This is a genomic window from Polaribacter septentrionalilitoris (assembly GCF_009832745.1).
Taxonomy (GTDB): Bacteria; Bacteroidota; Bacteroidia; order Flavobacteriales; family Flavobacteriaceae; genus Polaribacter; species Polaribacter septentrionalilitoris.
The window spans coordinates 351029-408699 of record NZ_VRMJ01000041.1; the positions used below are offsets into that span (position 1 = coordinate 351029).

Below are 57671 nucleotides of genomic sequence, written 5' to 3' on the forward strand. Positions count from 1 at the left end.
AATCCTGAGTGGATGATTATGAAGGCAGTACCAGTAATTCCGCCAGAATTACGTCCGTTAGTGCCTTTAGATGGTGGTCGTTTTGCAACATCAGATTTAAATGATTTATACAGAAGAGTTATTATCAGAAACAATCGTTTAAAAAGATTAGTTGAAATTAAAGCTCCAGAAGTTATTTTACGTAATGAAAAACGTATGTTACAAGAATCTGTAGATTCTTTATTTGATAACACACGTAAATCATCTGCAGTAAAAACAGAATCTAACAGACCTCTAAAATCTTTATCAGATTCATTAAAAGGTAAACAAGGTCGTTTCCGTCAAAACTTATTAGGAAAGCGTGTTGATTATTCTGCACGTTCTGTAATTGTTGTTGGACCAGAAATGAAATTGTCTGAATGTGGATTGCCAAAAGATATGGCAGCTGAATTGTACAAACCTTTTGTAATCCGTAAGTTGATTGAAAGAGGAATTGTAAAAACTGTTAAATCTGCAAAGAAAATAATAGATAGAAAAGAACCAGTTGTTTGGGATATTTTAGAAAACGTAATTAAAGGGCATCCAGTTTTATTAAACAGAGCTCCTACGTTACACAGATTAGGTATCCAAGCTTTTCAACCAAAATTAATTGAAGGAAAAGCAATTCAATTACATCCATTAGCATGTTCTGCATTTAATGCCGATTTTGATGGAGATCAAATGGCGGTTCACTTACCATTAGGACCTGAAGCTATTTTAGAAGCACAATTATTAATGTTGGCTTCTCATAATATCTTAAATCCTGCAAATGGTGCTCCAGTAACAGTTCCTTCTCAGGATATGGTTCTTGGATTATATTATATGACAAAAGAAAGAAAGTCAACCAAAGATGTTCCTATTAAAGGAGAAGGGTTAACTTTCTATTCGCCAGAAGAAGTAACAATAGCGTTCAACGAGGAACAAGTAGATTTAAATGCATCTATAAAAGTTAGAACTCAAGATATTGAAAACGGAGCGCAAGTAACAAAAATCATTGAAACTACAGTAGGTAGAGTTTTATTTAATGAAAAAGTTCCTGCTGCAGCTGGTTATATCAATGAAGTATTGACTAAGAAAAACTTACGTGGAATTATTGGTGGAATCTTAAAAGCTACTGATATCCCTACTACAGGAGAATTCTTAGACCAAATTAAAAATATGGGATATAAATACGCTTTCGAAGGTGGTTTATCATTCTCATTAGGAGATATCATTATTCCTGCAGAAAAACAATCTATGATTGATGAAGCAAACAAGGAAGTTGATGGTATTGTAATGAATTATAACATGGGTATGTTAACGCAAAAAGAGCGTTATAATCAGGTAATTGATGTTTGGGGTTCTACCAACAACAGATTAACTGAGTTATCGATGAAACGTTTACGTGAAGACCAACAAGGATTTAACTCAGTATACATGATGTTAGATTCTGGAGCAAGGGGTTCTAAAGAGCAAATTCGTCAGTTAACTGGTATGCGTGGATTAATGGCAAAACCTAAAAAATCTACTGCTGGTGGTGGTGAAATTATTGAAAATCCAATTCTTTCTAACTTTAAAGAAGGATTATCAATCTTAGAGTACTTTATTTCTACTCACGGTGCTCGTAAAGGATTAGCAGATACCGCATTAAAAACGGCAGATGCTGGTTACTTAACACGTAGATTAGTAGATGTTTCTCAAGATGTTATCATTAACGAAGAAGATTGTGGTACGTTAAGAGGACTAGAAGTTACTCCTTTAAAGAAAAACGATGAAATTGTAGAATCTTTATCAGACAGAATAGAAGGACGTATTTCTTTAAATGATGTATATCATCCATTAACAGAAGAGCTTATTTTAGAAGCAAATCAACCGATTTCTTCTCAATTGGCTTTAGAAGTTGAAAAATCAGGAATTGATAGATTAGAAGTAAGATCTCCATTGACATGTGAGTCTTCAAAAGGTATTTGTGCTAAATGTTATGGTCAGAGTTTATCTACACGTAACAAAGTTCAAATTGGTGAAGCAGTTGGTGTAATTGCAGCACAATCTATTGGTGAACCTGGTACACAGTTAACATTACGTACATTCCACGTTGGTGGGGTTGCAGGTAATATATCAGAAGACAACAAGTTAATTGCTAAGTTTGATGGTAATGTTACTATAGATGATTTACGTACAGTAAAAGGTAAAGATAACGAAGGCAATGAAGTTGATATTGTAATCTCTAGAACAGCAGAAATTAAGATTGTTGATAAGAAAACAGGAATTACGCAGAGTACAAATATCATACCTTATGGTTCTATCATTTTTGATAAGGATAGAAAAACAATCAAAAAAGGAGATGTTATTGTACAATGGGATCCTTTTAACGGTGTAATTGTTTCTGAATTTGCTGGTAAAGTGAAGTTCGACAATTTAGAGCAAGGTATGAACTACTCTGTTGAAATTGATGAGCAAACTGGTTTCCAAGAAAAAGTAATTACAGATTCTAAGAACAAGAAAATCATTGCTTCTTTAATTATAGAAGATGAAGATGGTAATGCTTTACGTTCTTACAGTTTACCTGTTGGAGCACACTTAATGGTTGATAATGGAGATACTGTAGAAAGTGGAAAAACATTAGTTAAGATTCCTAGAAAATCTGGAAAAGCAGGAGATATTACAGGAGGTTTACCACGTGTAACAGAATTGTTTGAAGCACGTAACCCTTCTAACCCATCTGTAGTTTCTGAGATTGATGGTGTAGTTTCTTTTGGTAAAATTAAGCGAGGTAATAGAGAGATAATTGTTGAGTCTAAGACTGGTGATATTAAAAAGTATTTAGTAAAACTTTCTAATCAGATCTTAGTTCAAGAAAACGACTTTATTAAAGCTGGTTTACCATTATCAGATGGAGCAACTACTCCTTCTGATATCTTAAGAATTAAAGGACCATCTGCAGTACAAGAATACTTAGTAAACGAAATTCAAGAAGTATATCGTTTACAAGGTGTAAAAATTAACGACAAACATTTTGAAGTTGTTGTTCGTCAAATGATGCGTAAAGTTAAGATTATAGATTCTGGAGATACATTATTCTTAGAGAATCAATTAATTCACAAAAACGACTTTATCACAGAAAACGACGCAATCTACGGAATGAAAGTTGTTGAAGATGCTGGAGATTCAGAAAACCTAAAAGCAGGTCAAATTATCACTGCACGTGATTTAAGAGATGAAAACTCTTTATTAAGAAGAAATGATCAAAACTTAGTTACGGCAAGAGATGCAAGACCAGCAACAGCAGAACAAGTTTTACAAGGTATTACAAGAGCGTCATTACAGACTAAATCGTTTATTTCTGCAGCTTCTTTCCAAGAAACTACAAAAGTATTAAACGAAGCCGCTGTAAACGGTAAAATAGATACTTTAGAAGGATTAAAAGAAAATGTAATTGTTGGTAAGAAAATTCCAGCGGGTACAGGTATGAGAGCTTACGACAACTTAATTGTTGGTCCTAAGGACGAAATAGAACAAAGTTTCTAAATAACGTGTAAACGTTTAAATATTTAAAAGTTGAATTGTTTGCAGTATCTTTACTGTGTTCAATTCAACTTTTTTCTTTTTAAGATAATAATACTCTTAAACGACTCAACTAAAAAACAATTTAATTATGGAAGAAAATCAAAATCAAGACGGACAAATAAATATAGAATTAGATCAAGAAATTGCAGAAGGAACTTATTCTAATTTGGCAATAATCAATCATTCTATTTCTGAGTTTATTGTAGATTTTATCAATATTATGCCAGGTGTACCAAAGGCAAAAGTAAAATCTAGAATTATTTTAACGCCACAACATGCTAAAAGATTAACCAAAGCTTTAGCTGATAATGTTCGTAAATTCGAACAACAAAACGGAGAAATAAAAGATTATGAGCAACCTCCAATCCCGATGAATTTTGGACCAACAGGTCAGGCTTAAGATAAAAAAATCTCAAACTTTTTAGTTTGAGATTTTTTTATTACCAATACACTTATAAGTATTTTTAATGAAAATCATAAAAAACATATATAAAAATTTATGATAAAAAAGTACCATATTTGTATCGTTAAAACTTACAGATATGGAGAGATTGAAAATACAAAACAAGCAAAAAAAAATTTTAAATCAAGATGTTACAAAAGTAGCAGTGGCTTACGGAGATGGAATTGGCCCTGAAATAATGGATGCAACATTAAGAATTCTAAATGCTGCAGGGGCAAACATTCAACCAGAAAAAATTGAAATAGGAGAGAAAGTATACCTTTCTGGAAACTCATCTGGAATAGAAAAGAGTACCTGGGAAATCATTAACAGAAATAAATTAATTTTAAAAGCTCCTATTACAACACCTCAGGGTAAAGGCTACAAAAGCCTAAATGTTACATTAAGAAAATCATTAGGACTTTTTGCAAATGTAAGACCAGTAATTGCTTATGCACCTTATGTAGAAACTAACTTTGCAAATATGGATGTTGTAATTGTTAGAGAAAATGAAGAAGATTTATATGCAGGTATAGAGCATCAACAAACACAAGATGTGGTTCAATGTTTAAAGTTAATTACCAGACCTGGGTGTGAAAAAATTGTAAGGTATGCGTTTGAATATGCCAAAGCTTATGGTAGAAAAAAGGTTACATGTATGGTAAAAGATAATATTATGAAATTAACAGATGGTTTGTTTCATAATGTTTTTAAAGAGATTGCATTAGAATATCCAGAAATAGAAAGTAATTCACAAATTATAGACATAGGTTCTGCTCGTTTAGCGGCAACCCCACAAAATTACGATGTTATTGTAACATCTAATTTATACGGAGATATTATTTCTGATATTGCAGCAGAAATAGCAGGTTCAGTTGGTATGGCTGGTTCCGCTAATATAGGCACTAATGTTGCTATGTTTGAAGCAATTCATGGTTCTGCACCAGATATTGCAGGTCAAAAAATAGCAAATCCATCTGGTTTATTAAATGCTGCCATAATGTTATTGTCTCATGTTGGAAAAACACAAATTGCTGATACTATTAAAAATGCTTGGTTAAAAACACTAGAAGATGGTTATCATACAGTAGATGTTTATCAAGAAAATATTACAAAGGAAATTGTTTCTACAGGTGAATTTGCAACAAGAGTTATTGAAAATTTAGGAAAATTACCAAAGCAATTGAAAGTAAGTAAATTAGCTGATGGTAAAGGAGAAATTAAGATTCCTGAATATATTCGAAAAGAACAACATCAAGTTTTGGTTGGAGTTGATATCTTTATCGACTGGAAAGGTAAAAACCCTAATGAAATAGGAGATACATTAAATAATATTAAATCATTTAAAATGAAATTGAAAATGATTACAAATAGAGGCGTAAAAGTATATCCAGATGGTTTACCAGAGACTTATTGTACCGACCATTGGAGATGTAGATTTGTAGATATAGATTCTAAAATTGATGGAGATAAAATTTATAATGAAGTAGATTTTGAAAAAATAATCGCTTTGCAATCTATATTGCATCACAAAGGTTTTAAAGTTATTAAAACAGAAAACTTATACGAGTTTGATGGTAAACGAGGATTTTCTTTAGGTCAAGGTGAATAGATTTAAAATATCTTAACTAAAAAAGGCGAAACTTAATAGTTTCGCCTTTTTTAGTTATATTTTTCTAGTCTTATTGAGTAACCAAAAATCAGCTAAAACCAAAGCAGTCATTGCTTCTACAATAGGGACAGCTCTTGGTACAACACAAGGGTCATGTCTTCCTTTACCAGTAATTTCTGTAACTTCATTTTCTGAATTTATGGTTTGCTGAGAGCTCATAATAGTAGCTACAGGTTTAAAAGCAACTCTAAAGTAAATATCCATTCCGTTAGAAATTCCACCTTGTACACCTCCAGATAAGTTAGATTGAGTAGAACCATCCGCATTAAAAATATCGTTATGCTCAGAACCTTTCATTTTTGCACCACAAAAACCACTACCAAATTCAAAACCTTTTACAGCATTTATAGATAACATTGCCTGCCCAAGTGCAGCATGTAGTTTATTAAATATAGGCTCACCTAAACCAACAGGTACATTTTGTGCCACACAAGTTATGGTTCCTCCAATAGTATCACCAGCTTTTCTAATTTCTTTAATTTTAGCAATCATTTTCTCAGCAGAAGCTTCATCAGGACAGCGAACAATATTGCTTTCTGTTTTAGAAAAATCTACCTCTTGGTAAGGTTTTTCCATAAAAATATCACCCACAGAAGATGTAAAAGCATTAATATTGATACTAGCAACCAATTGTTTTGCCAAAGCACCAGCTACAACCCAATTGGCAGTTTCTCTTGCGGAACTTCTACCACCCCCTCTATAATCTCTTAAACCATATTTTTGGTCATAAGTGTAATCAGCATGAGAAGGTCTATAAATATTGGTATTATGATTATAGTCTTTGCTTTTCTGGTTGGTGTTTCTAATTACAAAACCGATAGAAGTACCAGTAGTTTTTCCTTCAAAAATTCCTGAAAGAAATTCTACCGTATCTGGCTCTTTACGTTGAGTAACAATTTTGGATTGACCAGGTTTACGTCTGTTTAGTTCTTCCTGAATTGCATCAAAATTAACTTTTAAACCAGCAGGAAACCCATCAATAACTCCGCCAATAGCAGTTCCGTGAGATTCTCCATAAGTTGTAACTCTTAATAATTTTCCAAAAGAATTAAATGACATAATAAGATTGTTAGAATAATGGGAGCAAAGATAGTAAACAGATACATAAAACTTATAGTTTTCATTGTTTTACTGATGATTTCTAAAATCGATAAAATGAATATAGCTATTGATAGTTAGGAAGATATGATTTTTATTAAATGATATTCAAATAAGCTAAAAAAATAATGAGATTTTTGTTTCAGAAAATAAAAAAGGTTTCTATATTTGCATCCGCATTCAGGAAATACCTGATGAGACACTTGGAGAAATGGCAGAGTGGTCGAATGCGGCAGTCTTGAAAACTGTTGACTGTAACAGGTCCGGGGGTTCGAATCCCTCTTTCTCCGCAAAACCTCACAAATTCTTGTGAGGTTTTTTATTTATAAAACCTTTGATTTAATTTTCTTCCAGACTTTAATTAATAAAACACCAGAAACAACAGTTGTTGCAGATAACAATAAAGCATTAGTAGTTTCTCCGTAAACCCAGAAACCGGTCGCAAAAAGACAAGAATAAATTAAAACACAACCCAATAGAATTGCTAAGATTCCAGCAGGAACACTCCAACCTTCTGCTTTATTTTGGAGTTCAATATTTTCGGATTTTGCATCAGCAATCACTTTTTTCCATCCAGGACCACCAGGTTGAGTCTTTTGATAAAAAGAATACAAAACTTCTTTTGAATCTGGTTGTGTAATATAAGTAATCATCAACCAAATTATAGTGGTGATTAGAACTACAAAAGGCAGTTGAAACCAGTTAGGAAAAATTCCTGTTTGATTGGCAAATAAAATATAGCCTAAAGAAGTAAAGTTTAATAAAATTGAAATAATTCCTGATGAAAACATTGCAGCAATTTCACTCCAAGCATTAATTCGCCACCAAAACCAACGTAGAATAAATAATAATCCTGTACCAGCTCCAAACATAATGATAATATCAAAAACTTGTTTTATGTTAGTTAAGCTTAATGCAAATATTCCGCTAATAACCATCATAAGTATGGTAGTAATTCTACCCACGTTTACCAATTCTTTTTCTGATGCTTTTTTTGTTACAAAACGTTTGTAGAAATCGTTAACTATATAGGAAGCTCCCCAGTTTAAATGTGTAGAAATTGTACTCATATAAGCTGCAATTAATGAAGCCAAAACAATTCCTAAAATTCCACTAGGTAAAAAGTTTAGCATCGCAGGATATGCCAAATCGTGACCCAATTTATCAGCAGGAATATCAGGAAAGGCACTTTGTAAACTTGCGATATCAGGAAATATAATAAGTGATGCTAGCGCAACCAAAATCCAAGGCCAAGGACGTAAAGCATAATGTACAAAATTGAAAAAGAAAGTTGCGCCAATAGCATGATTTTCATCTTTTGCAGCTAACATTCTTTGTGCAATATAACCACCACCACCAGGTTCTGCTCCTGGATACCAAGAGCTCCACCATTGTAACGCAATAGGAATAATTAGTAAAGTAATTAATGTTTCTGTATTGTTAAAATCTGGTAACATATTCATTTTAGAAATTACCAAATCGTTTTGTAGTAAATTTTCTAAACCACCAACTTGAGGAAGGTTCACAGCATAATAAGCAGCTGCAAAAGCACCAAAAAGAGCAATAATAAATAATAAGAAGTCAGTATAAACAACACCTCTAAAACCACCAAAAGCACTAAAGATTACTGTTGTTGTTCCTGCATAAACCACTACTTCCCAAGGTTGAATGCCTAACATTATACCTCCAATTTTTATAGCTGCTAAAGTGACTACAGACATCACCAAAATATTAAAGATAACGCCTAAATAGATTGCTCTAAACCCTCTTAAAAACTGAGCAGATTTTCCACTATAACGTAGTTCATAAAACTCTAAATCTGTATTTACGGCCGATTTTCGCCACAATTTAGCATATACAAAAACGGTAAGTAAACCTGTAATTAAAAAAGCCCACCATACCCAATTACCAGAAACACCATCAGCTCTTACAATGTCTGTGACTAAAAGTGGAGTATCTGCTGCAAATGTAGTAGCAACCATAGAGAAACCCAATAACCACCAAGGCATACTTCTTCCTGAAAGAAAAAATTCTGAACTATTTTTACCTGATTTTTTTGAAACATAAATTCCGATAAAGAGAACGATAGCAAAAAAAGAAACGATTATAATGTAATCTAATGAGCTTAAATTAATCATGGATTGATGTAATTATTTTATAAAAACCTAAAAGTAACTATTTCAAGTTTAATTCGTATTTTTATTTGATGGATTTATTCTCTGAAGAAAAAGTTATTAATATTCTTCCTTTTGAGGGAATTGCAAATTATCACGGAATAATTTTAAACAAAACTCAATGTGATTTTTATTACAATACTTTAATGGAAACCATTCAATGGAAAAATGATAAAGCCCTAATTTTTGGTAAAACAATTATTACCAAAAGAAAAGTAGCTTGGTATGCAGAAGCCCCTTTTTCATACACTTATTCTAAAGTAACAAAAACAGCAAATCTTTTTACAAAAGAATTAATTGAATTAAAGAAAATTGTAGAACAAGAAAGTGGAGAAACCTATAATTCTTGTTTATTAAACCTATATCATTCTGGAGATGAAGGTATGGCATATCATTCTGATGGTGAAAAAATGCTAAAGAAAAATGGTGCAATAGCGTCTTTATCTTTAGGAGCTCAACGTAAATTTTCATTTAAACACAAAGAAACCAAACAACGAGTTGATATTGTTTTAGAAAGAGGAAGTCTATTGGTGATGAAAGATAAAACGCAAACACATTGGTTGCATAGATTACCACCAACAAAAAAGGTAAATTCTCCAAGAATTAATTTGACGTTTAGAACAATAGAATTGTAATCTTATACTTACTTTTGCTTTAAAATTATGCTTTTTGGATACAAACAATCAACAATCAGTTAACTTAAATAAATTCATCAGTTCCACAGGGATATGCTCTCGTAGAGAAGCTGAAAAATTGATTATTGAAGGACGAGTAACTATCAACGGAAAACCAACTCAATTAGGGAATAGAGTTTTTCAAAATGATGTTGTTAAAGTTGATGGAAGACCATTAAAGCATAAACCTAAAACGTTATATATTGCCTTAAATAAACCTGTAGGAATTGTGTCTACTACAGATTCTAAAGAGCGAAATAACATTGTAAAAGCAGTAAATCATCCACAGCGTTTGTTTCCTATTGGGCGTTTAGATAAACCTTCAGAAGGATTAATTTTTTTGACAAATGATGGGGATATCGTTAATAAAATTTTAAGAGCAGGAAATAATCACGAGAAAGAATATATCGTTGCTGTCAATAAAATTATTGATGATGACTTTATAAAAAAAATGAGTAATGGAATTCCGATTTTAGGAACTGTAACCAAAAAATGTAGGATCGAAAAAGTTTCTCAAAAAGTGTTTAAAATCATTTTAGTTCAAGGATTAAATCGTCAGATTCGCAGAATGTGTGAGTATTTAGATTATGAAGTAACCAAACTAAAACGTACACGAATTATGAATGTTGAATTGGGCAATCTAAAACCTGGTGATTGGCGAGAGTTGACTGATGAAGAAATGAAGATCATCAATAAAATGATTGCAACATCATCAAAAACAGAGGAAGCTTCTGTGCTTAAAGAAAAACAGAAAACTTCTAAACCAAAGAAAAAGTTTTCTGCTACTAAAAACGATTTTAACAAAAAAAGTGCAACTTTTCGAAAATCATCACCCAAAAACAAAAAGAAAAACAACAGCTTTTCATCCAAAAAGAAAAGACGTTATTGATATTTGCCACTTTTGTTGAAGTTAAAAAGGTTTAAGAATCTTTTAATTTCTCACTTCTTAAATAGTATTATCTTTGCCAGCAATGAAATTCGATTTAAAATCCACAGACCCAAAGAGTCAAGCTAGAGCAGGTGAAATTACAACAGATCATGGAGTTATTGAAACTCCTATTTTTATGCCTGTAGGTACTGCAGGAACTGTAAAAGGCGTGCATCAAACAGAACTTAAGAATGAGGTGAACCCTGATATTATTTTAGGAAATACTTATCACTTGTATTTACGTCCTAAATTAGAAATTTTAGAAGCAGCAGGGGGTTTGCATAAATTTATGAATTGGGATAGAAATATCTTAACAGACTCTGGTGGTTATCAAGTATATTCTCTTTCAGGAAGAAGAAAAATTAACGAAGAAGGTGTAAAATTTAAAAGTCACATAGATGGTTCTATGCACTTTTTTACTCCAGAAAACGTTATGGAGATTCAGCGTACAATAGGTGCAGATATTATTATGGCTTTTGATGAGTGTACACCTTATCCTTGTGATTATAATTATGCAAAACGATCTATGCATATGACGCATAGGTGGTTGGATAGGTGTATGAATCATTTAGAAAATTTACCATTTAAATATGGTTTTGAGCAAACTTTTTTTCCAATTGTTCAAGGAAGTACTTATAAAGATTTAAGAAAACAATCTGCAGAATATATTGCCAATGCAGGTGCACAAGGAAATGCAATTGGTGGACTTTCAGTGGGTGAGCCAGCAGAAGAAATGTATGCAATGACAGAAGTGGTTACTGCTATTTTACCAGAAGACAAACCTCGATATTTAATGGGTGTTGGAACACCAGTAAATATTTTAGAAAACATAGCTCTAGGAATTGATATGTTTGATTGTGTAATGCCTACAAGAAATGCCAGAAACGGAATGTTGTTTACTGCTCATGGAAGCATCAACATAAAAAATAAAAAGTGGGAAAAAGACTTTTCTGCCATTGATGACATGGGAATTACGTATGTAGACACCTTATACTCAAAAGCATATTTAAGACATTTGTTTGTTTCTAAAGAAATGTTGGGTAAACAGATTGCTTCTATTCATAATTTAGGATTTTATGTGTGGTTAACTCGAGAAGCTAGAAAGCATATTTTAGCAGGAGATTTTAGAGATTGGAAAGATAAAATGGTAAAACAAATGGACAAACGTTTATAAAATAATCACTTTTGAAAATTATTGATAAGTACATATTAAAACGTTATTTGGTAACATTCGTGTTTACTTTATTAATTTTGATACCCATTGCAATTGCAATTGATATATCAGAAAAAATTGATAATTTTTTAGAGTTTCCACAATTAACTGCTGGTCAAATTATTGATGAATATTACATCAATTTCATCATTTATTATACCAATACTTTTATGCCTTTGGCATTATTTATTGCTGTAATTTTCTTTACATCAAAATTGTCTAATAACACTGAAATAATTGCCATTACAAATGCAAAAATTTCTTTTACTCGATTATTATATCCTTATTTTATTGGTTCTACTTTAATAATGATTCTTTCTTTAATTATGAATCATTTTGTAGTACCCAACAGTAGTGTAGAAAGAAAACAGTTTGAGAAAGAATATATACGAAGTAGAAGGCAAAAACAAGAACTGAAAAATGTAAAAGAGTTTAGTCTTCAATTAACCGATAGTACATATATTTTTATTCAAAGGTTTGATACGGAAACAAATTCTGGATATTATTTTGCTTCTGAAGTTTATGATGGAATAAAGTTGAAGTCTAAATTCATGGCAGATGGAATTACTTACAATAAAAAAGATTCTGTTTTTACACTCAAAAACTGGAAAAAGAGAGTAATCTATGAAGATAGAGATAGTATCTTCTCAGGAATTAAAGTTGATACAGTTTTTAATTTTACACCAAGAGATTTAATTTATAAGTCCGCTTTTGCTCAAGAAATGCCTTCTAACGAGTTGATGGATTTTATTGATATTTCTAAAAAAAGAGGAGTAAAAAATTTGAATGCTTATCATGTAGAATTTCATAAAAGAACAAGTTTACCAATAGCAACTTATATATTAACGGTAATAGCAGTAGCTTTATCCTTTAGGAAAAGAAGAGGAGGTACAGGTGTAAACTTAGCAATAGGAATAGGAATAATGTTTATTTATGTTTTTCTGATGAAAGTTTCTGAAGTACTTGGAGCTGTAGCTGGTGTTAATTCTTTTCTTTATGTTTGGATGCCCAATATCTTTTTTGGTTTATTAGCAGTTTATTTATATCTAAATGCAAGGAAATAATTTAAAACAATATTTTTTACTTCATTTTATTGTTTTTATATGGGGCTTCACAGCAATTTTAGGAGCTTTAATTTCAATTGAAGCCATTCCGTTAGTTTGGTTTAGAATGTCATTGGCATCCATTTTTATATTTGGATATTTAATCATAAAAAAAAGAAATGTATCAATAGATGCAAAAGCCTTGTTTAAATTTATTTTTACAGGAATCATTATTGCATTGCACTGGATTTTTTTCTTTAAAGCAATCAAAGTTTCTAATGTTTCAGTGGCTCTAGTTACCATGAGTACAGGTGCTTTTTTTACATCGTTAATAGAACCTATATTTTTTAAAAGACGAATTAAGTCTTTAGAAATTATTCTAGGTTTGGTGGTGATTTTAGGACTGTATATTATTTTTAACTTCGAAAGTCAGTATAAATTAGGAATTTTTTATGCGTTAATTTCTTCTATGTTAAGTGCATTGTTTTCTGTTTTTAATGGATTATTTATAAAACGATACACAGCAAATACAATTTCCTTTTATCAACTACTTTTTGGAGCCTTATTTATTACAGTTTATATATTGTTTACCAACGGATTTTCATCAGCATTTTTTGTTCTCCCAAAATCAGATTGGTTTTATTTGTTAATTTTAAGTAGTATTTGTACTGCATATGCTTTTATAGCTTCTGTTAATGTGATGAAATATTTATCACCATATACTGTAATGCTTACAATAAATTTAGAACCTGTTTATGCGATAGTTCTAGCGCTATTTATTTTTGGAGAAAAAGAAAAAATGAATCCTGAATTTTATTTAGGAGCTTGTATTGTTTTATTTGTAGTCTTGCTAAACGGAATCATAAAAAATAAAAGTGCAATAAGAAAGAAATTTAGTAGTAAAACTGTTAGAAAAAAATAGCCCTTTTTTTAAAAAACTATGAATTTTATAGTATGTTTGTTAATCGAAACAATTAAAATCAGATCATTACAATATGGAATATTTAGATTTTGAAATGCCAATCAAAGATTTACAAGATCAATTAGGTAAATGTAAAATTATTGGAGAAGAGAGTGATGTTGATGTAACTGCTACTTGTAAAAAAATAGAAAGAAAACTTGCTAAGGCTAGAAAAGATATTTACAAAAATCTAACGCCTTGGCAGAGAGTTCAACTATCTAGACACCCAAACAGACCATATACTTTAGATTATATCAATGCTATTTGTGGTGATACTTTTATGGAATTACATGGTGATAGAAGTGTAAAAGATGATAAAGCCATGATTGGTGGCCTTGGTAAAATAGGAGATCAATCTTTTATGTTTATTGGACAACAAAAAGGATACAATACCAAAACTCGTCAGTTAAGAAATTTTGGAATGGCAAATCCTGAAGGATATAGAAAAGCCTTACGTTTAATGAAAATGGCAGAAAAATTTGGAATTCCTGTGGTTACTTTATTAGACACTCCTGGTGCTTATCCTGGTATGGAAGCAGAAGAAAGAGGTCAAGGAGAAGCTATTGCAAGAAACATTTTTGAAATGACTCGTTTAAAAACTCCAATTATAACAGTTGTTATTGGTGAAGGAGCATCTGGAGGCGCATTAGGTATTGGAGTAGGTGATAAAGTGTATATGATGGAAAATACTTGGTATACTGTAATTTCTCCAGAATCATGTTCATCTATTTTATGGAGAAGTTGGGAGTTTAAAGAACAAGCAGCTGAAGCACTAAAATTGACGGGTAAAGACATGAAAAAGTTAGAACTTATTGACGGAATAATCCAAGAACCTGTTGGTGGTGCTCATTCAGACAGAGAAGGAGCTTTTGAAGCAGTTAAAAATCAAATATTAGAAGCTTTTGAAGAATTAAAAGTGTTTAATGAGACAGATTTAGTTGCTAATAGAATGGACAAATATGCAAATATGGGGGTTTACAAAGAGTAAACATAAAATATAAAATATAAAAAAAGCGAAATCAATTTTGATTTCGCTTTTTTTATGAGGTATAAACTTTTAAATTTTCAAAGAACTTAACAATTCCTTTAACCTTGGATCTGAAGGTCTTGGAGCATTAGCATCAACAATATTTCCTTGAGGATCAATCAATATAAATCTTGGAATACCTGAGATTTGATATGCTTGTTGAAAACTGATATCTTGTCCTGCCCACAACTGAACTCCACTCAATTGTTTTTCTTTTACAAAATCTCTCCATTTCTTTTCAGCAGCATCCCAAGAACCACCACTTCTTCGAGATTCATCTGTAGAAATACTTACAAACTCTATATTTTTATTGTGATAATCTTTTTCAAGTTGTTTTAAATAAGGAATTTGTTGAATACAAGGGCCACACCAAGTTGCCCAAACATCTATATAAATATATTTTCCTTTGAAAGAATCTAATGATTTTTTTCCGCCTTTAATATCTACATAACCCTCAAATTTAGGAGATGGATTTCCTTTTCCCATCACTTTGTTTTTCGCATATGTTTGATTTAAATAATCTAATACTTGTTGATTCTGTCTCGATACTAAACTAAGTAAAGAGCTATCTATATCATTGTATGAAGATAAAATACTATCGTAAGATTTTTTTAAAGAATTTACTTTGTTTTTGAAAGCATCATCCTTTAATTGAAATATTTCAGCTGGATTTCCAATTTTTTGAGCTTCTTCTAATTGAGCAATAATAAGGTTACTGTTAGATGCTCCATAACCAGAATAATCAAAACTAGTCATAAACTCATTGGCATCTCCATTAATGGTAATAACAAATCCATTTTTTAAATATAAAGGAGCTCTTTTGGTTCTGCTAGTTTGAAAAGTATAAATATCAGATTTAGTTACTTTAAGAGTATCTTTAAAAGTACCATCTTCATTTATTGTAATTTTTTTTAAAACTCCAGACCTTCCTGTTATACTAATAATAGAATCCGTATTGTTTTCTAATTTCCCTGATAGGGTTATGTAGTCTTTGGGGGTCTTCGTACAAGATGTTATAAGAATAACGAGTAATACTAAACTGCTAAATTTTTTCATTCTTTGTTTTCTAAATTTCTGCAAATATAGAATATAAAGTATATTTTTTTTGTTAAAAACTGTTAGATATCTATTAATAATAAATTTGATAGGGTATGTAAATACTTATTTAAAAAGAAAAATCCCAAACGAAAGTTTGGGATTTATAATATTAAGATTCTGTTTCGCTTTCTGTTCTACTTTCAGGTTTCTTCTCACCTTTTTCAATTTTTATAGTGAGCTGATTTGTTTTTTCATCCAAATCCATGGTTATCGTATCACCTTCAGAGAGTTTAGAATTTACAATTTCTTCTGCTAAAGCATCTTCTATGTATTTCTGTATTGCTCTTTTTAGTGGCCTTGCACCATATTTTTTATCAAAACCTTTGTCAGCTATATAATCTTTAGCACTTTCACTTAAATTAAGAGTATACCCTAAATCTGAAATTCTTTGTAGTAATTTATCTAACTCAATATCAATAATAGAGTGAATGTCATTACGTTCTAAAGCATTAAAAACAATTACATCATCAATTCTATTTAAAAACTCAGGTGCAAAAGATTTTTTTAAAGCACCTTCAATTACAGATTTTGCATGTGCATCTGCTTGTTCTTTTTTAGATGCTGTACCAAAACCAACTCCACCACCAAAGTCTTTTAATTGGCGAGCACCAATATTAGATGTCATGATAATTATGGTATTTCTAAAATCTATTTTACGTCCTAAACTATCAGTAATATGCCCATCATCTAGAATTTGTAACAACATATTAAACACATCTGGATGGGCTTTTTCAATCTCATCTAACAAAATTACTGAATATGGTTTTCTGCGAACTTTTTCTGTCAATTGACCACCTTCTTCATAACCTACATATCCTGGAGGAGCTCCAATTAATCGCGAAATGGCAAATTTTTCCATGTATTCACTCATATCAATTCTAATTAAAGAATCTTCAGAGTCAAATAGCTCACGTGCTAAAACCTTAGCTAGTTGTGTTTTACCAACTCCTGTTTGTCCTAAGAAAATGAAAGAACCAATAGGCTTATTAGGGTCTTTTAATCCAACTCTATTACGTTGAATTGCTTTTACCACTTTAGTTACCGCTTCATCTTGACCAATTACTTTGCCTTTAATCATGCTTGGTAATTCGTGCAAACGATGACTTTCTGCTTCAGCAACTCTATTTACAGGGATTCCTGTCATCATAGAAACTACTTCTGCAACATTGTCTTCTGTAACAATTTCTCTGTTTAATTTAGAATCTTGTTCCCATTGATTTTGAGCTGAATTTAAAGCAGCTTCCATATTTTTTTCGTCATCACGTAATTTTGCAGCTTCCTCATATTTTTGTCCATTGACTGCTTTTGTTTTACGCTCACGAATCAACTCTAATTGAGCCTCTAACTCTAGGACTTGTTTAGGAACTACAATATTGGTAATGTGAATTCTAGAACCTGCCTCATCTAAAGCATCAATGGCTTTGTCTGGAAGGTACCTGTCAGTCATATATCTATTAGTTAGTTTTACGCAAGCTTCAATCGCTTCGTCTGTAAAATCAACATTATGATGTTCCTCGTATTTAGGTTTGATATTATGTAAAATCTGAATGGTTTCTTCAACAGTGGTTGGATCTACAATTACCTTTTGAAAACGACGTTCTAAAGCTCCATCTTTTTCGATATTTGTTCTAAATTCATCCAAAGTAGTTGCACCAATACATTGTATTTCTCCTCTTGCTAATGCAGGTTTTAACATGTTAGAAGCATCTAGAGAACCTGTAGCGCCACCAGCACCAACAATAGTATGAATTTCATCTATAAAAAGAATAATATCATCATTCTTTTCCAATTCGTTCATTAGCGCTTTCATACGTTCTTCAAACTGTCCACGGTACTTTGTACCTGCAACTAAACTCGCTAGATCTAGAGAAACAATACGCTTATCGAATAAAATACGAGACACTTTTCTGTCTACAATTCGTAACGCTAAACCCTCTGCAATGGCAGATTTACCAACTCCAGGTTCTCCAATTAACATTGGATTATTTTTCTTCCTACGACTTAAAATTTGAGAAACACGCTCAATTTCTTTTTGACGCCCTACAACTGGATCTAACCTGCCTTTTTCAGCTAAATCAGTTAAATCACGTCCAAAATTATCTAAAACAGGAGTTTTTGATTTTTTTGCAGTTTTGCTTTTTTGAGGTTGATCAAAAGGGCTCGATTTGTCCGATGGAAACTCATCATCAGAAGGTGTTTCTGCTATTGGGTTTGTAGGTAAGTCAGTATCAATATCATCTACATGCAATTGTTTATATAATGCTTTGGCTTCATCATAATTTACATGATATTTTTGAATCAACTTTGTTGTTGGGTCGTTTTCGTTTCTAAGTACACATAATAATAAATGAGCTGTATCTATTGAATCACTTTGATACAATTTTGCTTCTAAAAACGTAGTTTTTAATGCTTTTTCAGCTTGTCTTGTGAGACGTAAACTTGGTTTTTCTTTGCTTTCTGTAAAAGTAGGATTAGCAGGGTTTAATTGTTCTAATTTTTTTCGTAATAAAGTAAAATCAACATCAAAAGCTGTTAATATCTCTATTGCTTTTCCTTCTCCTTTTCTAATCAAACCTAATAAAAGGTGTTCTGTTCCAATAAATTCATGCCCTAATCGTAGTGCTTCTTCTTTACTGAAAGTGATGACATCTCTTACTTTTGGTGAAAAATTATCGTCCATATTTCTTTCTATCTATTTGATGTATTGTAAAATTAGTCCTTTTTTTTGTGAATTAATTACAAAAAAGATGCCAATAGAAAAATACTGACACTTTGACTAGCCAACTAAGATATAAAATACTTGAAAATCAATTATATAAAAAGCTGTTAAAAATTATCAAAAAATGTTGATAACTCTAATGAATTCAAGAGGCTTAAATCTTTGTAAAAACGAGCAGAAATAGTATCTTGCCTTGTTTTAAAAAAATGAAATAATTTAACTAAATAATATATGGCAGACGGAGAAAAGTTAATTCCGATTAACATTGAAGAGCAGATGAAATCTGCATACATCGATTACTCGATGTCAGTTATCGTTTCAAGAGCATTACCAGATGTAAGAGATGGGTTAAAACCTGTACACAGAAGAGTTTTGTATGGGATGCACGAATTAGGAATTAAAGCTACTGGAGCGTATAAAAAATCAGCAAGAATTGTAGGAGAGGTTTTAGGTAAGTATCACCCACATGGAGATACTTCTGTTTACGACTCAATGGTTCGTATGGCTCAAGATTGGAGTGTACGCTATATGATGGTAGATGGACAAGGTAACTTTGGTTCTGTAGATGGTGATTCACCAGCAGCAATGCGTTATACAGAGGTGAGAATGCAGAAAATATCTGAAGAGATGTTAGCAGATATCGAAAAAGATACAGTAGATCACACCTTAAATTTTGATGATACTTTGCATGAACCTTCAGTGTTACCAACACGTATTCCTAATTTATTGGTTAATGGTGCTTCTGGTATTGCGGTTGGTATGGCTACGAATATGGCGCCTCACAACCTAACCGAAGTAATTAGCGGAACTGTTGCATATATCGATAATAGAGATATCGAAATCGATGAGTTAATGCAACATGTTAAAGCTCCAGATTTTCCTACTGGTGGAATTATTTATGGTTATGATGGTGTTAGAGATGCTTTTCATACTGGTCGTGGACGTATTGTAATGCGTGCTAAAGCCAATATCGAAGAAGTAAAAGGTAGAGAATGTATTATTGTTACAGAGATACCTTACCAAGTAAATAAAGCAGATATGATTAAGAAAACTGCTGACTTGGTTAACGAAAAGAAATTAGAAGGAATTGCGAATATTCGTGATGAATCGGATAGAAACGGAATGCGTATTGTTTATGTATTAAAACGTGATGCAATACCTAACATTGTTTTAAATAAATTATTCAAGTATACACAATTACAAACTTCTTTTAGCGTAAATAATATTGCTTTGGTAAAAGGAAGACCAGAACAATTAAATTTAAAGCAGTTAATCCATTATTTTGTAGAGCACAGACACGAGGTAATTGTAAGAAGAACAGAGTTTGAACTTAAAAAAGCAGAGGCAAGAGCTCATATTTTAGAAGGATTAATCATAGCTTCAGATAATATCGATGAAGTTATTGCAATTATTAGAGGTTCTTCTAATGCTGACGAAGCAAGAGTAAAGTTAATTGAACGTTTTGAATTATCAGAAATTCAAGCAAAAGCAATCGTAGAAATGCGTTTACGACAGTTAACAGGTTTAGAACAAGACAAATTACGTTCTGAGTATGAAGAAATCATGTTAACAATTGCTGATTTAAAAGATATTCTAGCAAACGAACCTAGACGTTATCAAATCATCAAAGACGAATTACTTCATATTAAAGAAAAATATGGAGATGAGCGTAGATCTACTATAGAATATGCAGGGGGAGATATGCGAATCGAAGATATGATTCCAGATACAAAAGTGGTTGTAACTATTTCTAATGCTGGTTATTTAAAACGTACAAATCTTGATGAATATAAAGTTCAGAATAGAGGAGGACGTGGTCAAAAAGGAGCAACTACAAGAAACGAAGATTTCTTAGAACATTTATTTGTAGGTACAAACCATCAGTATATGTTGTTTTTTACACAAAAAGGAAAAGTATTCTGGATGCGTGTTTATGAAATTCCTGAGGGTGGAAAAAATACCAAAGGTAGGGCAATGCAAAACTTAATCAACATAGAACAAGATGATAAAGTTAAAGCATTCTTAGTTACTCAAGATTTAAAAGACGAAGATTACATTAATAGTCATTATGTGATCATGGCCACTAAGAAAGGTCAAGTTAAAAAGACATCTTTAGAGCAATATTCTCGTCCAAGAACAAATGGTATTAATGCAATTACTATTAAAGAAGGAGATGAATTGTTAGAGGCTAAATTAACAACAGGAGATAGTCAAGTAATGTTGGCATTAGCATCAGGTAAGGCTATTCGTTTTGAAGAAGCAAAAACTCGTCCTATGGGAAGAACAGCTTCAGGTGTAAGAGGAATTACTTTACAACATGAAAATGATGAGGTAATAGGTATGGTTGCTGTAAACGATATGGAGAGTAATATTTTGGTAGTTTCTGAAAGAGGATATGGAAAACGTTCTGATTTAGAGGATTATAGAATTACCAACAGAGGAGGTAAAGGTGTGAAAACTTTAAATATCTCTGAGAAAACCGGTAATCTTGTTGCTATTAAAAATGTTGACGATTCTAATGATTTAATGATTATTAACAAATCAGGATTAACCATAAGAATGGCTGTTGAAGATTTACGTGTTATGGGTAGAGCTACTCAAGGAGTTAAGTTAATCAATATTAAAGAAGACGATAGCATTGCTGCAGTTGCCAAAGTAGTTCATGAAGAAGAGACAGATGAAGATTCTGAAATTGGCACGGAAATTGAAAACAACACAAACGAAAATCAAGAATAACAATAAATTAATAATAATTAAAATGAGAAAACAGATATTAGCGCTAACACTAGGGTTGTTATCAATCGCAACTTTTGCGCAAAAGAAAGAAATTAGAGCAGCAGGGAAAGCTCTAAAGAAAAACAATTTCAAAGAAGCCAAAGCCATTATCGGAAAATTAGAAGCTAATGAAGCAGCTATAGAAGAGAAGTACAAAGCACAGTATTATTTTGTTAAAGCTGGTGCTTATGGAAAATCTAATGTTGATAAAGCTGCAGCAGCTTACAATAAGTTGTTAGAATTAGAAAAAGCTTCAGGAAAGCTAAAGTATACCAAAGAAGCACAACCAAAGTTAAATGCCTTGATTCAATTTGTTTATGAAAATGCAGTAAAGCAATACAGTGCAAAAGACTTTAAAAAAGCAAAAAATAATTTTTTGAAGATTTATAAATTAAGTCCTAAAGACACTATTTATTTGTACAATGCAGCGGTTAGTGCGTCATTAGACAAAGACTATGACACTTCATTAAAGTACTACTTAAACTTAAAAGAGATGGGGTATACAGGTATCACAACTCAGTATTTAGCAGTAAATGTAAAAACAGGTAAAGTAGAAAACCTTGGAACCAAAGCTAATCAAAAAGCAATGGTGAAGTTTGGTCAATATAAAGAACCAACAACAAAAACAACACCTTCTAAACAACCAGATATCATAAAAAACATTGGTTATATTTATGTAAGTCAAGGTAAGACAGAAAAAGCAATTGAAGCTTTAAATGAAGCAAGAAAGGCAAACCCTAAAGATATCAACTTAATTTTGAATGAAGCTCAAATGTATATTAAGTTAGATAAAATGGATAAATTTGGTGAATTAATGCAAGAAGCTATCAAAATAGATCCAAACAACCCTACTTTATTTTATAATTTAGGTGTAGTTAACCAAACTGTTAAGAAAATTGAGGAAGCTAAAAAATACTATTTAAAAGCTATCGAATTAAAACCAGATTATGGAGATGCTTACATGAATTTAGCTGTAGCAACACTTTCTGGTGAAAAAGAAATTGTTGATGAAATGAATGCTAATTTCAGCAATGAAAAAAAGTATAATGAATTACAGAAAAAACAAAGAGCATTATACAAAGAAGCTTTACCTTATTTAGAAAAAGCAGATAGTATAAAAAGAAGTATTGATACTGTGAGAACATTAATGAATATCTATGACACTCTTGAAATGACTGAAAAAGCAGATAAGATAAGAGCTGTTTACAAAGAGATGAGGAAATAATAATATTTATTACTAATAATTTAAAAAAAACCGAAACTTTAAGTTTCGGTTTTTTTTATACTAATTTCTTAATCACTCTAAGTTTATGAGTATGTTTTTGCAAATCTGCATTAAAAATTCCACTATGGTCTAACGTATCTATTCTTACTTTTCCATGAGCATGAATAATATGGTAATCATTAAGAATAATACCTACATGAATTATTTCTCCATCTTCGTTATCAAAAAAAGCTAAATCACCAGCTTCACTTTCTTCAATAAAACTTAATACTTCTCCATAACTTGACTGGTCTTTGGCATCTCTTGGGATTTTGTAGCCACATAATTTATAAACCATTTGTGTAAAACCAGAACAATCAATACCAAAATGAGTTCTACCACCCCATAAATAAGGTGAATTTAAATATGAATATGCAGTGTGTAAAATTTCTTCTTTAAGACATTTACTGGTTATAATATCACTATCATAAGTATAAGTATTGTTTCCTAATTTTAGTTGTTTGTTTTCAAAAAAGGGCAAAGTTGAACCAAAAGGAATTGTAAAGAATTCATTATTTCCTTTTGTAATCATCCCTAAAATATCACTAGAAAAAACACTTTTACTAGATTGTAATTTTAAAAATTTGCTTTCTGATATCTCAATAAATTGTTTATTGTTGATATAGCCTTCAAAATTATCAAAAGATAATTTAATGTAACTCCACGATTTGTCAGTTTCTAAAATTTCGAAAGTTTCACCAAAAAGCACTTGACTAATCATTTCTGATGTATGATTAGCTGAAGCTCTTAAAGCTACAATACTTAAATTACATATGCCGTAATTCATTTATTATTAATGATTTTTTATGAAGAAAAGTTAATTATAGCTTTTCGATAACCATAGCACTTGCACCACCACCACCATTACAAATAGCAGCAGCTCCTATTTTACCATTATTCTGTTTTAAAACAGAAATTAAAGCAATAATAATTCTAGCACCTGAAACGCCTAAAGGATGTCCTAAAGAAACAGCACCACCATTAACATTGGTTTTTTCATTTGAAATTTCTAATATTTTCATGTTAGCCAAACCTACCACAGAAAAAGCCTCATTCAATTCAAAATAATCAACATCATCAATGGTAATATTTGCTTTTGATAAAGCCTTTGGAAGTGCTTTTGCAGGAGCAGTAGTAAACCATTTTGGTTCGTGAGCAGCATCAGCGTAACTTTTTATTTTTGCTAAAGGTGTAATGTTTAATTCTTTTGCTTTTTCAGCAGACATTAGAACTAGCGCAGCTCCTCCATCATTAATTGTTGATGCATTTGCAGCAGTTACAGTTCCTTCTTTAGTAAACGCTGGACGTAAAGCAGGAATTTTATCCATTTTTACATTTTTATATTCTTCATCTTCAGAAAAAATGATAGGTTCCCCACGTCTTTGAGGAATCTCAACAGGTACAATTTCATCAGCAAACTTTCCTTCGCTCCAAGCTTTTGATGATCTATTGTAAGATTCTATGGCAAAATTATCTTGGTCTTCTCTTGAGAATTTATATTCAGTTGCGCAGGCATCAGCACAAACTCCCATTGCTACTTTGTCGTAAGCATCAACTAGACCATCTTTTTGCATACCATCTTCCATAGTAATTGAACCAAATTTAGAACCGTTTCTAGCATGATGATAATGTGGAATAGAACTCATGTTTTCCATACCACCAGCCACAATAATATCAGCATCACCTAAAGCAATTGTTTGGGTTGCTAGCATTATAGATTTCATCCCAGAAGCACAAACCTTGTTTACAGTTGTGCAAGGTACAGAGTCTGGAATCCCTGCATGAATAGCTGCTTGTCTTGCAGGTGCTTGACCTAGTCCTGCAGAAACAACATTTCCCATAAAAACTTCTTGAACCATATCTGGTGAAAGATTAATTTTATTTAAAGCGCCTTTTATAGCAATAGCACCTAATTGGGTTGCAGGAATTGAAGATAAACTCCCTAAAAAGCTTCCAATAGGAGTTCTTGCAACAGAAACAATAACTACTTCTTTCATGTAAAATTGATTTTTATTTTTTGAGTAAAAATTCTATGCTAAATTAACCATTTTTAATCAATTTTACTTTTATTATGCTGCATGAATTTTTGACCTTGATATTTTTATGGTAAGTTTGTTCTTGTAATACATGTCTATGAGTAATATAGTTAATAAGTTATACCAAAATAACACCATAATTTACAAAGTAATTTTATTTGTATTAGCAACTGTTGCTATTGTGTATTTATTTCCTAAAGGAGGTCAATTTAAATACGATTTTAGCAATGGACAGTTGTGGAAGTATGACAATTTATACGCACCTTTTGATTTTGCCATCCAAAAAACTGAGGAAGAAATTATAATTGAAAAAAAGAAGATTGAAGTAAGCACAAAACTTTATTTTCAATATAATTTTGATATAGTCTCTGATGTTAAAGCAAACTATCAAAGAAGAGTTTCTAGTTTTAAAGTTTCTGATTCTTTATCAGCTCAAGAAATCAATACATTAAAACTCATAGGAGCAAATACTATTGATAGAGTTTACAGTAAAGGTTTTTTAGAGGTTATTAGTCAAGATAGAGTTTCTAATAAAAATGAAATCATTGCCTTAAGAAAAGACAATGAGGTAGAAGATGTTGTGTTTAAAACCTTATTAACATCAAAAGATGTTTTAAGATTGATTAATGAGAGTCTAAAGGTTATCGATAATAAATATAGCAGTGAGTTAATGTTAGATTTATTATCAGAAATTATCAGACCTAATGTTACTTATGATAATGATTTTACTGAAAAAATAATAAAAAATGAAATCAATAATATATCCTATACAAAAGGAAAAGTTTCTTCTGGTGAACTTATAATTTTAAAAGGAGATATTGTTGAAGGAAAGAAATTAGCCATATTAAATTCTCTAAAAAGTGAGTCAGAATCGCAAGTTTGGACAGACTCTAATTATAATTGGATTATCTTAGGTTATAGTATATTAGTAGCATTAGCATTACTGATGTTGCTTTTGTTTTTAAAGAAATATAGAGTAGAAATTTTTGAAAATAACAATAAAGTTACCTTTATTTTCTTTAATGTTTTTTCGATGATTTTTCTCCAAACAATGGTGATAAAATACAACTCAGATTATCTGTATGTAGTTCCTTTAAGTGTGTTACCAATTGTTTTAAAAGCATTTTTTGATGCGCGTTTAGGGTTGTTTACACATGTATTAACTGTTTTGCTTTTAGGATATATAGTTCCTGATAGTTTTGAGTTTATTTACTTACACATTATTGCAGGTATTGTTACCATTCTTACAGTTTCAGAACTGTATAAGAGAGCAAGTTTATTTATTTCGGTTGCTCAAATAACCTTAATTTATATGCTAACATACTTTGCTTTTTCAATCATAAAAGAAGGCAATATCTCGCAAATAAAATGGACTTATTTTGTGATGTTTGCTGCAAACGGTTTGCTTTCTTTCTTGTCAATAATCATAATTTACATGTATGAAAAAGTATTTGGATTGGTTTCTGATGTAACCTTGTTAGAACTTTCCAATACAAATTCTAAATTATTGAGAGAGTTAAATGAGAAAGCACCAGGAACTTTCCAGCATTCTATGCAAGTGGCTAATTTAGCAGAAGCAGCAGCAAATGAAATTGAAGCCAATTCAATGTTAGTCAGAACAGGAGCCTTATATCATGATATTGGTAAAATGTTGAATCCGATGTATTTTACAGAAAATCAATCTACGGGTGTAAACCCTCATAACGATTTATCTCCAGTAGATAGTTCTAAAATAATTACAGATCATGTAATAAAAGGAGTAGAGTTAGCTAAAAAATATAATTTACCAGATAGAATTATCGATTTTATAAGAACCCATCATGGAACAAGTTCTACTTATTACTTCTATATGAAAGAGAAAGAACAAAACCCAGATACAAAGGTTGATATTAAGAGATTTAAATACAAAGGACCTATTCCGTTTTCTAAAGAAACTGCAATTTTAATGATATGTGATGCAGCTGAAGCTGCCTCAAAAAGTTTAAAGAAACCAACAGCTCAAGCTATTAATGATTTAATTGATAAGATAGTGAATAAACAAATGGCAGATGATCAATTTTTAAATTCAGATATTACTTTTAGAGAGATTCAGACTATTAAAAAAGTGGTTAAGAACAAGTTAATGAACATCTATCATTTGAGAGTAGAATACCCAGAATAAAAACTTAAAAAAAGTTTAAAAACATCTTGCTAAATTGTTTTTCTAATCTTACATTTGCACTCGCAATTTCAGTTTTAAGCTTTACAGTTTAAAAAATTGGGAGAGGTGGCAGAGTGGTAATGCAGCAGATTGCTAATCTGTCGACCTTTTTGGTCGCCAGGGTTCGAGTCCCTGTCTCTCCGCAAAATTGCAATAAAATGTAAGCTCAAGTTTACATTTTATTTCGGGGTGTAGCGTAGCCCGGTCATCGCGCCTCGTTTGGGACGAGGAGGTCGCAGGTTCGAATCCTGCCACCCCGACATTGTTGTCGTAGCAACAGAAAACTACGGGCTCTTAGCTCAGCTGGATAGAGCACCTCCCTTCTAAGGAGGCGGTCGAAGGTTCGAATCCTTCAGGGCTCACATAAACCTTACTAGAAATAGTAAGGTTTTTTGTTTTTTATAGGTTTTGTAAGGGTTTAGAGTACTTCATGTTATTTTCAAGATTAACTTCATAATAAACTAAACCTTTAATTAAAGGGTAACTATTAGGTACCCACTTTTTAGAAAAGGTACCCACTTTTAAAAAAACAAAAACTATGAATAATTACAAATTATCAATACTATTTGTATTGCAAAAAGTTAAAATTAATAAGAAAGGACAATGTCCTATAAAGTGTAGAATTACATTTTTAAAAAGTAGGAAGGAATTCTCTACAGGTATATTTATCAATCCAGATTATTGGAGCAGTAGTAAACAGAAAGCTTTACCAGATAGTAAAGAAAACAACATTTTAAACAACAAGTTAAGCCTTATTCATCAACAGATAGATAAGGCTTTTTTAATGCTTCAAATTCTACCAAATGACTTTGATGTAGATGATATATATAGAAAGTATAAAGGAGAAGATTCCAAAGAAGAAATTACGATTTTAGGAGCTTATGATTTACATAATGAAAAGACTAAAAAATTAATAGGAATAGATTTTAATCAATTATCTTGGAGTAGATATGTTGAAAGCAGGAGGAAAGTGGCTCTGTTTATTACTAAATTCTACAAAAAGAAAGATATTAGATTGAAAGATTTGGATTTGAAGTTTATTCAAGATTTAGAATACTTTTTCAAAACAGAATTAAATTTAAAGCAAGCTACAGTTTATAGGAGTATCCAGAGAGTAAAAAAAATAATTCAATTTGCTATCTCTGAAAACTATTTAAAAAAAGACCCTTTCCATTTTTATAAAAACAAGAAGTTTAAAACTGTAATTATATACTTAACCGATAAAGAGTTAAAGAGGTTAGAGCAACATAATTTTAGTCAAAAGAGATTACAGCAAGTAAAGGATTTATTTATATTCTGCTGTTATACTGGATTAGCATATACTGAAATGTCAACTTTGACAAGTAATAATATTGAAATTGGTTTTGATGATAAAGAATGGATTCAGATGATTAGGAAGAAAACTAATAAGAAAATATCTATTCCAGTTTTACCAAAAGCTAAAGAAATTTTAGATAAGTATAACAATAAATTACCAACTATAAGTAATCAGAAGTTTAACTCTTACTTAAAGGAGATTTCAGAACTAATTGGAATTGATAAAAAGTTAACTCATCATACAGCAAGAAAAACTTTTGCTACAACTGTACTTCTATTTAATAATGTACCAATGGAAATTGTTTCAGAATTATTAGGTCATTCTAATATGAATATTACGCAATCACATTATGGGAAGATTGTTCAGTCTAAAGTTAGTAAAGAAATAATAAATTTGAATAAAAAATTAAATGTAAAAAAAGATACTAAATAATAAAGATTTCTTTGTTATGCCATTGAAGTTATTCACCAGATGGAAGCCAAGAAGGTTTTTCTGGTAGAGTTATTTTTTTACCATTAAATTGAGATAAAGAAAAGACTAAATTGTTTTCAGTAATAGCTTCAGAGACCCTAACAATATAATCTTAATTAATGGTTATTAATCCTCTGTCAAATGCTCTATATAAGTTTGGAGATAGTGAAATTCCAATTGGAATTGTATCATCATTAGAAATACTAAAAGGTACTATATGACATGCATCAATCATATGAGCGTTTGAAGAGGATTCTATTTTTCATTTCAGAAATACAACAACTATAATTATAAATTTTAGGAATTGTTTTTTTATATAAAAAGAATTTAAAATTCAATAAAAACCACTCTACACAAAGAATAATTTATAGAATTTTTAAATTAATTAATTTTTTTTAAATTTCATAAAAATTATTGAAGCTATGAATTTTTTAATTTTTCTCGGGATAATATTATTTTTTCTAATTATTTATGGTTTAAAAAGATTAATATTTGATGAAGAAGAGCCACAACCCAAAGTTGATACTTCCTATATCTCAAAACTAAATTTCGAACCTTTATCATCACCATTAGATGGTATTAATTTACAACTTGATTTAATGAGAACAAAATTGGAGTTAATACAATTACTTGAAGAAAAGGCAAATAAAAATACAATAAGTTTTTTCTCAAATGAATTTTTTGAAGATAGTGAGTTCAATCAAGTTACATTGGAATTTCTTTTTAAACGTTTAATATTTATGTTAAAAGGATGTGATGTGGAAAATAATTCAATTAAACCAATAATAAAAAATATAAAATTTTACGCAAAAAAAGAAAACACAAAAGAAAATAGAGATTTAAAATTGTTAAAAAATGTTTTTGGTGATTTTTTACCACAAATAACAAGATGGAAAAATGAAAAAACTTTGGAATTAGATAAGCATATGAGTGTAGAAGAACTTATTATATCGAAAAGTTCAGATTCTGATGTTAAGTATTTAGATTTATTAAATTGCTTTGAATGGAAGTACATGAGGTTAAAAATTTTATTTAGAGATAATTTTACTTGTAAGGATTGTGGTTCTTATGGTACAAGCCATTCAGTGCATCATAGATACTATATTAAAAATAGGTTTCCATGGGAGTATCAGCCAAATGCATTAGTTTCGCTATGTAATGAATGTCACAAAAACAGACATCAAAATGAGGAAATTGTAATTTATGAAATGGTTCAACATAAGGTTGGGTTTTATGACATATATGATAAACTTATAGAAGTTGATACATATAAAAAAAAATGTTATAGATGTGGAGGTATAGGGTATATTAGTCAATACTCACATGTACAAAATGGTATTTGTTTTGCCTGTAATGGGGATAGTATTCATAATTCAATTTTTAGTTTTCGAATAAATCAATTTTATTATTCAGATAATTACTTAGAACAAGAAGAAAGAGAAAAATATAGAAAATTTATAGAAAACTTGAGTTATTTTGATATAGAAGAAATTAAAAAAGATTTAGAAATAGACGTTCAAGAGTATTTTAGTTAAAATAAATAATTTTAAAAATTTAATTATGTGTTACCATATTTCCTTAACTAAACCTCAAATAGAAATTGAAGATAGATTTGATGCTAATTTTGAAGATTATGGGTTGTATGAACCTTTTTATCATTTAAATGGTTTTAGTCAGGAGATTTGCTACATTATTCCTATGGAGGAAAGTCATATTATTGATGGTGCTACATGGGGATTAAAGCCAACAGATTATTTTTCTAAAGATAACTTTAAGTTAAATACTTTGAACGCCAAATCTGAAACAGTCTTAGATAGTCCTCTTTACAGGGAACCGATACTAAACAGAAGATGCTTAGTCGTAGCTGACGGGTTTTTTGAGAGTAAACATGTAAATAGTAAGAAATATCCACATTATATTAGTTTAGAAAAGAGGAGTTTATTTGCTTTTGCTGGGATATACAATTTTCATGATGATGGAGTTTTATCTTGTTCAATATTAACGACTAAAGCAAATGAATTTATGAGTGAGATTCATAACTCTAAAAAAAGAATGCCAATAATTTTAGATGAAACATTTGAAAAAGAGTGGTTAAATGAAACTTTAAAAGAAAATCATATAAAAGAATTAATGAAAGTGTGTTTTACAAAATCAACACTTGAGGCGTATACAGTATCAAAAGATGTAACAAATAGTAGAGTAAAAAGTGATAGAGAAGATATAATTAAACCGTTTCATTATCCTGAATTGAATACACTTTTTTAACCAACAACTTTCTGAATTCTTTCTAATTCAATTTTTAATTCGTTAAATAGATTTAAAACTCCATTTAAGTTTAAATTTCTTTTATCAATATCTTGATTGTTTATAGTGCATTTATACTCCCAAATTTCTAGAATTTCTTCCAAAGGGAGTTCGTATGGTTTGAATTCTTTATTGTCTGGTGTTAATAAAAGTGAGTTGTTTTTTACTTGTTTGGTTATTCTTTTGTATGTAATTCCATCATTTCTACTTACTAATATACAGGCAGTACCATTTTTTAAATTATTAATATCCTCTACAAATTCACAAACTACAAATGCTCCATTAGGTGTTGGCAACATAGAATCACCTTTGATTGGAAAAGCTCTATGTTTACCTGTAGGTAGAAATGGAAGCTTAAATCGTTGAAGTTGTTCAATATATTCAGGGTCATCATAACCATTTAAATAACCAGCAGATGCTTCAATAGGAACTATCTCTATTAGGTTTTCATTTTCTTCATTAACCATTATTGGAAATAATACTCTTTGGTTTCCTACATCAATATGTGAGTATTCATCTGAATACGTTAAATCTTTTCTAATTAAAATGTCTACAGGTAAATTAAAATAATTAGAAAATCCAATTAATGTTTCAATTGAAGGTTCGCTTCGAGCCTCTTCATAAGAGCCAATTCTAGACCTGTGAATACCTAATTTATCAGCTAATTGTTCCTGAGTTAAACGCCTTAATTTTCTTAAATGACGAATGTTTTTGGAAATATATTTCATAATACTACAAAATTAAGCAAGAAATACTACAAAATATAGATAATTTTGTAAAATGTTTTTAAATACACATTCATATTATAGTTTAAGATATGGGGTAATAGCTCCTAAAGACTTGATTTTATTGATGAAATCAATGAATGTAAGTGTCTTTTCTCTAACAGATATAAATGCTACAACAATGTCATTAGATGTCTTTAGAATGGCTAAAAAGGTTAATTTAAAGGTTGTTTTAGGTGTAGATTTTAGAAATAATGCACAGCAAAAGTTTATAATGCTTGCTAAAAACAATCTAGGTTTTAAAAACATCAATTCATATCTCTCTACTTTTTTGCATAAAGAAAATTTTATTATTCCTAATAAAGCAAAGGAGATAGAAAATACTGTAGTAATTTATCCTTTTCATTCTTATAATAACAGAGAATTAGAATCAAATGAATTTTTAGGTGTTAGAATACAAGATATTGGTAAGTTAAGATTTTCAAAATGGACTCATAAACAAGAAAAGCTTGTAATTCTACAAACAGTTACATATCAAAATAAAAAAGGGTTTAATACACATAGGTTATTAAGAGCTATTGATAACAATACGTTATTAAGTAAACTTTCTAAAAAAGAACAAGGCTCTGAATTTGATGTAGCTATTGCTACTAAAATTATCAAAGAAAAATTTAGTGAGTTTCCTCTCATCATAAATAACACAGAAGAAATACTAAAACAATGTAATTGTGATTTTGATTTCTCTGATAACGTACCAAATAATCAAAAGTGTTACACAAACAATGAAGATTTAGATTTTAAATTATTAAAAAAGCTAACTTTTGATGGGCTGCAATATAGATATGAGACACCTACAAAAAAGATATTCCAAAGAATAGAAAAGGAGTTAAAAATTATTAAGGAGAAAAATTTTGTATCCTATTTTTTAATCAATTGGAAAATTTTAAAATACGCTAGAAGTAAGAACTATTATTATGTAGGGAGAGGTAGTGGAGCAAATAGTATTATTGCCTATCTGCTAAGAATAACAGATGTAGACCCTATAGAGCTAGATTTATATTTTGAACGCTTTATTAATTTATATCGTACAAATCCTCCAGATTTTGATTTAGATTTCTCTTGGAGAGATAGAGATGATATTACTCATTTTATATTTAATAGATTTAAAAATACAGCTTTAATATCTGTATATAATACTTTTAAACATAGAGCATCTGTAAGAGAATTAGGGAAAGTTTTTGGTCTGCCCAAACACGAAATAGACAAGTTATCAGCTAATAAATTTAAATATGATAATTTGGACAAACTATCAAAGTTAGTTTTGATATACAGTAAATATATTCAAGGCTTTCCAAATTATTTAGGAATACATGCAGGAGGTATTTTAATCTCAGAAAAGCCAATCCATCAGTATGTGGCAACTTTTATGCCTCCTAAAGGTTTTTCAACCACACAATTTGATATGGTAATTGCTGAAGATGTTGGGTTGTACAAGTTTGATATTTTAAGTCAGAGGGGATTAGGTAAAATAAAAGAAGCTGTAGAGATAATTAATTACAATCAACCAGAAAAAGCAAAAGAATTAGATATACACGATATTAAAAGATTTAAAGAAGATGGGAAAATTAAAAACCTATTAAGAACTGCCAAAGCAATAGGTTGTTTTTATGTGGAATCTCCTGCAATGCGTATGCTAATGACTAAATTACAAGTAGACACATATTTAGGTTTAGTTGCTGCAAGTTCTGTTATTAGACCAGGAGTTTCTCAGTCTGGAATGATGAGAACATATATACAAAGACATAGATTTCCTGAGAAGAGAAAAGAAGCCCATCCCATTTTATATGATATTATGCCAGAAACTTATGGTGTTATGGTGTATCAAGAAGATGTAATTAAAGTAGCGCATTATTTTGGAGGATTAACACTTGGTGAAGCAGATATGCTTAGAAGAGGAATGTCTGGTAAATTTAGGAGCAGGTCAGAGTTTGAAAAAGTAAAACAACAGTTTTTTGATAATTGCAAAAAATCAGGCAAACCAGATAATTTGTCTGCTGAAATCTGGAGACAAATAGAAAGTTTTGCAGGTTATGCTTTTGCAAAAGGTCATTCTGCATCTTATGCTGTTGAAAGTTATCAGAGTTTGTTTTTAAAAGCTTACTATCCTTTAGAGTATATGGTGGCTACCATTAACAATTATGGAGGGTTTTATAGAACAGAAGTTTATGTCCACGAAGCAAGAATGGATGGAGCAATCATACAACCTCCCTGTATTAATAGAAGCTTTACACAAGCAGTTATTTATGGAAAAGAGATATTTATTGGTTTTATGTTTTTACAATCCTTTGAATCTAAAACAGGGAAAGAACTGATTAAAGAACGTAATAAAAAAGGAACTTTTAAAAGTTTAGATGATTTTATCAACAGAGTATCAATTTCAATAGAACAAATTAATATTCTAATAAAAATTGATGCATTTAGATATACAAAAAGAAACAAGAGAGAGTTATTATGGGAAGCGAATATGAAGATTAATAAAGTAACTTTTGATACTAATAAACTAACACTATTTGAATCTATAAAACTAAATTATAAAACGCCTAATTTACCTTCTACAAAGCTTGAAGATGCTTTTGACCAAATAGAACTTTTAGGTTATCCAATATGTAATCCCTTTGATTTGTTGGTTGATAATTTTATACATCCTTTAAGAGCAAATCATTTAAAAAAATTAGTTGGGAAAAATGTAACTATTGATGGTTATTTAGTGACTTCAAGAAGAGTAAAAACTAGCAATGGTAAAACAATGTACTTTGGGAATTTTGTCGATTATGATGGCTTTTTTATAGATGTTGTAAACTTTCCTCCTGTAGTTGAAAAATATCCTTTTAGAGGTAGAGGAATCTATAGAATAACGGGTAAAGTTGTTGTTGAGTTTGATTGTATAAGTATTGAAACTCAAATTATGGAGAGATTACCTATAATAGAGGACCCAAGATATGCTGACAGTCAAAAAGGTAGAATTCTAAAAAATAAAAAAACAGCATAATGCAAGATAGGTCTATTGTACATATGGATTTAGATACATTTTTTGTGTCTTGTGAAAGATTATTGGATAGCAAATTAAAAGGAAAACCTATTTTAATAGGAGGAACTTCCGATAGAGGTGTAGTTGCATCCTGTAGTTATGAAGCAAGAACATTTGGGATTCATTCTGCAATGCCAATGAAAATGGCTAAACAACTATGTCCAGAAGCAATAGTATTAAGAGGTAATTCTGGAATCTATTCTAAGTATTCAAATTTAGTAACTGATGTAATAAAAGATACAGTGCCATTATATGAAAAATCATCTGTAGACGAATTTTATATTGATTTAACAGGAATGGATAAATTCTTTGGTTGCCATCAATTAGCAAGTGAGTTAAGACAAAAAATTATTAGAGAAACAGGATTGCCCATTTCTTTTGGATTGTCTGTTAACAAAACTGTATCTAAAATTGCTACAGGTGAAGCAAAACCAAATAATGAAATTAAAGTAATTAAAGGAACAGAGAAGCCATTTTTATCCCCTTTATCAGTTAGGAAAATACCAATGGTTGGAGAAGTTACTTATAGAGCTTTGTGTGATTTAGGAATTAAACAAATTAAAACGGTTCAAGAAATGCCAATAGAAATGATGGCAAAAGTTTTTAAAAAGAATGGAGTTTCTATATGGAAAAAAGCTAATGGAATAGACAATAGCCCTGTTGTAAAATATCAAGAAAGAAAATCTATTTCAACAGAAAGAACCTTTGATAAGGATACAATAGATGTAAACAAACTTGAAGGAATTATTGTTGCAATTACAGAAAATTTAGTCTATCAATTAAGAAGAGGAAATAAACTAACAGGTTGTGTTGCTTTTAAAATTAGGTACTCAGATTTTCAAACATATACAGTACAAAAAAAGATTCCGTACACATCTGCTGACCATAAAATCATTCCACTTATAAAAGAATTATATAAAAAACTGTATAACAGAAGAATGTTAGTAAGGTTGATTGGTGTAAAATTTTCACATTTAGTAGAAGGAGGTTTTCAAATTGATTTATTTGATGATGAGGATAAAATTTTAAACCTTTATCAAGCAATGGATAAAATGAGGGAAAAGTTTGGTGATAGAGCAGTAATTAGAGCTGTTGGTATGGAAGCAAAAAGTATTTCAAGGTGGAACCCTTTCAATGGAGAACCTCCACCTTTGTTAGCTAATAGGAGGAGATAAAAGACTTATTAGTCTAATTTTAAGAGAAGCTGTAATGATAAAAAAACTATTTTAAAGCTCTGTTTCTTTAGGTTGTCTCAGTAACTAATTTAGTAAATACAAACAGAAAAGAAAATACGAAAGGATTTTCGTAAGTTGAATAAAAGAAAGCAAATAATTTTGTACGTTATTGGGGAAAGTTATTTTATCAATCCTAATTTTTTAAATTTTCTCTGTAGTTCATAAAAAGTTTGTTCAATATTATTGTTATTAAATGGTATATATTGTAAACCAGCAATATTTGAAAACCCCTCTATTCCTTCTTGTTTGAGAATTATTACTTTATCAAAACCTAATCTTCCTTGAAATAAACCAGCTTCGTGTATAACATTTTGTCTTGCTCTTGACTTTCCATCTGCTGTTCCATCTTCCGCTGTTAGAACTAGAATAGCAAAAGAAGATTTATCTAAGAATTCTTGTAAAACATTTATTATAGATTCACTTGTTCGAGTTTCACTTTCAAATGATAATGTATTAAGTTCTAATTCATCTTTCAGGAATACCTGAAGTCTAGCCCAAAGTTGACTTCTTCCGTGTCCAATAAAAATTTGTCCACTTCCTTTTGTTTTTGTTTTCGTTTTTAATTTTATTCTTTCTTGCTCTTTTTGTAATTCTGAATTAGATAAACTTCTTAATTTATTGATTAATTCAAAAATTTGTAAAACAGTTTGGTCATTAGAAGATGTTTGGTTTGGTGGAATGTAAAAACCATCAGAAGAACGATATCTTTCAAAAAAATCATTAATTTTAACAGAATAAAATTTTAGTTCCTGTAATGATTCTGAATCTAATTCATTAAAATTAAATTCAGCAAGTTTTCTTACAAATGTTTGAATTGAAGAGAAAAATTCTAAGTCAGTTTTCACACTTTCCCAAAGACCTTCTGATAATAATTGTATTTCTTTAATAATCATAGTTAATTTTTGTGCTTTTTTTTATTTTTCCCAACGGTTTAGTAAATGAAAATAGGATTTTTTATAACGCTTTTTTCCGATGTTTAAAATTAATATTTTTTAGGTTTAGAAACATTCAATTTTACTTAATGAAGCTGTTTTTTTATGTACATTGTTACACGTAGGTAATTTCAAGATATTTTTCCATTTGTAACTTTAATAATTTCAAATAAACCTATCCAATATTTACCATTGTTAACAAATTTATCTCTTTCTCTTACTAAATCTCCAATTAAGTATTCATCTGAAGTTTTTTTCCAAATTTCTATTTTTGTCTTTTTTAGTAATGTTTTTAAATATGAGATATAATATACTTTTGTAATGATGTTATTTTTTACATTAATTCCATAAATAAATTTGATTTTGTGAAATCCATTTGAAATTTTTCGTTTGGATGATATAATAGTATCATCAACGCTTAACTCCTTGCTCTTTTGCTTAATTATAATCTCGTTGTCAAATATTTTATATTTTCTCTTATAAAAAATTTTTGAAATTACACCATCATTTAAATTGTAATAATTAAACTTTGTTTCAATATATTCTTGGATAGGAACTTGACCGTTAATTAGAACAGTATTTCCTCTAATTATTCCTTTTTGCTTAGGTTTTCTTATAATTTCGACTTTAGAGTTATCCACAAGTTTTAATTGCTTAATATTTAAATCATTTTTTCTTGAAAATTCTAGATGTTTTAAAAAGTTTTGCGGTGAAAACTTTGAATTATCATAGAAAGCAAACAATTCAGAATCATTAGAGTCTTTTTTCAATAAAAGAATTTCATTATAAATTGAACTTTTATTTAGAAGTATTTTATTATTTAAAAATTCAATAATCAAGTAATCATTTAGGAATTCATATTTTCCGTCAATAATATTTCCATCTCGAGAAATTGTTAGTAATCCGTTATTTCTAAAAAACCATTTCTCATTGAATTCATTTGATGAAATTCTCATCCAAGTTTTTCCTTGAAAGAAAGCAATGTTTTTTAATCTTTTGTCAAAAGATTTTAAATTAGAAATTAAAAATTTTAAATATTCTAGCATTTTGTTTCAAGCTTACGAACAACGTGTTTGTACAAGGTTAGTTGCTGGGTTCAGTAATAAAGTTACTAAATAATTACTGACAAAGAAAATCCGCGAGAATTTTCGTAACTGTGCAGAAAACAAGCAATTAATTTTTTACGGTGTTGCCCATAGTATTTATTCCTAAAAAGGTAATTCATTATTATTAAAATTTGTATTCCTAATTCTTAATTGGTTAGGTAGATATGAATTTCTATAATTGTTATTTGCCATAATTAAAGCCTCTTCATATGTCCAAAAGTCTACAGTAGGTAATTTACAATAATAGTAATCCATTTTGTTTCTAATTGAATTAATAATATTTTCTATTAATTCAACACATAAATTAGGGTGTTGTGCAATTTGACACTCACTAAATCTAATAACTCCCCAATTTAAATCATTAAAATAATCATTCCTTAGTTCTTCTGAAATTCTATCAATGTGAATTGGAAGACCATTACTTGAATTATAAGGTTCGTCAATCTCAATATCAATGTGAAATCCTGATTTCTCACAAATGAAAACAAAATCAGGTTTATACTTATTATTTTTAACTGTTAAGTCAACATTTATTTGATTTTTAAACTTTTCAATTAAAAATTGTAAGAAAAAGATTTCTGTTTTTCCTTTCTTTCCTACAAAGTTTAGTTTTTTTGATTCACAAAATGATTTTAATTCTTCATGGTATAATTTTTCAGTATATGAATGGAAATTTTTTTCAATAATAAAATCAATTTCTTTGATTCTAAGATCCCTTTCCTTCCTATTCTTTTCGTTTTTTTTAGAGATTAATTCATACTCTTCCTCATACTTAGTTAACAAATTAGAATATTCATTTTCAGGCACAGTTTCCTTGACTTCATACTTGGTGTTTTCAATTTTAACTCCGAAACTTCTTAGGAAAACTATTAAAACTATAATCATTATTAGAACGAATAAAGCATTTCCTTCTTTGCCAATAGATGAAAAAATAATAATACCTAAAAAAATTAATCCTGGAGAAGCCATAATTAACATACAGCCATTACCTTTAATATTAATCTTTTCTTTTTCAACTAAACGTGTTTGGCTTGGTTTATTAGGTTCTTTTATATATGTTACAACTGGATAATTTAATCCCATTCTGTAACGAATTTCTTCTTTAGAAAACCCCTTATTAATTCGTTCAAGAATATCATTCGGTATTTTAACGAATGGATAATATTTAGTATCAGATTTAAAGAATTGATGGTTTTCTTTCATTTAATTCAAGAGTTATTGAATGGAGAAAAGTTTTTTTTTATTATGGGCAATTGGTTATATCAAATCAAATATATTGTTTTTTGGTTTTATTTTTCCAGATAAAACAATTTTTAAGTTAATAAAGAAATTGATTTTTAATATTCGTATGTTTTTATAAAACAAAAACTCCACTTCTATAGAGAGGTGGAGTAAATTGCTATGAAAAAGAAAAAGAAATTTCTTTCTACTCAAATATAGTTATTTAAAATCAAATAAATCTTTAACTTCAATATTTAATGCTTTTGCTAAAACATATAAGGTAGATATTGTTGTATTAATTTCTCCTCTTTCTATTCTACCAATTTGTGATATAGATATGTCACAGTCATTTGCTAAATCTTCCTGAGAAAGGTTAGCAGAATTACGAAGCATTTTAAGGTTATTACCAAATGCCCTCATAAATTTTTTATTCTTGACTTTTATCACAAAGTAAAAATGAACAAACCTTAAACAATTCATTAAAGCATATATGCGTTATAAGTATTATATTTATACAAAAATTTTTAAACTATGAAATTAATAGAAAAATTCGCAAATTTTAAACCAGTAATAGAAAGCTATTTAACTGGTGATAATTATAGTGTTCAATTATCTACTAAAGATAAAGTAAGTTATATGAGAATACTCCCCTTTAATAAGAAAGGGTTTACATATTATGAACTTGATACGATTAATAACCAGTGCATACAGTTTTCAGTAGTGACTGTTCAGGGATTTAAAACTATTAGGAAAGATTCTTCAAAATGTATTTCTACTGATTTATCAGTGCAAGAGTGGGTTAAAGTTTTAGCAGAACTAACCGATAATCATATGGACAGTGAGGAATATCAATCTTTTTTAAAAGGTTATACTAAAGCTAAAAGTGGTTGCTCTGCTGTTTTCATTTCATTTTTAATTATAATATCAATCTTTTTAACTATAAACTAAAATGATATACATAGTAATATTTATTATTGTCTTTTTTTATATCAGGTTTTTGTGGGAAAATTCACAAAAACAAACATTAGAACAAATCTTAAATAAAAAAAAAGAAGCTGAATTTATAAGGATAAAAAAAGAAATTAATGAAAACAATGAAAGAGAATTTATGCGGAAATTGGCCTTTCCTAATATGCATATAGATGATGAATTTGATATTGTTAATAAAGAAGAAAATAAGATGAAACCAATAATTTTTAAAAACTTGACAATCAATCAAAGAAAGTCTATTGTAAATTTTCATAATTTAGTAGGACTTTCAGATGGAGAAGTGAATTATCAAGAAGCTGAAATTATAACTAAACTTTGTCATTTATGTAAAGTTTCGTTAGAAGAATGTATGGAATATTTTGATTATGAAGGTGGTATGGAGAAATTAATTAAAAATTTATCTACTATATCTAATTCTGAAAAAGATATTTTGAATTTAAGTATTTGGAATTTAATTATTTGTGATGGAAAACCTAATGAAAAAGAACTTTCTATTACTTATTCTGTATTAAAAAATATAGGTATTAATGAAAATGCTTTTTTAGAATCAATTGAAAAAGGTCTGAAAGTACAAAATGATTTTAACAATAATTAAACTATGAAAATTAACTTAAAAACTAGGTCAATTAATACAGATAGTGGAGTTTTTATAAAAAAGTTAACTTGTAAATACAATATTACCGAGGAAGATTTAAAAAAAGATGGAAATAAAAATATTATTGGGAATTGCAATTATTGCCAAAAAGGAGTTTACAAAACTGAAAAGTTTACAGATGAAGAATTGCAAACTTTAGTAAAGAAAGACCCTAATATATGTTTTTATGTAAATAAAAGTCAATCTAACATTTCAAAAATAGAGGTGGGAGAGTTATTATATTTTAATAATCTACAAGGTGCGTCTACAATAGAATGCTTTGATTGTGGATTTGAAACAGAGTCATTTCTAACTAATTTGAGAACTGAATCAAATAGACCTTGTCAATGTCAGGAGTGTGGAATGATATATGAAAATTTAGCAGATAAAACCTGTTCACATAAATGTATAACTTCTAAAAAGCCTTTGTTTTGTATTAGTTGTAAATCAACAAATGTAAAAGTAGGTCAACTAATTATAGGTTAAAAAAAATTTTTTTTAAAATTTTCTACAACTTTTTTTGATGCAAGAGTGATGTAACATACATATCAACCCCCGCTCATTTTGGGTTTTGGGATACTCCCACATTAATATTAATCTTAAAATTTAGAAGACTATGGTTAAAATTGTAGATTTCACAACCTATCAAAAAGAAGATGGGACAGAATTTTGTACTTTAAAGGTACAAGCAGGAGTAGAAGCTATAAAAAGCAAACAAACTGGTAGAATGTATTTAACAGCAAAAACAGCAAGAGTTCCTTGTACTTTTAGTGAGGAAGTTTGTGAAAGTTTGATAGGTTCAGAATTACCTGGGATAATTAAAAAAGTAACTGTTGAACCTTATGATTATGCAGTTCCTGATACTGGAGAAATTATCACGCTATCGGAGAGAAATGAGTATATTAGTGAAGAAGAGGCAATTATACAAGAGAGCCTTGTAAAAAAAGAAGAGGTTTTTTAACAACTTCTAACCAGATATAAATTAAGAGTCTATAGAAATATAGACTCTTTTTTTGTGTCTTTTTTTTAGTGAGATGAACTCACAAAATTTAATTATAAACAATAATATTTAAAATTATGCAATTACAAAAAGCACAAAGACACCAAGTGAAATTGAGATTAGGATTGTCTGGAGCATCAGGATTTGGTAAAACTTATTCAGCTTTATTACTAGCCTATGGAATAACAGAAGATTGGACTAAAACAGCTGTTATTGATACAGAAAATAATAGTGCGTCTTTATACTCTCATCTAGGAGATTTTAATGTGGTTTCTTTAAATCATCCCTATTCTCCAGAAAGATATATAGAAGCAATTAAACTTTGTGAAGAGAAACAAATGGAAGTTATTATAATTGATAGCATAAGCCACGAATGGAATGGAAAAGGTGGGTGTCTACAAATACACGAAAAATTAGGTGGAAGATTCCAAGACTGGGCTAAAATTACTCCAAGACATACTTCTTTTATAGATGCCATTTTACAATCTAATTGCCATATTATAACCACAGTTAGAAAGAAAATGGACTATTCTATGGATAGAGATTCTAATGGTAAAACAAGGGTTGTTAAACACGGTTTAAAAGACATCACTAGAGAAGGTTTTAGTTATGAGTTGACAGTTGATTTTGAAATTATCAATGAAAATCATTTAGCAAAAGCAACTAAAGACAGAACAGGTCTTTTTATGGATAAACCTGAGATTGTAATTACTAAAGGAGTTGGTAGAATGTTAATTGATTGGTGTAATCAAGGTGTGTCAATTGATGATGCTAAAAAAGAGATAGCTAAATGCACAACTGTTGAAGGATTGAGACATTTATATCAAAAATATTCTGGACTAAAAAAAGAATTGAACTCAACAATTTTAAGTCGTAAACAAGAAATTGAGAAAGTGAAATCAATGTTAGTAGAACAAAAAGAAATTATTCAACCTAATAAAACATCAGAAAATGGAATTAATAGCTAATCATCAAATAGAAGATATCGTCCAAGACACTAATACAATAGTGCATAAATCATCAAGTAGATTTATAGAAGCAAACACAAAAAAAGTAAGTTTAGAACATTTAAAAAAAGAATGTATTATCCCTGTTTTTGCAAAAGATAACGAAACTACCTTATCTCATTTTGAATTTATAGATGCAACTAAAGAAATTGCAGAATCTGTATTTAATGGAGGGTTAATAGAGCCATCTATTAGGGTTTCTCATCAAATTAAGGGTAGAATTCCCTCAGCTATTGGTAAACCTGTAAAAGAGCTATTAGAGCATGAGAAAACTACTTATTATGAACGTATGGCTTTTATGATGGAAGTGCCAAACAAACAAATTGTAGTAAATAATCAGATTTTAAATTTGTCAATTGGAGGAGTTAGAGCATATAATCAAGAAAACTTATTTTCTAAAAAATCTATTGAAAAATTTAAAGTTTTTATTGGATTTAAAAATACTGTATGTACAAATTTATGTATTGCTACAGATGGCTTAAACTCTGAAATTAGAGTTAGCAGTATTCAAGAGTTAAAAGAAGCAATTCAAAATCTAATTAAAAATTATAGTCAAGAAAATCATCTTGAAAATATGGAAAAATTAAGTAATTTTTCTCTGACTGAAAAGCAGTTTGCTCATTTAGTAGGTAAAATGAGAATGTATCATTTTCTTTCTAAAACTGAGAAGAAAGGTAAGTTTCCATTGCAACTGACAGATTCACAAATAGGTGCTGTAGTAAAAGATTATTTCAGTGATGAAAACTTTAGGAGGTCAGATAATCTAATAAACCTTTGGAATGTTTACAATCTTTTTACAGGAGCTAATAAGAGTTCTTATATAGATAATAATTTTGAACGAAATGTAAATGCTTACGAGTTTATACAAAACATAAGGAATTCAATAGAGAATAGAGTTCCAAATTGGTATCTATCACATTAATATTATAGCTATTTGTAGAATTCAATATAAAAATTACACTAATAATGAATGATGATGAAATTGCAGATTTAATGAGGTATAGCTCTTCTAATGAACTTTATATCGTAAATAAAAATGATAGGATCATAAAGCTAAAGTGTCCTTTTAAGGTAAAAGCGAAGTATAATATAGGAGGGTTAGTAAAAGATGAAATTGTTTTAGTTACAAAGGTTAAAATTACTCGAGAATTGCAATCTGCCTACATCATTAAAAATCAAGCTTATTATTGTCATCATTTTGTAATTCTTTAGAAGGCTGTTGTGCTGAATTTTTATCCTTTTGGAGTTTTTGAGACGGTATCAGCTATAAAAAAATACCACTGAAAAGAGACTAGTATATTAATATTGCAATAAATTAACATTAGGAACATATTTATTGCGATATTATTATCAAAAACACATATATAATTAAAATAATTATAAAATAATGTTAAAAAAATTAGGATATGTCAATATTTTTTTGTATATTTGCATCAAATATTAATGGTTGGATATCATTAATTAGTAGATTATAAAAAAAATATCAGAAAAAATCATTAAAATATATAAAGAACAAGTTAAAAAAAAAGATTCTGTTAATTATTCTATAAACCATACATTCTGTATGGTTTTTTTGTTTTATAGATAAACTCTTCCCAATCAAAATTAATTAAAAACTATTGTTAGAAGAGGTCAATAGAATTAGAATTATGGTTTAGCAATAAAGATTTGAATATTCCAAAATGGCTATTTTATGAGAAATGGTCTTATGCAATAAACTCTTGGCTCAAGGGATGGATGAAATGAAAAGGAGGGTATTATTAAAAGTAAAAAAGAGAAAGAATAATGAATATAGAAAATTTTTTAAATAGAAATTATGAATTTAAGTACAATGAAATATTAAGCAGAACCTATTATAAAGAAAAAAATGATGTGGGAAATTTTAATTTGCTTAAAACTTATAAATTCAATTCAATTGTAAGACAATTAAATAACAATGAAATAAAAGCATCAGTTCAAGGCTTAAAATGCCTTTTAGAATCTGATTATGTTAAAATTTATAATCCTTTCAAAGATTATTTTGAAAATCTTCCTGAGTGGGATAAAACAATTGATTACATTGAACAATTAGCTTCAACTGTTAAAACAACTGATGATGAGCTTTTTAAATGGGCATTTAAGAAGTGGTTGGTTGCTTTTGTAGCTTGTGCAATCAATGAAAGCGAAGTAAATCATTCAGTCCTTATTTTAACAGGAAAACAAGGTTCTGGTAAAACAACATGGTTAATGAATTTAATACCCAATGAATTAAGAGAATATGGGTATTCTGGTAATATTAAACCAGGTAATAAAGATTCAAATATCTTACTTTCTGAAAAAATCTTAATAAACATTGATGAATTAGCTTCTTATAGTAAGGCTCAAGTAGAGGCTTACAAAGAGTTGATTACAAAAGATAAAATAACAGAAAGAAGAGCATATGGGTATTTTTCAGAAAACTATATAAGAAGAGCTTCATTTGTAGGGAGTTCAAATCATAATCAAATATTAATGGATGTAACCGGTAATAGGAGGTTTTTAGTGTTTGAATCCAAAGATATTGCTTATAATTTGAAGATAAATTATAAGCAATTATATGCGCAAGTAATGTTTTTGTATAAAACAAACTTTAAACACTATTTTGATAAAGAAGATATAGGTAGAATTGAATTAAATAATGAAAAGTATAAACAAACTTCAATTGAAGAAGAATATATAGATAAATATTTTTCTACACCAAAATTTAATGATGAGGAATCAAGAGTATTTATGAATGCAACTGAAGTAATAGAATATTTGAAAAAAAATGCATCCGCTTATATAAACATTAATGTAGTAAGCATAGGTAAACTATTAAAAGCGAAGGGGTTTACTTCTACTAAAAGAAAAGGTCTAAAGAAGTTTATATTAGTTAAGAATTAAAAAAAAGGTAAGAAAGGCAGGTTAGGTAAGTAATAATTTTATTTATAAGTATATAATTAATATTTAAAAGTTGAAATATTTACCTACCCACCTTGCCTAAATGAAGTTTGAATATGAAAGGATTAATTTATAAAGTAGTAAATAAAGAAAAAAAAAAAGTCTATATTGGATTAACAACCAAATCCATTGAAGAAAGAAAAAAAGACCATATAAAAAAATCAAAGAAAGGCAAGAATTATTCATTTCAGAATGCAATAGCAACTTATGGATTAGATGCTTTTAAATGGGAACAGATTGATGAAGCTACCACAATAGATGAGTTGGCAAAAAAAGAAAAAGAATATATTATTAAATATAATTCAAAAGAAGTAGGGTACAATATGTCTGGTGGTGGAGAGATTAAGAAAGCAGTATTTCAATTCGATATCTTAACAGGTAAGTTAGTAGATAAACACTCTAATTTGACAGATGCAGGTGCTGTAATTGGATTAAGTAAGCAATCCTTATCCAAAGTTTGTTTAAGTGTAAATAAAGCTTCACATGGCTTTTATTGGAGTTATGAGTTTAAAGAATATTTTGAACCTATTAAAGACAAAAGAAAAAAAGGAGTGCAACAATATTCTTTAGATGGTAAATTAATTGATGAGTTTATATCAGTTTCAGAAGCTTCAAAAAAAACAAGTTGTAATAAATCTGGAATAGCTAAAGTATGCAGAGGAGAAAGGAAATTATGTGGAAATTACATATGGAAATATATCTAAAAACAATAGGAGGTTTAATTACCTCCTTTTTTATGTTGTTTTACTAATTCATTTGCCACAGATTTACTAACTTCAAGTTTAGTTCCCTTTAATTCTTCCTCAATTTTTCTATAAGATTTGCCTTGTTTATGTAATTCTAAAACTTTATTTAAAAGTTCAATATTATTAGATTTAGCTTTTATACTGGTTGAACCTCTATTACCAGAATTTGAAAATACCATATCACTTGAAAAATTAAGCAAGTAAGATTTTTTCTTTTCAGATGCTTCTAGAAAATTTGATTTTAATATCCATAAGTCCTTTTGTTGAGAATTCTTTTTATTTGGTTTTAATTCAACTACTGACCTCATTTTAGCTTCAAAACCTTGAGAACCTAAAATACTGTCTTTAGTTGGAGAATTATGTTGAGTTCTTTTTCCTGTATGGTGTAAAAAAATAATTAAACAATTATTCTTTTTTGCAAGATTATCATAATGATTTAGAAAACTTCTTACTTGAGTATTAGAATTTAATTCTTTAGTAAATACATCAGTAAAAGCGTCAATAACTATTAAATCTGCTGGTTCTTTTGATAGTAGCTTAGTTAATTTTAAATATAACTTATCTGTATCAAATATAAATTTTAAGTTCTTTAGAAGGCTTAATTCTTCCTTGTCTTTTTTTATACTTGCTATTTGTTTTTTTATTGAATTTCCAATACTATGAACTCCATCCTCTGTACTAACATAAATTACCTTACCATGAGTAATATTTAATTTGAAATCTAAAAAATTTTCTTTTTGTAATACAATAGAAAGCGCCAATTGTCTTAAAAATGTTGATTTCCCTGCATCAGATGTTCCAACTAATGAAGCAAGACCAACTTGTTGGAAAAAAGGCTCTACAAGTTTTGGGACTTCTTTAATATTTAGGTTAAACAACTCAAATGCATTATATAAATCTTTATCATCTTCAACACTGTATTTTTCATTTAATAAAATAACATTTTTTTGTGTAGTTGATTCCTTATTATTCTTTATTCTTTCAATAAATAAATCATTTTTAGCGTATTCTTTATTGATTTTAGAAGTAACACTCTTTAATTCATCTGGCGGACCTATATGACCTAAATTCTCTGATTCTATATGAGAATTATTAATCCTTTGAGTAATTTCTTCCATACCCTTTGGTGGTCTAGCAGATGTAAATACTATATCGTCAATATCATTCCAATCAAAATCTTCTGGAATATCCCCAAGGTTAATCTCTTTTATCTTTTTAGTCATAATAAAATAGTGTCCTATTTATTATTAATATATAAGGACAGGACAATATATGAAATTAAGTTAATATTAACTTATAACAAGTAATCTATTCCCAAAATAGAATACAAACGTTATAGATTGTAATTAAAAAATAAGTCCCTAGTCAATTAAGATTTGGTCTTTATCTTTTATAAACTTTCTTTAGAGTAGAAATATACATTTCCTCTTTTCAAATTCAAGTTTGCTGTGCAACCTATGATGCATTAAATCTCATCCTTTTATTTTTGTTTTAACTTCATTAAGAGAATGCAATATTTTTTTAATAACCATATAATATTTCCTTTTAATAAAGAGACATAACAATAACTATAAAATTATAGATTAATATTGATTTAATCTGTGTTAATAATTAATAGAATAAATAAGGAGATCCTAGTTGGCTTTTACATACAATTAGATTAATTTTGAAAACACTACAATTAGTTATGATAAAAATAAAAAGTAAAAAAGTAGAGGGTATAATTTCTGAAATTATAGACCAGTACGCATATGCAGATAAATCAGATAGACCTTGGATTATAGGTTTTAGTGGAGGTAAAGATTCTACAGTTTTATTAACATTAGTTTGGATAGCCCTACAAAGAATAAAGCAAGATTTACCTTACCCTTATCAACTTAGAAGACCTGTTTATATAGTTTGTAATGATACAATGGTTGAAAATCCAATAATCTCAAGTTATATAGATGATGTTTTAGTAAAAATAGAAGAGGGTGCAAGAGACCAAAATTTACCTATAATTGTAAAGAAAACTGTTCCTAAATTAGAAGAATCTTTTTGGATAAATGTAATTGGAAAAGGTTACCCTGTTCCTAATAACACCTTTAGATGGTGTACAGATAAACTTAAAATTAGACCAACATCAAATTTCTTATTAGAACAAATTGATGAAAAAGGAGAAGCGATTGTTTTATTAGGTACGAGATATGAAGAAAGTGCAACACGTGAAAGATCAATGAAAAAACATGAAGTTGCAGGAAAAAGGTTGTCAAAACATAATACAAATGCAAACACTTTTGTATATGCTCCAATAAAAGAACTTCAATTAGAAGAAATATGGTACATAATAAACACTGTAGATTCTCCTTGGGGATTTGATAATTCTATTTTATTTCAAATATACTCAGATGCTAGTGCAGATGATTATGAGTGTCCAACTGTGGTAACTAATAAAAAGCATTCCTCTTGTGGTCAAAGTAGGTTTGGCTGTTGGACATGTACTGTAGTAAAAAAGGATAAATCCATGTCAGCTTTAATAGATAATGGTCAACATTGGATGGAGCCTTTATTGCAGTTTAGAAATAGACTTGTGGAACAGAGAAATATCAGTGAAAATAGATCTACTACCAGAAGAAATGGTATGCCTGCTGTAGATGAAGATGGTCACAGGTCAGGTAATTACGAGATGCATTATAGAGCAACTATACTTAGAGAGTTATTAGAAATTCAAAAAGAAGTTCAACAAAAAAGACCTCACGTTGTTCTAATTACTAATCAAGAGTTAATTGCTATTCAAGTAATGTGGAATAGGGATTTAGAGTTCGATTATACTGTTGGTGATATTTATAAAAAAATATATAATAAAGATATTAGTACTAATAATATCAAATCATTAGATGATACAGAAAGAAGAATCTTAAAAGAGGTTTGTAAAGAAGATGCTTCATATTATCATTTAATAGATAATTTAATAACACTTCAAGAAACAAAGACTCTTATGATTTCTAAATATGGATTGCATAATGATGTTGAAAATAGAATTGAGTCTTTTGTTAACGAAAATGAATTATGAAAATAAGTAATATAAAACTAAATAACTTTAGGATATATAAGGGACAGAATGAACTGAACTTGTTGTCTAGAGATGATAAAAATATTAGTCTTGTTGCAGGTAAAAATGGTTTTGGTAAAACAACTTTTTTAACCTCTTTAATATGGTGTTTTTATGGAAAACTTATGACTCAAGTAGAGGATAAGTATAAAAAGGATGTTAAAAACATTGGAGGTTATGATAATTATTTATTGTCATTAGTAAACAGAGATAGTAAAGATGAATCTCCAGAAACTATATTTTCAGTAGAGGTTGAATTGCAAGATTTATTAATACCTTCAATACCTTGTAGAACAGTAAATATAAAGAGAACTTATAGTTTAAAAACCAAGCAAGAAACATTACAAATTCTTATAGATGGAGATGAAAATGAGCTGACTAAAGATGTAGGTTTTGAGGTTTTTATAAATGATTTTATATTGCCTAGAGAAATAGCAAAGTTCTTCTTTTTTGATGCTGAAAAAATTGTGTCTCTTGCTGAAGCAAAATCTAAAGCTGAATTAAGAAGTTTAAGTAAAGCTTATTCTGAGGTGCTAGGAATTAAGAAATATGAAGAGCTTAAAAACAATTTAGAATCACTTTTAACTAAACTAAGAAGAAAAGGTGTTTCAGACCTTGAAGAGTATAAACTTAAAGAGTTACTATCAGAAGAAGAAGAATTAGAAAAGCTAATCAATCATAATCAAGATAAACAAGACGAAATAGATAAACATCTTGTTATTTTAAAGTCTGAAAGTGATACATTACAAGAAAAATTGATTCGTGAAGGTAATTCTATTACTTTAGAAGAATTAAAAGAGTTAAAGTCTAAGCGTGATAATTTAAAAGAGGAGTCTATTAGTTTAAAGCAAGAATTAAGAAAATTATTAGACCTTACACCACTTGTAATAGCGGGAAAACATCTAAGTAAATTGTATAATCAACTTGTTTTAGAAAATGATGATTTATATGGTGCTTTAACAGAGAAGCTTTTAAAGAAAGAGTTAGAATCTTTTTCAACAAGTATTCTGACTAATAAAGATTTATTAAATTTAGATACTTCCATTAAAGATAAAATTGAAAAAGCGATAAGTAATTCCATAAAATCTAAGTTCAAGAAAAAGGATTCAAAATCTAAAGTAGGTAAAGTTTATCTTGAGTTTAGTGAAGAGTCCTTTAGGGAGTTTGAGGCTATTTACAATAACATTAAAACAACGTTTTTAAGTCAGTTTAATGCTATTGTTAAAGAAGAGAAAATCAACAGAGCTTTGCTTAGCAGAACCAATAATAAAATTAAGCAAGGAGAAGCCAGAAAAGACAATCATTTAGCTAAGCAGTTTAGAGATGAAAAGACTAGTGCTGATACCAAAATTGAAAATCTTTTAAAGGAAAAGAATGATCTTTTAGAAGAAGTTGGTGGATTAAGATTGAAGTTAACTTCACACAAAAAAGTAAGATCTGAATATGAGAAAAACTTTAATTTAGTAGAGACAGATAAAAAGAAGTATGATGTCACGCAAAAGCTTTTGATTAAGATTAATGAGTTAATCAAAAGAATCAAGGAAGATAAAAAGTACTCTTTACAAAAATCTGTTTCTTTAGGTTTAAAGAAGTTGATGCATAAAAAAGATTTCATTTCTAATGTTAGAGTTAATATTATTGATGATGTTATGGACATTGACTTATTAGATAAAAAAGGACAAGTTATAGATAAGGACTCTTTATCTAAAGGGGAACAACAACTCTATGCAACAGCCTTATTAAAAGCACTTGTTGATGAATCTGGAATTAAGTTTCCTGTTTTTATTGATAGTCCTTTACAGAAGTTTGATAAGTACCACTCTAAAAACATAATTAAAGAGTTTTATCCATCTATTTCAGAACAAGTAGTGTTGTTCCCTTTATTAGAAAAAGAGCTATCTGAAGCAGAGTATGAGCTTTTAAAGCCTAACTTAAATAAAGCGTTCTTAATTCATAATACTGAAAATGGGTCTGAGATCATCTCTACTCGTGTAAATAATTTATTTAAAGAATTTAAAAAAGAAAAAGATGTTTACACATATTAAAACTAGTAAAGAAAATAAAGAGATTGTATCTAAACTAACACGTAGACTTAATCTAGGGACAGAAAATATAATTTCTAGAATTGCATTAGCACATTCTCTGTCTCAAGATAGAGTTTTAAAGTTAGAAGATATACAAAACTCCGGAGGTAAAGATTACTCTAAAGCGGTGCTTTTTGGAGATTATTTAGATTATTATTTAGGGATGGTTGCTTTACATTATGGTATTCATATTACAGATAAAGACCTACCTAAATATATAAAAATGCATATTGATGATGGGCTTCAGTTGTTAAATGAAGAACTAAACCAAAGATCAAATATTGATGGTTTTGATTTTTTGGTTGAGAAGATTGAAATAGGATTAAATAGTTTAATTTAGTGTTATGGTAAATACATTTAATAGATTCACAACTAGGGAGATTTTAGGGTTATTCATTCCTAGCTTATATTTCAGTTATATAATATTCGAAATTTTTTCGACAAGTTTTTCCTTTGAATTAAATAATAGTACAAACTCTTTTAACTATTTAATTTTATTTATAGGTTCAATTTCTATAGGTAGTATATTGTACGTTGTTGATTTGCCAAAAAGATTTTGGTTTTTTACAGAAGAATTGCCTACTACATTAATTATGAAAAAATTGATAGAGGATGGGAAAACAATTGATAAAGTTAATGTGGAAATATTTTATTATAAATTTTTAGATGAAGTTGTTGCTGAAAAGAATAAATCAATAACAGACAAGCAGACTACTTTATACCATTTTTCATCTAACATGTTTTTGTGTAGTATATTGCTTTTGGTAATTCAAGTTTTAAAATGTAGATTGGCTTTTGATGACGTAATTTCTATTGTTAATTTGGTTATTATGATAATAAGTGCAATAGGAACTTTAGGACTTCTTTATGGAAAAGGTAAAATTAGAAGTCGTTTTAAAAGACATTATACAGAATTCATAGATTCTCAATATTATATAGATTTGAAAGATAAGAACTAATTACAACTCATAGCATAGATTAAATCTCTTCATCCGTGCTATGAGTTGTATATTTACTTAATTTTATTTTGTGATTCAATACCAATAACTTCTTTCAGTTTACTTAAAATTTTATCATAATTTGATGAAACATAGACAGCTCTTTTGCCTTTATATTCGTCCTCAGCTATTTTAGCGTCAGATTTACTTCCATCTATCTTTAGTAGTTGTATTTCTCCTAATTTTATTTTATTTTCCACTAGATTATCATATTGTTTTTCAAGATTACTAATAATTCTTGAAGAGAGTTCTTCAAGATTTTTCTTATTTTGTTTTTCAATAAACAAATCTTCAAGTTTTACACTTATTAGGTTATTTTGATCTTTTTTATAATTTAAAATAATTAATACAATAAGATTTTTTACATATTTTGAGTGTTCAGGTTTAGTTGTGCCAAATATTACAGAATATAAGGGGTCGGTTTTATTTAAAAAGGAACTAGTGAGGTTTTCATTTATAAAAAGGTTTAAGTGACTTATATAATTTAAAATCTCTTCTTCAGAAATATGATGGTCACTTTCAACTAACTCTATTCTCACAATTTCTGCTAAAGCTTCAAAATAACCCATTTGAAACATTAGTGTAAAGAAGATATTATAATCAGAAAGTTCATTTCTAATATTCTTTTCTGTTTTTTTTAAGGCTTTCATTGATAAATCACTATCGCTACCTTTATTGGCTTTTGAAAGGCTCTCTAGTACAAATCTCTCTTCACTACCTCCAAACAAAGTTTTATATGCAGTATTTTCAATTTTATTAAAATTTTCTGGTTTAGATTTTAATTGAAATTTATCATATTCTTTGTTCACTAATTCAATCATTTTTTGATATGGAATAAGTTTTGTGTAAGTTTCTGTGAAAGACTTTAACCATTTAACTTCGAACAAGTTGAGGCTTTTTTTTCTTTGTTCAATAGAAAATTCAGTAGCTTTAACATCCTCTTTTAGAAATTCATCATTTGAAGGGAATTCTGGTTCTTCATCTATACCTAGCCTTATTCGAAAAGTAGATCCTTCATCTGGTTCTTCTGAGTCCTTGAAAAGAAATTCACAAATTCTAAAAATAATTCCAATAGTAGTTATTACTGACCTGTTCGCTTCAATTTGAACTTCTTTTTTGTTTTGTGAGTTGTACTCTAAGATGGCAGTGTAAATATTGGGAACATATTCTTTAATCGAAGAAAATATTTTTCTAGTAAATACAGCGTTTAAATCTTTTTCATTTAGTAATATAGTTCTTGAATTACTAGGTTGTTTAGCAGATTTATTGACATCAACAAAAATGTTTCTCAATATCTCTTTTATCTCTCTCCTACTGTCTAACTTCCAGTTAATATTTGGAAATAATTCTTCTAGTTTTTTTAGCTCTACATCATCAATGGATTCAACAGCATTTGGAAAGAAAAGTATGGTTACAGGTACTTTTAAATAATCTAGTTTGTGTTTATCTAATGATACACTTTCATAGAATTTTTTGAGTCTTTCATTTTTTATCAATCCACGAATTGCTTGTAAAGCCACTAATCTGTGTTGTCCATCTACAGCCATTAAATTAGTGTTCCCATCCTTCCATCGAATTTCTGTGGGTAAATAATATGGTTTTTCATTTTCATCAAGAAACCATCTAACACAAAAGGAATCTTGAAACTCTATTTCAAATTTTTTAGCATCTCCTTCTTGGAATGTCCTTGTTGTTACTTTTGGATAAAAACTTTTTATTGATTTATTGTCTTCCTTTGGTTGTGTAATAGCAACCACAATTGGTGGGAAAAATTTATAACCAATACCATCTGTTAAATAATTTGATATATCTCTTCTAATTCTAAAATCATCTAAATCTCTTTGAACTAATTCTTCAAAATCAATTTCAGATATATCTAAAACATCTCTTACAGCGTTTAACTTTCCAATATCATTTATATCGAAAGATGTATTTAGGTAAAATACAGGGGAGTTTTTATCAGTGTAAAAAACACCAAAATCTCCTGCCATTACCATTTGAAATTTTTCTTTGGCCATAGGGCCTCTATATTGACTACTCATTATCTTCTTCCGAATAAAGGGTTATAAAATCTATTAATTAAAAACTCTGCATTACCAATGATTTTTCTGTCTATATCTTTTTTGACGCAAGCAAAAATTAAATATTCCCACTTAAAGTCTTTAGAGGCAATTCTTCCTCCAAATGACTTTAATCCTTTTTCTAGTATAAGTTCTTCTTCTTCGTTATTTTCTCTCATTTTTTTTATATCTAAAAAAGATTTTTGGTGCTGACCATAACGTTTTCTAAATGATACTGTGATACCAACATATAATGGGTTGACTAATAAGCTGAAATTTGCCAATAAGTCCATTAATTCTCTGCATTCCGTTAAACTGAGATCTTGAATTTTATCACCATAAACTATTTCTTCTTCAGTTTCTTCGATATAGAATTTTTCAATGAAACTTCTGTTTTCATTTATTTCAACGTTGTATTTTCTAAAAAAAGACTTGACGCTACCATTTAGTTTATCTAAAGAAATTAAGCTGTTTAATAGGTTCATTTTTTCTGCAAATTCATCAACTGTGTTGAAGTTTTTAAATTTAGAAAAATCTAAATACCAAGCATATATTCCTTTTTCATCGGGAATATTATTTTTATCTCCAAAGGATTTTTCATATGAGTAAATATCAAAATTTTCAACCTCAATCATGTCTTCCTCTTAATTATTGTATAAATCAATAAACATATAGTGAGAGTTTTCTAACTCTCCTTTTTCATAAAGATTTTCTAAATATTCAAGTCCACCATTGGCATATTCTTCTATAAGTGTAACCACATCTGAGATCACTTTATTTAATTGATCTTCTTCCAGATCTTCTAATTCATTCCAGTTAATGTTTAAATCTTCTGTTTGGGTAAAAATGACCATTAATAAAAAATCTACTAAAGATGAATCTCTTTTCCATTTACCAATTTCAAGAAAATCAGAAGTTAGATTTCTAGGTGGTAGGGGTAAGCGTCTTTTCTTTTTTATGCCAGTCATCATAGCATAGATATAGAGCTCGTATATAGGTCCAAATTGGCTATATTCTGATGATCTAGCACCTTTGTTGGCTAATGCTTCAAGTAAAGGTATTCTGCTGTTAGCATATCTAGGTCTTTTTGAGACTAAATTTGATTTGAATTCTTGACTATTCATTATTTTCTTCTTTCAATTTTAGTAGTTCTTTCTATTTGTGAAGATTCTTCATCAACTTCATTTAAGTAAAATGTTTTTATAACATCACTTTTTAAAAGTTGTTGACCTAAGTCCGTTAGTTTGTCTTCTGAGTCTTTGTCATAAAGGTCTTTAACCAAAATTATACTCTGTGGGAATACATCTGGTATTGCTTCAAAGAATCCTTTGTTAAAAGCTTTACCAAATGCAGATAAAGGTGCATCCGCTAATAAAGGGTAATTGTATTGAGATGTATTTGCTGATATGATAGACATAACAACTGCAAACTTCTTCATTCTTTGGAAACCTTCAGAAGCTCCAGAAACTTCATTCCCTAAGTCATCTATATAATCTAAAGAAATACCACCAGAAGGCGATTTTTGAAATCTTAAAACACCACCTTTAATGTCATTGTACTTAATTAAGCTTTGGAAATGTTTATTAGCGTGGTCCTCTAAAAGACTAACCATTTTATCAAAAACACGTTCTTTAGCAAGAAGGGTAGCATCAACTAAATCTTTACTTATTTCATAATTTACAGTATAACCTTCTGGTATATCTTTAGGGCGTAAATTAGAAATCTCTTTTTCAGTAGTAGAAATTTGAGTTTTTAAGCGTTTAATAGTGTCTTGGAGTCTTTCAATTCTTGAAGAAGCTTGCTCCATTCTTCTTATAGCTCCTTTATACTGATTTATAATAGTTGTTGCATTGTCTATACCTTCACCTTCAGTACCTGCTATTAAAATGTCTTTTCTTTGAGATTTTAAAGCTTTTAATTCTGAACTTAATTTGTCTAGTCTCTGTTTTAATTCTAGTTCTTTTTCTCTAGTTCTTAAAACACTAGATGGTATTGAATCAAACTTGTTTAAAAAAGGAGCTGCATTTAACTGAAGGTTTCCAAAGAAGTCTTCTAAATCGTTTTTAACAAACTCTTTTTTAGTGTTATTTTCATTCGGTCTGTTTTTCAACTTCAATAAGTAGTTATATGCATCTGTTCCTTCTTTAGCATCTCTATTACATACATAACATTTCTTATCCTCAATCATTTGATCTAATGTAACAGCATCTGGTGAGTTTACAGGAAGCATTGTAAAATAATCATTAGGGTTTTCAGCTGCATTCTGTAATGCTTTTTTCTCATACCTTTTTTGTCTGAACTCTTTAATATTATTTTTAAAATCATTTATAGAGTCTTCAAAACCTAATGTAATCCAAGAGAAGTTTCCATCAAAGAATCTATTGTTAATTCCATCAAGGAAAGTGTCATAATCATCTTTTACACGTTTTAATACTTTGTTTTTCTGTGAGATTTTATCATCTAATTCTTTTCTTTTTTCAGCATTAGCAAAGTTTTGCTCTAATTCATTTTTTTCTTGTTCAGCAGATTCATATAAGGTATTAAATTCAACTAATTTTTCTGATTCTTGAATTAGTCTATCTTGTAATTCCTTTTTAACAACAATAGCTTTACCTAGTCTGTCATTATGTTTACTGGTTGCATTAGTTTGCTTATTTAAGTCCTTTTCAGCCTTTATAGCTATCTCTTTAACTATGTTAGCAATGTCTTCATATTTACTAATGTTTGTCAATGTCCTTACTGCATCTTCAATACTTGATTTCTTGCTAAAATCAATCATTTTATCTACTTCTTCCCCTTGAAAGAAAGAGTATTG

At 29.2% G+C, this 57671-nt stretch carries 47 protein-coding genes and 4 tRNA genes (2 of these 51 running past the window's edge); 34 read left to right on the plus strand and 17 right to left on the minus strand.

All coding sequences use genetic code 11. The features are described 5' to 3' along the window. The 3 genes from rpoC to FP421_RS11785 all read left to right on the plus strand — a co-directional run. Positions 1-3525: the 3' portion of a DNA-directed RNA polymerase subunit beta' gene (gene rpoC / locus FP421_RS11775; protein ID WP_159950853.1), read on the plus strand. 747 nt of this gene lie to the left of the window's left edge; the window shows 3525 of its 4272 coding nt (coding positions 748-4272); its start codon lies off the left edge, out of view; it ends in the stop codon at positions 3523-3525. Between the two features lie 127 nt (positions 3526-3652). Continuing rightward, entirely contained in the window at positions 3653-3964 is a 312-nt protein-coding gene (locus FP421_RS11780; RefSeq protein ID WP_159950855.1) for a DUF3467 domain-containing protein, read from the plus strand. Positions 3965-4106: 142 nt separating this feature from the next. Continuing rightward, positions 4107-5618 carry an NADP-dependent isocitrate dehydrogenase gene (locus tag FP421_RS11785; protein ID WP_159950857.1) on the plus strand — a complete coding sequence of 504 codons (1512 nt, stop codon included), beginning with the start codon at positions 4107-4109 and terminating at the stop codon, positions 5616-5618. 54 nt (positions 5619-5672) lie between these two features. Here FP421_RS11785 and aroC read toward each other — a convergent pair whose 3' ends face one another. Beyond that, positions 5673-6737, minus strand: a complete 1065-nt coding sequence (gene aroC / locus FP421_RS11790; protein ID WP_159950859.1) for a chorismate synthase — start codon at positions 6735-6737, stop codon at positions 5673-5675. Positions 6738-6981: 244 nt separating this feature from the next. On the opposite strand from aroC, the gene FP421_RS11795 reads away from it, so the two are divergent. Beyond that, positions 6982-7066: transfer RNA gene (locus tag FP421_RS11795), tRNA-Ser, on the plus strand. A gap of 33 nt (positions 7067-7099) precedes the next feature. Here the strand turns inward: FP421_RS11795 and FP421_RS11800 are convergent. Next, the gene (locus tag FP421_RS11800; RefSeq protein WP_159950861.1) at positions 7100-8914 is read right to left on the minus strand and encodes a sodium:solute symporter family protein; all 1815 of its coding nucleotides are present in this window, start codon (positions 8912-8914) and stop codon (positions 7100-7102) included. A 68-nt stretch (positions 8915-8982) separates the two neighbouring features. On the opposite strand from FP421_RS11800, the gene FP421_RS11805 reads away from it, so the two are divergent. The 6 genes from FP421_RS11805 to FP421_RS11830 all read left to right on the plus strand — a co-directional run bounded on the left by FP421_RS11805 (position 8983) and on the right by FP421_RS11830 (position 14757). Further along, positions 8983-9585 (plus strand): alpha-ketoglutarate-dependent dioxygenase AlkB family protein, encoded by a 603-nt coding sequence (locus FP421_RS11805; RefSeq protein WP_159950862.1) that lies wholly within the window; start codon positions 8983-8985, stop codon positions 9583-9585. A gap of 34 nt (positions 9586-9619) precedes the next feature. Then, the gene (rluF, locus tag FP421_RS11810; RefSeq protein WP_159950863.1) at positions 9620-10513 is read left to right on the plus strand and encodes a 23S rRNA pseudouridine(2604) synthase RluF; all 894 of its coding nucleotides are present in this window, start codon (positions 9620-9622) and stop codon (positions 10511-10513) included. Positions 10514-10595: 82 nt separating this feature from the next. Beyond that, positions 10596-11726 (plus strand): tRNA guanosine(34) transglycosylase Tgt, encoded by a 1131-nt coding sequence (gene tgt, locus FP421_RS11815; RefSeq protein ID WP_159951110.1) that lies wholly within the window; start codon positions 10596-10598, stop codon positions 11724-11726. A gap of 11 nt (positions 11727-11737) precedes the next feature. Next, on the plus strand, positions 11738-12829 hold the full coding sequence (locus FP421_RS11820; RefSeq protein ID WP_159950864.1) for an LptF/LptG family permease: 1092 nt from the start codon (positions 11738-11740) through the stop codon (positions 12827-12829). Next, complete coding sequence (locus tag FP421_RS11825; RefSeq protein WP_159950865.1) at positions 12816-13730, plus strand: DMT family transporter; 915 nt, start codon at positions 12816-12818, stop codon at positions 13728-13730. Before FP421_RS11820 ends, FP421_RS11825 begins: the two co-directional genes overlap by 14 nt. Before the next feature lie 73 nt (positions 13731-13803). Beyond that, positions 13804-14757 (plus strand): acetyl-CoA carboxylase carboxyltransferase subunit alpha, encoded by a 954-nt coding sequence (locus FP421_RS11830; RefSeq protein WP_159950866.1) that lies wholly within the window; start codon positions 13804-13806, stop codon positions 14755-14757. Positions 14758-14826: 69 nt separating this feature from the next. Here FP421_RS11830 and FP421_RS11835 read toward each other — a convergent pair whose 3' ends face one another. Then, the gene (locus FP421_RS11835) at positions 14827-15852 is read right to left on the minus strand and encodes a TlpA family protein disulfide reductase (protein ID WP_159950867.1); all 1026 of its coding nucleotides are present in this window, start codon (positions 15850-15852) and stop codon (positions 14827-14829) included. A 151-nt stretch (positions 15853-16003) separates the two neighbouring features. Further along, positions 16004-18574 (minus strand): ATP-dependent Clp protease ATP-binding subunit, encoded by a 2571-nt coding sequence (locus FP421_RS11840; RefSeq protein ID WP_159950868.1) that lies wholly within the window; start codon positions 18572-18574, stop codon positions 16004-16006. A gap of 270 nt (positions 18575-18844) precedes the next feature. Here FP421_RS11840 and gyrA point away from each other — a divergent pair, with 270 nt between their 5' ends. Continuing rightward, positions 18845-21349, plus strand: a complete 2505-nt coding sequence (gene gyrA / locus FP421_RS11845; protein WP_159950869.1) for a DNA gyrase subunit A — start codon at positions 18845-18847, stop codon at positions 21347-21349. 22 nt (positions 21350-21371) lie between these two features. Next, positions 21372-22613, plus strand: coding sequence for a tetratricopeptide repeat protein (locus FP421_RS11850; protein ID WP_159950870.1), 1242 nt, complete (start codon positions 21372-21374; stop codon positions 22611-22613). A gap of 55 nt (positions 22614-22668) precedes the next feature. Here FP421_RS11850 and FP421_RS11855 read toward each other — a convergent pair whose 3' ends face one another. Together FP421_RS11855 and FP421_RS11860 are read right to left on the minus strand one after the other, a co-directional pair. Beyond that, the gene (locus FP421_RS11855) at positions 22669-23439 is read right to left on the minus strand and encodes a C40 family peptidase (RefSeq protein ID WP_159950871.1); all 771 of its coding nucleotides are present in this window, start codon (positions 23437-23439) and stop codon (positions 22669-22671) included. Between the two features lie 34 nt (positions 23440-23473). Continuing rightward, positions 23474-24649: an acetyl-CoA C-acyltransferase gene (locus tag FP421_RS11860; protein ID WP_159950873.1), complete on the minus strand. Its 1176-nt coding sequence runs from the start codon at positions 24647-24649 to the stop codon at positions 23474-23476. 136 nt (positions 24650-24785) lie between these two features. Between FP421_RS11860 and FP421_RS11865 the strand changes: the two genes are divergently transcribed. The 5 genes from FP421_RS11865 (at position 24786) to FP421_RS11885 (ending at position 28638) form a co-directional block, all read left to right on the plus strand. Next, positions 24786-26849, plus strand: coding sequence for an HD family phosphohydrolase (locus FP421_RS11865; RefSeq protein ID WP_159950875.1), 2064 nt, complete (start codon positions 24786-24788; stop codon positions 26847-26849). A gap of 99 nt (positions 26850-26948) precedes the next feature. Next, positions 26949-27031 (plus strand) — tRNA-Ser (locus tag FP421_RS11870). 42 nt (positions 27032-27073) lie between these two features. Continuing rightward, positions 27074-27148 (plus strand) — tRNA-Pro (locus FP421_RS11875). Between the two features lie 28 nt (positions 27149-27176). Next, positions 27177-27250 (plus strand) — tRNA-Arg (locus tag FP421_RS11880). Positions 27251-27426: 176 nt separating this feature from the next. Continuing rightward, complete coding sequence (locus FP421_RS11885) at positions 27427-28638, plus strand: site-specific integrase (RefSeq protein WP_159950877.1); 1212 nt, start codon at positions 27427-27429, stop codon at positions 28636-28638. A 151-nt stretch (positions 28639-28789) separates the two neighbouring features. On the opposite strand, the gene FP421_RS15130 is transcribed toward FP421_RS11885, so the two are convergent. Further along, positions 28790-28912, minus strand: a complete 123-nt coding sequence (locus FP421_RS15130; protein WP_201288840.1) for an HNH endonuclease signature motif containing protein — start codon at positions 28910-28912, stop codon at positions 28790-28792. A gap of 187 nt (positions 28913-29099) precedes the next feature. On the opposite strand from FP421_RS15130, the gene FP421_RS11895 reads away from it, so the two are divergent. Beyond that, positions 29100-30212 (plus strand): HNH endonuclease, encoded by a 1113-nt coding sequence (locus tag FP421_RS11895; RefSeq protein WP_159950879.1) that lies wholly within the window; start codon positions 29100-29102, stop codon positions 30210-30212. A 25-nt stretch (positions 30213-30237) separates the two neighbouring features. Further along, positions 30238-30942: an SOS response-associated peptidase gene (locus FP421_RS11900; protein ID WP_159950881.1), complete on the plus strand. Its 705-nt coding sequence runs from the start codon at positions 30238-30240 to the stop codon at positions 30940-30942. Here FP421_RS11900 and FP421_RS11905 read toward each other — a convergent pair. Continuing rightward, on the minus strand, positions 30939-31709 hold the full coding sequence (locus FP421_RS11905; RefSeq protein WP_159950883.1) for an XRE family transcriptional regulator: 771 nt from the start codon (positions 31707-31709) through the stop codon (positions 30939-30941). The two genes, FP421_RS11900 and FP421_RS11905, sit on opposite strands and share 4 nt — an antisense overlap. Positions 31710-31761: 52 nt before the next feature. On the opposite strand from FP421_RS11905, the gene FP421_RS11910 reads away from it, so the two are divergent. After that, entirely contained in the window at positions 31762-34755 is a 2994-nt protein-coding gene (locus tag FP421_RS11910) for a DNA polymerase III subunit alpha (protein ID WP_159950885.1), read from the plus strand. Further along, positions 34755-35969 (plus strand): DNA polymerase IV, encoded by a 1215-nt coding sequence (dinB, locus tag FP421_RS11915; protein ID WP_159950887.1) that lies wholly within the window; start codon positions 34755-34757, stop codon positions 35967-35969. Before FP421_RS11910 ends, dinB begins: the two co-directional genes overlap by 1 nt. Positions 35970-36148: 179 nt before the next feature. Here the strand turns inward: dinB and FP421_RS11920 are convergent, their stop codons facing one another. From FP421_RS11920 to FP421_RS11935, 4 genes are all read right to left on the minus strand, one after another. Then, entirely contained in the window at positions 36149-36922 is a 774-nt protein-coding gene (locus FP421_RS11920) for a TIR domain-containing protein (RefSeq protein ID WP_159950889.1), read from the minus strand. A 170-nt stretch (positions 36923-37092) separates the two neighbouring features. After that, positions 37093-38007: a hypothetical protein gene (locus FP421_RS11925; protein ID WP_159950891.1), complete on the minus strand. Its 915-nt coding sequence runs from the start codon at positions 38005-38007 to the stop codon at positions 37093-37095. Between the two features lie 162 nt (positions 38008-38169). Next, the gene (locus tag FP421_RS11930) at positions 38170-39270 is read right to left on the minus strand and encodes a hypothetical protein (RefSeq protein ID WP_159950893.1); all 1101 of its coding nucleotides are present in this window, start codon (positions 39268-39270) and stop codon (positions 38170-38172) included. A 237-nt stretch (positions 39271-39507) separates the two neighbouring features. Beyond that, the gene (locus FP421_RS11935) at positions 39508-39768 is read right to left on the minus strand and encodes a helix-turn-helix domain-containing protein (protein ID WP_317163334.1); all 261 of its coding nucleotides are present in this window, start codon (positions 39766-39768) and stop codon (positions 39508-39510) included. Between the two features lie 51 nt (positions 39769-39819). Here FP421_RS11935 and FP421_RS11940 point away from each other — a divergent pair, with 51 nt between their 5' ends. The 9 genes from FP421_RS11940 to FP421_RS11980 all read left to right on the plus strand — a co-directional run bounded on the left by FP421_RS11940 (position 39820) and on the right by FP421_RS11980 (position 46581). Next, entirely contained in the window at positions 39820-40236 is a 417-nt protein-coding gene (locus tag FP421_RS11940; RefSeq protein WP_159950897.1) for a hypothetical protein, read from the plus strand. 1 nt (position 40237) lies between these two features. Further along, a complete protein-coding gene (locus FP421_RS11945) occupies positions 40238-40873 on the plus strand; it encodes a hypothetical protein (protein ID WP_159950899.1) in 636 nt (211 codons plus the stop codon). A gap of 3 nt (positions 40874-40876) precedes the next feature. After that, on the plus strand, positions 40877-41398 hold the full coding sequence (locus tag FP421_RS11950; protein WP_159950901.1) for a hypothetical protein: 522 nt from the start codon (positions 40877-40879) through the stop codon (positions 41396-41398). 130 nt (positions 41399-41528) lie between these two features. Continuing rightward, positions 41529-41873 carry a hypothetical protein gene (locus FP421_RS11955; protein WP_159950903.1) on the plus strand — a complete coding sequence of 115 codons (345 nt, stop codon included), beginning with the start codon at positions 41529-41531 and terminating at the stop codon, positions 41871-41873. Between the two features lie 116 nt (positions 41874-41989). Beyond that, positions 41990-42880, plus strand: a complete 891-nt coding sequence (locus FP421_RS11960; RefSeq protein ID WP_159950905.1) for an AAA family ATPase — start codon at positions 41990-41992, stop codon at positions 42878-42880. After that, positions 42864-43841, plus strand: coding sequence for a DUF3871 family protein (locus FP421_RS11965; protein ID WP_159950907.1), 978 nt, complete (start codon positions 42864-42866; stop codon positions 43839-43841). Before FP421_RS11960 ends, FP421_RS11965 begins: the two co-directional genes overlap by 17 nt. A gap of 44 nt (positions 43842-43885) precedes the next feature. Then, entirely contained in the window at positions 43886-44131 is a 246-nt protein-coding gene (locus FP421_RS11970) for a hypothetical protein (RefSeq protein ID WP_159950909.1), read from the plus strand. Positions 44132-44704: 573 nt separating this feature from the next. Then, on the plus strand, positions 44705-45820 hold the full coding sequence (locus FP421_RS11975) for a VapE domain-containing protein (RefSeq protein WP_159950911.1): 1116 nt from the start codon (positions 44705-44707) through the stop codon (positions 45818-45820). A 113-nt stretch (positions 45821-45933) separates the two neighbouring features. Next, the gene (locus FP421_RS11980; RefSeq protein WP_159950913.1) at positions 45934-46581 is read left to right on the plus strand and encodes an NUMOD1 domain-containing DNA-binding protein; all 648 of its coding nucleotides are present in this window, start codon (positions 45934-45936) and stop codon (positions 46579-46581) included. 14 nt (positions 46582-46595) lie between these two features. Here the strand turns inward: FP421_RS11980 and FP421_RS11985 are convergent, their stop codons facing one another. Then, positions 46596-47846, minus strand: coding sequence for an AAA family ATPase (locus tag FP421_RS11985; RefSeq protein ID WP_159950915.1), 1251 nt, complete (start codon positions 47844-47846; stop codon positions 46596-46598). A 464-nt stretch (positions 47847-48310) separates the two neighbouring features. On the opposite strand from FP421_RS11985, the gene dndC reads away from it, so the two are divergent. The 4 genes from dndC to FP421_RS12005 all read left to right on the plus strand — a co-directional run bounded on the left by dndC (position 48311) and on the right by FP421_RS12005 (position 52757). After that, positions 48311-49675, plus strand: coding sequence for a DNA phosphorothioation system sulfurtransferase DndC (gene dndC / locus FP421_RS11990; RefSeq protein WP_201288841.1), 1365 nt, complete (start codon positions 48311-48313; stop codon positions 49673-49675). Next, positions 49672-51759 (plus strand): DNA sulfur modification protein DndD, encoded by a 2088-nt coding sequence (dndD, locus tag FP421_RS11995; protein WP_159950917.1) that lies wholly within the window; start codon positions 49672-49674, stop codon positions 51757-51759. The genes dndC and dndD overlap by 4 nt, the downstream gene beginning before the upstream one ends. Continuing rightward, the gene (locus FP421_RS12000) at positions 51743-52138 is read left to right on the plus strand and encodes a DndE family protein (RefSeq protein WP_159950919.1); all 396 of its coding nucleotides are present in this window, start codon (positions 51743-51745) and stop codon (positions 52136-52138) included. The genes dndD and FP421_RS12000 overlap by 17 nt, the downstream gene beginning before the upstream one ends. Before the next feature lie 253 nt (positions 52139-52391). Then, a complete protein-coding gene (locus FP421_RS12005; protein ID WP_159950921.1) occupies positions 52392-52757 on the plus strand; it encodes a hypothetical protein in 366 nt (121 codons plus the stop codon). A 53-nt stretch (positions 52758-52810) separates the two neighbouring features. Here the strand turns inward: FP421_RS12005 and FP421_RS12010 are convergent, their stop codons facing one another. The 4 genes in view from FP421_RS12010 to FP421_RS12025 are tightly spaced (at most 9 nt apart) and all read right to left on the minus strand, a layout consistent with a single transcriptional unit that may run on beyond the window. Continuing rightward, a complete protein-coding gene (locus FP421_RS12010) occupies positions 52811-54838 on the minus strand; it encodes a ParB N-terminal domain-containing protein (RefSeq protein ID WP_159950923.1) in 2028 nt (675 codons plus the stop codon). Next, a complete protein-coding gene (locus FP421_RS12015; protein WP_159950925.1) occupies positions 54838-55491 on the minus strand; it encodes a hypothetical protein in 654 nt (217 codons plus the stop codon). Before FP421_RS12015 ends, FP421_RS12010 begins: the two co-directional genes overlap by 1 nt. Positions 55492-55500: 9 nt before the next feature. After that, positions 55501-55980: a hypothetical protein gene (locus tag FP421_RS12020; protein ID WP_159950927.1), complete on the minus strand. Its 480-nt coding sequence runs from the start codon at positions 55978-55980 to the stop codon at positions 55501-55503. Further along, on the minus strand, positions 55980-57671 hold the 3' portion of the coding sequence (locus tag FP421_RS12025) for an AAA family ATPase (protein ID WP_159950929.1). Its footprint extends 501 nt past the window's final position; 1692 of the gene's 2193 nt are visible here — the last part of the coding sequence; its start codon lies off the right edge, out of view; it ends in the stop codon at positions 55980-55982. The genes FP421_RS12020 and FP421_RS12025 overlap by 1 nt, the downstream gene beginning before the upstream one ends.

What these genes read in the sequence shown, in the direction of transcription:
- FP421_RS11935 (WP_317163334.1), bottom strand. Translation starts at nt 39,768, where the DNA reads ATGAATTGTTTAAGGTTTGTTCATTTTTACTTTGTGATAAAAGTCAAG.
- FP421_RS11895 (WP_159950879.1), top strand. Translation starts at nt 29,100, where the DNA reads ATGAATTTTTTAATTTTTCTCGGGATAATATTATTTTTTCTAATTATT.
- FP421_RS11960 (WP_159950905.1), top strand. Translation starts at nt 41,990, where the DNA reads ATGCAATTACAAAAAGCACAAAGACACCAAGTGAAATTGAGATTAGGA.
- FP421_RS11940 (WP_159950897.1), top strand. Translation starts at nt 39,820, where the DNA reads ATGAAATTAATAGAAAAATTCGCAAATTTTAAACCAGTAATAGAAAGC.
- FP421_RS11925 (WP_159950891.1), bottom strand. Translation starts at nt 38,007, where the DNA reads ATGCTAGAATATTTAAAATTTTTAATTTCTAATTTAAAATCTTTTGAC.
- FP421_RS11910 (WP_159950885.1), top strand. Translation starts at nt 31,762, where the DNA reads ATGTTTTTAAATACACATTCATATTATAGTTTAAGATATGGGGTAATA.
- FP421_RS11980 (WP_159950913.1), top strand. Translation starts at nt 45,934, where the DNA reads ATGAAAGGATTAATTTATAAAGTAGTAAATAAAGAAAAAAAAAAAGTC.
- FP421_RS12010 (WP_159950923.1), bottom strand. Translation starts at nt 54,838, where the DNA reads ATGAGTAGTCAATATAGAGGCCCTATGGCCAAAGAAAAATTTCAAATG.
- FP421_RS11920 (WP_159950889.1), bottom strand. Translation starts at nt 36,922, where the DNA reads ATGATTATTAAAGAAATACAATTATTATCAGAAGGTCTTTGGGAAAGT.
- tgt (WP_159951110.1), top strand. Translation starts at nt 10,596, where the DNA reads ATGAAATTCGATTTAAAATCCACAGACCCAAAGAGTCAAGCTAGAGCA.
- FP421_RS11885 (WP_159950877.1), top strand. Translation starts at nt 27,427, where the DNA reads ATGAATAATTACAAATTATCAATACTATTTGTATTGCAAAAAGTTAAA.
- FP421_RS11930 (WP_159950893.1), bottom strand. Translation starts at nt 39,270, where the DNA reads ATGAAAGAAAACCATCAATTCTTTAAATCTGATACTAAATATTATCCA.
- FP421_RS11955 (WP_159950903.1), top strand. Translation starts at nt 41,529, where the DNA reads ATGGTTAAAATTGTAGATTTCACAACCTATCAAAAAGAAGATGGGACA.
- FP421_RS12020 (WP_159950927.1), bottom strand. Translation starts at nt 55,980, where the DNA reads ATGAATAGTCAAGAATTCAAATCAAATTTAGTCTCAAAAAGACCTAGA.
- FP421_RS11825 (WP_159950865.1), top strand. Translation starts at nt 12,816, where the DNA reads ATGCAAGGAAATAATTTAAAACAATATTTTTTACTTCATTTTATTGTT.
- FP421_RS11965 (WP_159950907.1), top strand. Translation starts at nt 42,864, where the DNA reads ATGGAATTAATAGCTAATCATCAAATAGAAGATATCGTCCAAGACACT.
- dndD (WP_159950917.1), top strand. Translation starts at nt 49,672, where the DNA reads ATGAAAATAAGTAATATAAAACTAAATAACTTTAGGATATATAAGGGA.
- aroC (WP_159950859.1), bottom strand. Translation starts at nt 6,737, where the DNA reads ATGTCATTTAATTCTTTTGGAAAATTATTAAGAGTTACAACTTATGGA.
- FP421_RS11835 (WP_159950867.1), bottom strand. Translation starts at nt 15,852, where the DNA reads ATGAAAAAATTTAGCAGTTTAGTATTACTCGTTATTCTTATAACATCT.
- FP421_RS11975 (WP_159950911.1), top strand. Translation starts at nt 44,705, where the DNA reads ATGAATATAGAAAATTTTTTAAATAGAAATTATGAATTTAAGTACAAT.
- dndC (WP_201288841.1), top strand. Translation starts at nt 48,311, where the DNA reads ATGATAAAAATAAAAAGTAAAAAAGTAGAGGGTATAATTTCTGAAATT.
- FP421_RS11860 (WP_159950873.1), bottom strand. Translation starts at nt 24,649, where the DNA reads ATGAAAGAAGTAGTTATTGTTTCTGTTGCAAGAACTCCTATTGGAAGC.
- FP421_RS11950 (WP_159950901.1), top strand. Translation starts at nt 40,877, where the DNA reads ATGAAAATTAACTTAAAAACTAGGTCAATTAATACAGATAGTGGAGTT.
- FP421_RS12015 (WP_159950925.1), bottom strand. Translation starts at nt 55,491, where the DNA reads ATGATTGAGGTTGAAAATTTTGATATTTACTCATATGAAAAATCCTTT.
- FP421_RS11865 (WP_159950875.1), top strand. Translation starts at nt 24,786, where the DNA reads ATGAGTAATATAGTTAATAAGTTATACCAAAATAACACCATAATTTAC.
- FP421_RS11840 (WP_159950868.1), bottom strand. Translation starts at nt 18,574, where the DNA reads ATGGACGATAATTTTTCACCAAAAGTAAGAGATGTCATCACTTTCAGT.
- FP421_RS11785 (WP_159950857.1), top strand. Translation starts at nt 4,107, where the DNA reads ATGGAGAGATTGAAAATACAAAACAAGCAAAAAAAAATTTTAAATCAA.
- FP421_RS11855 (WP_159950871.1), bottom strand. Translation starts at nt 23,439, where the DNA reads ATGAATTACGGCATATGTAATTTAAGTATTGTAGCTTTAAGAGCTTCA.
- FP421_RS11985 (WP_159950915.1), bottom strand. Translation starts at nt 47,846, where the DNA reads ATGACTAAAAAGATAAAAGAGATTAACCTTGGGGATATTCCAGAAGAT.
- FP421_RS11900 (WP_159950881.1), top strand. Translation starts at nt 30,238, where the DNA reads ATGTGTTACCATATTTCCTTAACTAAACCTCAAATAGAAATTGAAGAT.
- FP421_RS15130 (WP_201288840.1), bottom strand. Translation starts at nt 28,912, where the DNA reads ATGATTGATGCATGTCATATAGTACCTTTTAGTATTTCTAATGATGAT.
- FP421_RS11905 (WP_159950883.1), bottom strand. Translation starts at nt 31,709, where the DNA reads ATGAAATATATTTCCAAAAACATTCGTCATTTAAGAAAATTAAGGCGT.
- FP421_RS12000 (WP_159950919.1), top strand. Translation starts at nt 51,743, where the DNA reads ATGTTTACACATATTAAAACTAGTAAAGAAAATAAAGAGATTGTATCT.
- FP421_RS11805 (WP_159950862.1), top strand. Translation starts at nt 8,983, where the DNA reads ATGGATTTATTCTCTGAAGAAAAAGTTATTAATATTCTTCCTTTTGAG.
- FP421_RS12005 (WP_159950921.1), top strand. Translation starts at nt 52,392, where the DNA reads ATGAAAAAATTGATAGAGGATGGGAAAACAATTGATAAAGTTAATGTG.
- FP421_RS11970 (WP_159950909.1), top strand. Translation starts at nt 43,886, where the DNA reads ATGAATGATGATGAAATTGCAGATTTAATGAGGTATAGCTCTTCTAAT.
- FP421_RS11830 (WP_159950866.1), top strand. Translation starts at nt 13,804, where the DNA reads ATGGAATATTTAGATTTTGAAATGCCAATCAAAGATTTACAAGATCAA.
- FP421_RS11945 (WP_159950899.1), top strand. Translation starts at nt 40,238, where the DNA reads ATGATATACATAGTAATATTTATTATTGTCTTTTTTTATATCAGGTTT.
- FP421_RS11850 (WP_159950870.1), top strand. Translation starts at nt 21,372, where the DNA reads ATGAGAAAACAGATATTAGCGCTAACACTAGGGTTGTTATCAATCGCA.
- FP421_RS11780 (WP_159950855.1), top strand. Translation starts at nt 3,653, where the DNA reads ATGGAAGAAAATCAAAATCAAGACGGACAAATAAATATAGAATTAGAT.
- dinB (WP_159950887.1), top strand. Translation starts at nt 34,755, where the DNA reads ATGCAAGATAGGTCTATTGTACATATGGATTTAGATACATTTTTTGTG.
- FP421_RS11800 (WP_159950861.1), bottom strand. Translation starts at nt 8,914, where the DNA reads ATGATTAATTTAAGCTCATTAGATTACATTATAATCGTTTCTTTTTTT.
- gyrA (WP_159950869.1), top strand. Translation starts at nt 18,845, where the DNA reads ATGGCAGACGGAGAAAAGTTAATTCCGATTAACATTGAAGAGCAGATG.